Source organism: Pseudocolwellia sp. AS88 (assembly GCF_030551755.1).
Lineage (GTDB): Bacteria > Pseudomonadota > Gammaproteobacteria > Enterobacterales > Alteromonadaceae > Pseudocolwellia.
This window is the reverse complement of sequence record NZ_JAUPEC010000003.1, coordinates 1-57671: the sequence shown is the minus strand read 5'-3', so window position 1 is coordinate 57671 and position 57671 is coordinate 1. Positions and strand designations below refer to the sequence as shown.

The 57671-nt window shown below is 36.0% G+C and carries 54 protein-coding genes and 1 pseudogene (1 of these 55 running past the window's edge); 21 read left to right on the top strand and 34 right to left on the bottom strand.

Annotation, left to right across the window (positions count from 1 at the left end; genetic code table 11):
• From ilvM to Q5N69_RS03090, 5 genes are all read left to right on the top strand, one after another.
• Positions 1-201 carry the 3' portion of an acetolactate synthase 2 small subunit gene (gene ilvM / locus Q5N69_RS03110; RefSeq protein ID WP_304367389.1) on the top strand. 57 nt of this gene lie to the left of the window's left edge, so only the last 201 of its 258 coding nucleotides appear in the window; the start codon falls outside the window, past its left edge; it ends in the stop codon at positions 199-201.
• A gap of 99 nt (positions 202-300) precedes the next feature.
• Positions 301-2157 carry a dihydroxy-acid dehydratase gene (gene ilvD / locus Q5N69_RS03105; protein ID WP_304367388.1) on the top strand — a complete coding sequence of 619 codons (1857 nt, stop codon included), beginning with the start codon at positions 301-303 and terminating at the stop codon, positions 2155-2157.
• The gene (ilvA, locus tag Q5N69_RS03100) at positions 2157-3713 is read left to right on the top strand and encodes a threonine ammonia-lyase, biosynthetic (protein WP_304367387.1); all 1557 of its coding nucleotides are present in this window, start codon (positions 2157-2159) and stop codon (positions 3711-3713) included. Before ilvD ends, ilvA begins: the two co-directional genes overlap by 1 nt.
• A 124-nt stretch (positions 3714-3837) precedes the next feature.
• Positions 3838-5289, top strand: coding sequence for a DUF418 domain-containing protein (locus Q5N69_RS03095; protein ID WP_304367386.1), 1452 nt, complete (start codon positions 3838-3840; stop codon positions 5287-5289).
• A gap of 253 nt (positions 5290-5542) precedes the next feature.
• A complete protein-coding gene (locus Q5N69_RS03090; RefSeq protein WP_304367385.1) occupies positions 5543-6112 on the top strand; it encodes a YceI family protein in 570 nt (189 codons plus the stop codon).
• Positions 6113-6208: 96 nt separating this feature from the next.
• Here the strand turns inward: Q5N69_RS03090 and Q5N69_RS03085 are convergent, their stop codons facing one another.
• On the bottom strand, positions 6209-6457 hold the full coding sequence (locus tag Q5N69_RS03085) for an accessory factor UbiK family protein (protein ID WP_304367384.1): 249 nt from the start codon (positions 6455-6457) through the stop codon (positions 6209-6211).
• 194 nt (positions 6458-6651) lie between these two features.
• On the opposite strand from Q5N69_RS03085, the gene rep reads away from it, so the two are divergent.
• On the top strand, positions 6652-8670 hold the full coding sequence (rep, locus tag Q5N69_RS03080) for a DNA helicase Rep (protein ID WP_304367383.1): 2019 nt from the start codon (positions 6652-6654) through the stop codon (positions 8668-8670).
• Positions 8671-8672: 2 nt separating this feature from the next.
• On the top strand, positions 8673-9569 hold the full coding sequence (locus Q5N69_RS03075; protein ID WP_304367382.1) for a TraB/GumN family protein: 897 nt from the start codon (positions 8673-8675) through the stop codon (positions 9567-9569).
• A gap of 75 nt (positions 9570-9644) precedes the next feature.
• Here the strand turns inward: Q5N69_RS03075 and Q5N69_RS03070 are convergent, their stop codons facing one another.
• Together Q5N69_RS03070 and Q5N69_RS03065 are read right to left on the bottom strand one after the other, a co-directional pair.
• Entirely contained in the window at positions 9645-10418 is a 774-nt protein-coding gene (locus Q5N69_RS03070) for a sulfite exporter TauE/SafE family protein (protein ID WP_304367381.1), read from the bottom strand.
• A gap of 139 nt (positions 10419-10557) precedes the next feature.
• The gene (locus tag Q5N69_RS03065; protein WP_304367380.1) at positions 10558-11442 is read right to left on the bottom strand and encodes a LysR substrate-binding domain-containing protein; all 885 of its coding nucleotides are present in this window, start codon (positions 11440-11442) and stop codon (positions 10558-10560) included.
• Between the two features lie 156 nt (positions 11443-11598).
• Between Q5N69_RS03065 and Q5N69_RS03060 the strand changes: the two genes are divergently transcribed.
• Complete coding sequence (locus Q5N69_RS03060; protein ID WP_304367379.1) at positions 11599-11916, top strand: hypothetical protein; 318 nt, start codon at positions 11599-11601, stop codon at positions 11914-11916.
• Between the two features lie 102 nt (positions 11917-12018).
• Here the strand turns inward: Q5N69_RS03060 and ubiB are convergent, their stop codons facing one another.
• The 12 genes from ubiB to gmk form a co-directional block, all read right to left on the bottom strand.
• Positions 12019-13632: a ubiquinone biosynthesis regulatory protein kinase UbiB gene (ubiB, locus tag Q5N69_RS03055; RefSeq protein WP_304367378.1), complete on the bottom strand. Its 1614-nt coding sequence runs from the start codon at positions 13630-13632 to the stop codon at positions 12019-12021.
• A gap of 39 nt (positions 13633-13671) precedes the next feature.
• The gene (locus Q5N69_RS03050; RefSeq protein ID WP_304367377.1) at positions 13672-14310 is read right to left on the bottom strand and encodes an SCP2 domain-containing protein; all 639 of its coding nucleotides are present in this window, start codon (positions 14308-14310) and stop codon (positions 13672-13674) included.
• Positions 14310-15077, bottom strand: coding sequence for a bifunctional demethylmenaquinone methyltransferase/2-methoxy-6-polyprenyl-1,4-benzoquinol methylase UbiE (ubiE, locus tag Q5N69_RS03045; RefSeq protein ID WP_304367376.1), 768 nt, complete (start codon positions 15075-15077; stop codon positions 14310-14312). Before ubiE ends, Q5N69_RS03050 begins: the two co-directional genes overlap by 1 nt.
• Positions 15078-15669: 592 nt before the next feature.
• Positions 15670-15921 (bottom strand): hypothetical protein, encoded by a 252-nt coding sequence (locus Q5N69_RS03040; protein ID WP_304367375.1) that lies wholly within the window; start codon positions 15919-15921, stop codon positions 15670-15672.
• Positions 15905-16477 carry a redoxin domain-containing protein gene (locus tag Q5N69_RS03035; RefSeq protein ID WP_304367374.1) on the bottom strand — a complete coding sequence of 191 codons (573 nt, stop codon included), beginning with the start codon at positions 16475-16477 and terminating at the stop codon, positions 15905-15907. The genes Q5N69_RS03040 and Q5N69_RS03035 overlap by 17 nt, the downstream gene beginning before the upstream one ends.
• A gap of 59 nt (positions 16478-16536) precedes the next feature.
• A complete protein-coding gene (locus tag Q5N69_RS03030; protein WP_304367373.1) occupies positions 16537-17028 on the bottom strand; it encodes an FKBP-type peptidyl-prolyl cis-trans isomerase in 492 nt (163 codons plus the stop codon).
• Positions 17029-17058: 30 nt separating this feature from the next.
• Entirely contained in the window at positions 17059-19137 is a 2079-nt protein-coding gene (gene recG / locus Q5N69_RS03025; RefSeq protein ID WP_304367579.1) for an ATP-dependent DNA helicase RecG, read from the bottom strand.
• A gap of 52 nt (positions 19138-19189) precedes the next feature.
• Positions 19190-19897, bottom strand: coding sequence for a tRNA (guanosine(18)-2'-O)-methyltransferase TrmH (trmH, locus tag Q5N69_RS03020; RefSeq protein ID WP_304367372.1), 708 nt, complete (start codon positions 19895-19897; stop codon positions 19190-19192).
• A 59-nt stretch (positions 19898-19956) separates the two neighbouring features.
• A complete protein-coding gene (locus Q5N69_RS03015; protein WP_304367578.1) occupies positions 19957-20349 on the bottom strand; it encodes a RidA family protein in 393 nt (130 codons plus the stop codon).
• 121 nt (positions 20350-20470) lie between these two features.
• Complete coding sequence (gene spoT, locus Q5N69_RS03010) at positions 20471-22612, bottom strand: bifunctional GTP diphosphokinase/guanosine-3',5'-bis pyrophosphate 3'-pyrophosphohydrolase (protein WP_304367371.1); 2142 nt, start codon at positions 22610-22612, stop codon at positions 20471-20473.
• A 297-nt stretch (positions 22613-22909) separates the two neighbouring features.
• Positions 22910-23188, bottom strand: coding sequence for a DNA-directed RNA polymerase subunit omega (gene rpoZ / locus Q5N69_RS03005; protein ID WP_304367370.1), 279 nt, complete (start codon positions 23186-23188; stop codon positions 22910-22912).
• Between the two features lie 106 nt (positions 23189-23294).
• The gene (gmk, locus tag Q5N69_RS03000) at positions 23295-23921 is read right to left on the bottom strand and encodes a guanylate kinase (protein WP_304367369.1); all 627 of its coding nucleotides are present in this window, start codon (positions 23919-23921) and stop codon (positions 23295-23297) included.
• Between the two features lie 236 nt (positions 23922-24157).
• Here gmk and Q5N69_RS02995 point away from each other — a divergent pair, with 236 nt between their 5' ends.
• Positions 24158-24505 carry a DUF952 domain-containing protein gene (locus Q5N69_RS02995; protein ID WP_304367368.1) on the top strand — a complete coding sequence of 116 codons (348 nt, stop codon included), beginning with the start codon at positions 24158-24160 and terminating at the stop codon, positions 24503-24505.
• A 102-nt stretch (positions 24506-24607) separates the two neighbouring features.
• Here Q5N69_RS02995 and Q5N69_RS02990 read toward each other — a convergent pair whose 3' ends face one another.
• On the bottom strand, positions 24608-25795 hold the full coding sequence (locus Q5N69_RS02990) for an amino acid aminotransferase (RefSeq protein WP_304367367.1): 1188 nt from the start codon (positions 25793-25795) through the stop codon (positions 24608-24610).
• Between the two features lie 292 nt (positions 25796-26087).
• Positions 26088-26801: a DUF445 domain-containing protein gene (locus tag Q5N69_RS02985; protein ID WP_304367366.1), complete on the bottom strand. Its 714-nt coding sequence runs from the start codon at positions 26799-26801 to the stop codon at positions 26088-26090.
• Positions 26802-27184: 383 nt separating this feature from the next.
• Here Q5N69_RS02985 and greB point away from each other — a divergent pair, with 383 nt between their 5' ends.
• From greB to Q5N69_RS02965, 4 genes are all read left to right on the top strand, one after another.
• A complete protein-coding gene (gene greB / locus Q5N69_RS02980) occupies positions 27185-27661 on the top strand; it encodes a transcription elongation factor GreB (protein ID WP_304367365.1) in 477 nt (158 codons plus the stop codon).
• Positions 27662-27809: 148 nt separating this feature from the next.
• Positions 27810-30158 (top strand): Tex family protein, encoded by a 2349-nt coding sequence (locus tag Q5N69_RS02975; protein WP_304367364.1) that lies wholly within the window; start codon positions 27810-27812, stop codon positions 30156-30158.
• A gap of 120 nt (positions 30159-30278) precedes the next feature.
• Positions 30279-31409, top strand: a complete 1131-nt coding sequence (locus Q5N69_RS02970; RefSeq protein WP_304367363.1) for a GNAT family N-acetyltransferase — start codon at positions 30279-30281, stop codon at positions 31407-31409.
• A complete protein-coding gene (locus Q5N69_RS02965; protein WP_304367362.1) occupies positions 31399-31995 on the top strand; it encodes a DUF938 domain-containing protein in 597 nt (198 codons plus the stop codon). The genes Q5N69_RS02970 and Q5N69_RS02965 overlap by 11 nt, the downstream gene beginning before the upstream one ends.
• 22 nt (positions 31996-32017) lie before the next feature.
• Here the strand turns inward: Q5N69_RS02965 and Q5N69_RS02960 are convergent, their stop codons facing one another.
• The gene (locus Q5N69_RS02960) at positions 32018-32383 is read right to left on the bottom strand and encodes an STAS/SEC14 domain-containing protein (RefSeq protein ID WP_304367361.1); all 366 of its coding nucleotides are present in this window, start codon (positions 32381-32383) and stop codon (positions 32018-32020) included.
• A gap of 306 nt (positions 32384-32689) precedes the next feature.
• On the opposite strand from Q5N69_RS02960, the gene Q5N69_RS02955 reads away from it, so the two are divergent.
• The 5 genes from Q5N69_RS02955 to Q5N69_RS02935 all read left to right on the top strand — a co-directional run bounded on the left by Q5N69_RS02955 (position 32690) and on the right by Q5N69_RS02935 (position 37438).
• Complete coding sequence (locus Q5N69_RS02955; protein ID WP_304367360.1) at positions 32690-34975, top strand: DPP IV N-terminal domain-containing protein; 2286 nt, start codon at positions 32690-32692, stop codon at positions 34973-34975.
• A gap of 195 nt (positions 34976-35170) precedes the next feature.
• A complete protein-coding gene (gene minC / locus Q5N69_RS02950) occupies positions 35171-35884 on the top strand; it encodes a septum site-determining protein MinC (protein WP_304367359.1) in 714 nt (237 codons plus the stop codon).
• 21 nt (positions 35885-35905) lie between these two features.
• Entirely contained in the window at positions 35906-36718 is an 813-nt protein-coding gene (minD, locus tag Q5N69_RS02945) for a septum site-determining protein MinD (RefSeq protein WP_304367358.1), read from the top strand.
• 2 nt (positions 36719-36720) lie between these two features.
• Positions 36721-36981, top strand: coding sequence for a cell division topological specificity factor MinE (gene minE / locus Q5N69_RS02940; RefSeq protein WP_304367357.1), 261 nt, complete (start codon positions 36721-36723; stop codon positions 36979-36981).
• 205 nt (positions 36982-37186) lie between these two features.
• Complete coding sequence (locus Q5N69_RS02935; protein ID WP_304367356.1) at positions 37187-37438, top strand: YdcH family protein; 252 nt, start codon at positions 37187-37189, stop codon at positions 37436-37438.
• 41 nt (positions 37439-37479) lie between these two features.
• Here Q5N69_RS02935 and Q5N69_RS02930 read toward each other — a convergent pair whose 3' ends face one another.
• From Q5N69_RS02930 to rho, 5 genes are all read right to left on the bottom strand, one after another.
• Complete coding sequence (locus Q5N69_RS02930; RefSeq protein WP_304367355.1) at positions 37480-38061, bottom strand: GNAT family N-acetyltransferase; 582 nt, start codon at positions 38059-38061, stop codon at positions 37480-37482.
• 199 nt (positions 38062-38260) lie between these two features.
• Positions 38261-38458 (bottom strand): alternative ribosome rescue factor ArfA, encoded by a 198-nt coding sequence (gene arfA, locus Q5N69_RS02925; protein ID WP_304367354.1) that lies wholly within the window; start codon positions 38456-38458, stop codon positions 38261-38263.
• A 122-nt stretch (positions 38459-38580) separates the two neighbouring features.
• Positions 38581-39276, bottom strand: coding sequence for an NAD(P)H-flavin reductase (gene fre, locus Q5N69_RS02920; protein ID WP_304367353.1), 696 nt, complete (start codon positions 39274-39276; stop codon positions 38581-38583).
• Positions 39277-39352: 76 nt separating this feature from the next.
• Positions 39353-40846 (bottom strand): 4-hydroxy-3-polyprenylbenzoate decarboxylase, encoded by a 1494-nt coding sequence (gene ubiD / locus Q5N69_RS02915; RefSeq protein ID WP_304367352.1) that lies wholly within the window; start codon positions 40844-40846, stop codon positions 39353-39355.
• Positions 40847-40929: 83 nt separating this feature from the next.
• Positions 40930-42189: a transcription termination factor Rho gene (gene rho / locus Q5N69_RS02910; RefSeq protein WP_304367351.1), complete on the bottom strand. Its 1260-nt coding sequence runs from the start codon at positions 42187-42189 to the stop codon at positions 40930-40932.
• 256 nt (positions 42190-42445) lie between these two features.
• Here rho and rhlB point away from each other — a divergent pair, with 256 nt between their 5' ends.
• Entirely contained in the window at positions 42446-43708 is a 1263-nt protein-coding gene (gene rhlB, locus Q5N69_RS02905) for an ATP-dependent RNA helicase RhlB (protein WP_342866535.1), read from the top strand.
• 6 nt (positions 43709-43714) lie between these two features.
• Entirely contained in the window at positions 43715-45217 is a 1503-nt protein-coding gene (locus Q5N69_RS02900; RefSeq protein WP_304367350.1) for a guanosine-5'-triphosphate,3'-diphosphate pyrophosphatase, read from the top strand.
• Between the two features lie 21 nt (positions 45218-45238).
• Here the strand turns inward: Q5N69_RS02900 and hemB are convergent, their stop codons facing one another.
• The 6 genes and pseudogenes from hemB to tatA all read right to left on the bottom strand — a co-directional run bounded on the left by hemB (position 45239) and on the right by tatA (position 50020).
• The gene (gene hemB / locus Q5N69_RS02895) at positions 45239-46246 is read right to left on the bottom strand and encodes a porphobilinogen synthase (protein ID WP_304367349.1); all 1008 of its coding nucleotides are present in this window, start codon (positions 46244-46246) and stop codon (positions 45239-45241) included.
• Between the two features lie 14 nt (positions 46247-46260).
• On the bottom strand, positions 46261-47778 hold the full coding sequence (locus tag Q5N69_RS02890) for a diguanylate cyclase (RefSeq protein ID WP_304367348.1): 1518 nt from the start codon (positions 47776-47778) through the stop codon (positions 46261-46263).
• Positions 47775-48566, bottom strand: coding sequence for a TatD family hydrolase (locus tag Q5N69_RS02885; protein ID WP_304367347.1), 792 nt, complete (start codon positions 48564-48566; stop codon positions 47775-47777). The genes Q5N69_RS02890 and Q5N69_RS02885 overlap by 4 nt, the downstream gene beginning before the upstream one ends.
• A gap of 97 nt (positions 48567-48663) precedes the next feature.
• Entirely contained in the window at positions 48664-49416 is a 753-nt protein-coding gene (gene tatC, locus Q5N69_RS02880; RefSeq protein ID WP_304367346.1) for a twin-arginine translocase subunit TatC, read from the bottom strand.
• A gap of 62 nt (positions 49417-49478) precedes the next feature.
• Positions 49479-49769: pseudogene (gene tatB, locus Q5N69_RS02875) on the bottom strand (Sec-independent protein translocase protein TatB); the annotation flags it as partial.
• 2 nt (positions 49770-49771) lie between these two features.
• Complete coding sequence (gene tatA, locus Q5N69_RS02870; RefSeq protein WP_304367344.1) at positions 49772-50020, bottom strand: Sec-independent protein translocase subunit TatA; 249 nt, start codon at positions 50018-50020, stop codon at positions 49772-49774.
• A 96-nt stretch (positions 50021-50116) separates the two neighbouring features.
• Between tatA and Q5N69_RS02865 the strand changes: the two genes are divergently transcribed.
• On the top strand, positions 50117-51067 hold the full coding sequence (locus Q5N69_RS02865; RefSeq protein WP_304367343.1) for a hypothetical protein: 951 nt from the start codon (positions 50117-50119) through the stop codon (positions 51065-51067).
• A gap of 41 nt (positions 51068-51108) precedes the next feature.
• Here the strand turns inward: Q5N69_RS02865 and Q5N69_RS02860 are convergent, their stop codons facing one another.
• The 5 genes from Q5N69_RS02860 to ftsY all read right to left on the bottom strand — a co-directional run.
• A complete protein-coding gene (locus Q5N69_RS02860) occupies positions 51109-53718 on the bottom strand; it encodes an EAL domain-containing protein (RefSeq protein ID WP_304367342.1) in 2610 nt (869 codons plus the stop codon).
• A gap of 140 nt (positions 53719-53858) precedes the next feature.
• On the bottom strand, positions 53859-54722 hold the full coding sequence (gene rpoH, locus Q5N69_RS02855) for an RNA polymerase sigma factor RpoH (protein ID WP_304367341.1): 864 nt from the start codon (positions 54720-54722) through the stop codon (positions 53859-53861).
• Positions 54723-54985: 263 nt separating this feature from the next.
• Positions 54986-55963: a permease-like cell division protein FtsX gene (gene ftsX / locus Q5N69_RS02850; RefSeq protein WP_304367340.1), complete on the bottom strand. Its 978-nt coding sequence runs from the start codon at positions 55961-55963 to the stop codon at positions 54986-54988.
• Positions 55953-56654, bottom strand: coding sequence for a cell division ATP-binding protein FtsE (gene ftsE, locus Q5N69_RS02845; protein WP_304367339.1), 702 nt, complete (start codon positions 56652-56654; stop codon positions 55953-55955). The genes ftsX and ftsE overlap by 11 nt, the downstream gene beginning before the upstream one ends.
• Before the next feature lie 17 nt (positions 56655-56671).
• On the bottom strand, positions 56672-57671 hold a 1000-nt coding region (gene ftsY / locus Q5N69_RS02840), incomplete at its 5' end, for a signal recognition particle-docking protein FtsY (protein ID WP_304367338.1).

Sequence of the window (57671 nt, the reverse complement as noted above, 5' to 3'; positions counted from 1 at the left end):
ATTTTACAAGTAACTCGCTACCGTGGTTTTTTAATTAACGGTATTAATGCGGTAGTAAATACAGGCACAAACATTGGTACTATTGAGCTAATGGTATACAGCGAACGTCCTATTGAATTACTTATTGATCAAATTAATAAACTGATCGACATTAAAGATGTTTGTGTAACTAAAAACATCCCGTATACGCCAAACGCTTAAGTATTTACTTACTCGCTAAACACATTAAATTTTAAAGCTTATTTCTACAGAAGTAAGCTTTATATATCACTTTATGAAGATTCAACTGGATACAAAATTATGCCTAAATTAAGATCTGCAACTTCAACTCAAGGCCGTAATATGGCTGGTGCTCGTGCGCTATGGCGTGCAACTGGAATGACCGACGGTGATTTTGGAAAGCCTATTATTGCTGTTGTTAACTCATTTACGCAATTTGTACCCGGTCATGTTCATTTAAAAGACATGGGACAGCTAGTTGCTGGCGCTATTGAAGAAGCGGGTGGTGTTGCTAAAGAATTTAATACTATTGCTGTTGATGACGGTATTGCAATGGGTCACAGCGGTATGCTTTACAGCTTACCATCACGTGATCTAATTGCTGACTCAGTTGAATATATGGTTAATGCACATTGTGCTGATGCTATGGTATGTATTTCAAACTGTGACAAAATAACTCCAGGCATGTTAATGGCAGCAATGCGTATAAACATCCCTGTAATCTTTGTTTCAGGTGGTCCGATGGAAGCAGGTAAAACTAAGCTTTCTGATCAAATTATCAAGCTTGATTTAGTTGATGCCATGATCAAAGGTGCTGATCCAACAGTATCTGATGAAGATTCTGACAAAGTTGAACGTTCTGCTTGTCCTACATGTGGTTCATGTTCTGGTATGTTTACAGCAAACTCAATGAACTGTTTAGCTGAAGCACTAGGTTTAGCTTTACCGGGTAATGGCTCAATGTTGGCAACACATGCTGATAGAGAACAGTTATTTTTAGATGCCGGTAAACAAATTGTTGAGTTAACTAAGCGTTATTACCAAGATAACGATGAATCTGCACTTCCTCGTAATATCGCAAGCAAAAAAGCGTTACACAACGCAATGTGTTTAGATATTGCAATGGGTGGATCAACTAACACCATCTTACATTTATTAGCGACAGCACAAGAAGCTGAAATAGATTACACCATGGAAGACATGGATAAACTATCTCGCATTGTACCTCAGTTATGTAAAGTAGCCCCTTCAACGCCTGAATATCATATGGAAGATGTACATCGCGCTGGTGGTGTAATTGGTATTTTAGGCGAATTATCTCGTGCTGGCTTATTAAATACTGATGTACCAAATATTTTCGGAACAACACTTGCTGATGTTATTGCTAAATACGACATTAAAGTAACAGACGACGAAGATGTTAAAAAATTCTACCGTGCGGGTCCAGCAGGTATTCGCACGACTAAAGCCTTTAGCCAAGATTGTCGTTGGGACACATTAGATGACGACAGAGAAAACGGCTGTATTCGTAGTATTGAAAATGCATTTTCGTTAGAAGGCGGCTTAGCCGTACTTTCAGGTAACATTGCGGTAGACGGCTGTGTTGTTAAAACAGCTGGCGTAAGTGACGACAACTTAGTATTTACTGGTCCTGCTCATATTTTTGAAAGCCAAGATGCCGCAGTAGCAGGTATTCTTGATAAAAAAGTAGTTGCTGGCGAAGTTGTTGTTATTCGTTACGAAGGTCCTAAAGGCGGTCCAGGTATGCAAGAAATGTTATACCCAACTACCTACTTAAAATCTATGGGACTAGGTAAAGCTTGTGCTTTATTAACTGATGGTCGTTTCTCTGGCGGTACTTCAGGTTTATCTATTGGTCACGTATCTCCTGAAGCTGCTGATGGCGGTACAATCGCATTAGTTGAGCAAGGCGATATTATTCATATTGATATTCCTACACGTACAATTAAATTAGAAGTATCTGACGAAGAGTTAGAAGCACGTCGTGCTGCGATGATCGCTAAAGGTAAAGGGGCTTGGAAACCAGAAAATCGCATTCGCCCTATCAGCTACGCACTTAAAAACTACGCAATGTTAGCAACAAGTGCTGACAAGGGTGCTGTAAGAAACAGAGCACTTCTTGACGGGGAGGAATAATGACAGAAGCTGAGACTCAGCTATTAAATCAAGGCGAAGCGTTAGACTACCTTCGCCGTATCTTGCTTGCGCCTGTATACGATGTTGCTGTTGAAAGTGAATTAACGCCTTGTACTAAGCTATCTGCACGTTTAAATAATACTATTTATTTAAAACGCGAAGATCAGCAACCAGTACATTCTTTTAAGTTACGAGGTGCTTACAACAAGTTATCTCAATTAACTGAAGCACAGAGCATTCATGGTGTTGTTGCCGCATCGGCAGGTAATCATGCTCAAGGTTTAGCCTTAGCGGCACAAAAGCTTGGTATTAAAGCCACTATTGTCATGCCTATTACCACGCCAGATATAAAAGTAGACAATGTACGTCGCTTTGGTGCTGACGTGCGCTTAGTGGGTAAAAGCTTTAACGAAGCACAAACTGCTTCACAGCAATATGCTATAGACGAAAACAAAACCATAATACATCCCTTTGATGATGTTGACGTAATTGCCGGACAAGGTACTGTTGCTAAAGAAATACTTCAGCAACTTTCACACATCGACGCAATTTTTATTCCTGTCGGTGGCGGTGGCTTACTTGCGGGTATGTCGGTTTATTTAAAACAGTTAAAACCAAGCATCAAAGTAATTGGTGTTGAAGCTGAAGATTCAGCTTGTTTGAAAGCAGCAATGGAAGCAGGTGAACCAACAGACTTAGATCAAGTCGGTTTATTTGCTGATGGTGTTGCCGTTAAACGTATTGGTGAAAATACCTTTAAGCTGATCAAGCAATATTGTGATGAAGTTATTACAGTAACTACAGACGAAATATGTGCCTCAATCAAAGATGTTTTTGAGCAAACACGTGTTATTGCTGAACCAGCAGGCGCACTGTCGCTAGCAGGTATCACTAAGTATTGTAAAACGAGTAAAGGTGATGAAACCTTAGTTGCCATTCTCTCTGGTGCTAATATGAACTTTCATAGTTTACGTTATGTGTCAGAAAGGTGTGAATTAGGCGAACAAAAGGAAGCTGTTTTTGCTGTTTCAATTCCTGAAGAAAAAGGCAGTTTCAAAAACTTTTGCCATGCTATTGGCGGCAGAGTGATCACTGAATTTAACTACCGATACGTTGCTTCAGATAAAAACAAAGAGCATGCGAATGTATTTGTTGGTATTCGTTTAGGCGGTGAAAGTAATGAGCGTCAGCAATTAGCTTCAAAACTAACTGAACAAAGTTATAAAGTTACGGATCTAACTGAAAACGAATTAGCTAAACTACATGTACGTTATATGATTGGCGGCAAATCTGTATCGCCATTACAAGAGCGTATTTTTAGATTTCAGTTTCCTGAATATCCAGGTGCTTTAGATAAGTTCTTAGAAACACTAGGCGAGCATTGGAATATTACACTATTCCATTACCGCAATCATGGTGCAGCTTTTGGTCAAGTCCTTGCAGGTTTTAATGTAACTGATAACGACCAACAAGCATTTTTCGAACATATTGAAACACTCGGCTATGAATGCCAAGAAGAAACAGATAACGAAGCTTATAAAACTTTTTTAAGTTAGTAATGACTTAAATTAAGTATTAAACGAGATCTAAAGCCACTTAACCAAGTGGCTTTTTTATTTATGTTTATGATTTTACGGAAGAATCGTTTATTGTATAAAAATAGAATAAGGATAATTCGTCATGCCAGTCAATAAAGATCACAGTCAAACCTCCATACACCCACAAGAAATTCTTCCTCTTCAACCATTAGAGCAAAATAAACGCGTAGATGCGTTAGATATTCTACGTGGTATTTGTTTAGTGGGTATCTTACTCATGAATATTGAATGGTTTAGCCGTTCAATGGTTTCATTAGGCAGTCACGATACAACATTAACAGGAATAGATCATGCTGTAGGCTGGTTGATTCGTTGCTTTGTCGAAGGAAAGTTTTATAAATTATTTGCGCTAATTTTCGGGATGGGATTTGCCGTGATGCTACTACGAGCTAAAGAACACGACCGTCCTTTTAGCGCATGGTTCTGTCGGAGAATGCTTGTACTGTTGGTTATTGGTATTGCTCATATGATTTTCATATGGGGAGGCGATATTTTACATGCTTATGCTTTAGCTGGTTTTTTTCTCTTATTTTTAGTACGTAAGAAAAAATCTCAAGAGCCCGAGTCTTACCTTAAATTAGCAGTAAATTGGTTAATGATCCCTATTTTCCTAATAAGCTTAGTAGGTATTATATTTGGTACATTATTGAACCATGAAAAATCACAAGAGATGTGGCAAAATGAACTTGATATTTATGCCGCGGTTAATCAAGCGTTATCAGATGAAACTCAAGTCAACACAGCACCAGAAATAACCGAACAAAGTGTACTCGAAACCACTGATGACTCAATAGATTTAGCTATTACCGAAGAAGAATATAGAGCCACCATTATTGCTGATGCAATACAAGATAAGAGAGAGTTACAGGCAGAAATAGCAGAAGAAGATAAAGCTTTTACTGAGGGCAGTTATTGGGAAGCAACCCAGTACAGAATTAGCTTTGCTGGCTTTATGTTAATACTATCTCCATTTATGTCTTTTTTCGTATTAATCCCAATATTTATTTTAGGTTTTTGGTTGGTAATCACGCAAAAAATAACGCACCACCAACAACATAAAACCTTTTTCAGAACACTTGCTACAATAGGTTTATTTGCAGGCCTTCCACTCAACATTGCTAGTATCTTAATTATTGAACACCCAGCAATAGAAGTTTCTATAGCTTTATTATGCGTAGGTCAAATGCTCTTTTATATTTCTCAATATATTTTAGCAGCAGGATATTTAGGATTGATCATCTGTGCTCTAAACAAGAAAAAATGGCAGAAATTATTATCTGCTTTTGCTCCAATGGGGCAAATGGCTTTAACTAACTACCTCATGCATTCAGTAATTTTAACCAGTATTTTTTATGGCTACGCAGGCGGGCAATATGGAGAAATTTCACGAGCCCCCCAAATTCTTATTGTTTTCAGTATTATTGCAGGGCAGTTGATCGTTTCAAAATGGTGGCTCAACCGTTATCGTTTTGGACCAATGGAATGGTTATGGAGAAGCTTAACCTATAAGAAAGTACAGCAAATGGAATTATAAATACTTTAATTAGAAAGCCACCAGTTAACTTTTTCTTAGTAATATAAAATTACAAAATGTTAATAGAGCTATTCACCAACTAAGCGTATGTTATATCTATAGTAATATTACAATCACAATATTTATGTATAATTACATAAATTCAAAAAGCTCTTTATTGCTTACATTAAATACTAAAATAAAAGAACTCGATAATATAAATTATTAGACCGAACATTATCGGTCTAGTCGCCAATACAATTAAGGAAAAACAATGCGTATATTTACACTCATAATGGGGTTGTTAATTGCTCTACCAAGTTTAGCTAATTGGCAACTATCAAACGAAAGGTCACAGTTTAACTTTGTTACAACAAAGAAAGTTGATGCTACAGAAATTCATCAATTTACCCAGCTTAAAGGTAATATTTCAGCTAAAGGTGAAGTAAAACTAAAAATTGATTTAAGCAGCGTTGAAACTAATATTCCAATTCGTAATGAGCGTATGCAAAAATTTCTGTTTGAAACAGATTTATTCCCACAAGCAACATTTACAACAAGCATAGATCTACAGATTATTGAAAAGTTAGCTTTAGGTGAAACAACACAAGTTGATTTAACGGGAGACATAAATCTTCATGGAATGACACAAGCCATTGCTACGCGTGTGCAAGCAACCAAGTTAGCAGGTAATGAATTATTAGTAACAAGCCTAAAGCCTCTTATCATTCAAGCTAAAGCATTTAAGTTAGTTGCTGGTGTTGAGAAGCTTAAAACCTTAGCGGTATTACCAAGTATTAATCACTCTGTACCTGTTACTTTTTCGTTAGTGTTTACTCAGTAAGTTTTATTTACTGTTTGTTCAAAACTAAAAAAGCTTATTTAAGGTTTACTTAAATAAGCTTTTTTTATACGTTCAGCTTTCTAATTAATGGCTAAACTATTCTGCTAATTTAGCTTCAATTTCTACAAGCTTAGCTTCTAACTCAGTTAATTTAGCGCGAGTTTTAATTAACACTTGAGTTTGCACATCAAACTCTTCGCGAGTTACTACATCAAGCTCTGCAAGCTTACGTTGCACTATTGTTTTTGTTTTCTCTTCAATATCGCTAGCAACATTTTTTAATCCTGCAGGAATAGCATTTGATACTTGCTGTGCGATCTCTTCAATTTTTTTAGCATTAATCATTTTTAAACTCTTCTTAATTATTCTTAAATTCAAGATTGAATGACTCGACTCTTCCCTTTAAAAAGAAGCTTGAGCTAATTTATTAATTCATTGTAAACATTTTTTACCATTGAGACTAAAAATATTCAGCTTAATCAGATAAATTGTTATAAAATCGTTCCTCTTTTGAATAGCCCCTGAAATCGTTAAAGATAATGAAACTAAACCCCGGACAAAATGAAGCTGTAAAATATGTAAGCGGACCTTGCCTAGTATTGGCTGGTGCTGGTAGCGGAAAAACAGGGGTAATATGTAAAAAAATAGCCTATCTCATTGAAAAATGTGGTTATAAAGCACGTAACATTGCCGCGGTAACCTTTACCAACAAAGCAGCAAAAGAAATGAAAGAGCGTGTAGCTAAGCTATTAGGTAAAGACTTAATTCGTGGCCTTACCGTTTCAACCTTCCATTCCCTCGGTTTAGATATTGTTCGAAAAGAGATTAAAACTTTAGGTTATAAACCTGGTTTCACCTTATTTGATGATCAAGACACCTTAGCTTTATTAAAAGAACTCACCAAAGATGAATTTGATGGTGATAAAGATTTGCTTAGCAAGTTGCAGTCAATGATCTCTAATTGGAAAAATGAATTACAACTTGCGGATGCTGCAATTAAACATGCAGGTGATGCTGATACTCTAATGTACGCCGAGTTTTATGCACTTTATCAAAAGCATATGAAAGCCTACAACGCATTAGACTTTGACGATCTTATCCTAATTCCAACACTTTTATTAAGAAACTATCCTGAAGTACGTGAACGCTGGCGTAAAAAAATTCAATATATGTTGGTGGATGAATACCAAGATACCAACGCCAGCCAATACGAATTAGTTAAGCTAATCGCAGGTGAAAAAGGTTTATTAACGGTTGTAGGCGATGACGATCAATCAATATACTCTTGGCGTGGCGCTAAACCTCAAAACTTGGTGTTATTAGGCGAAGACTTCCCTAACCTTAAATTAATCAAATTAGAGCAAAATTATCGCTCTAGTGGACGCATTCTAAAATGTGCCAACATATTGATTGCCAACAACCCACATGTATACGACAAAGCACTATTTAGTGAGCTAAATTATGGTGTTGAGCTAAGAGTTGTTCAAACTAAAAATGAAGAACACGAAGTAGAGCGTATTGTTGGTGAGCTGATCGGTCATCGTTTCTTAAATAAATCTAAATACAAACATTACGCTATTTTATATCGTGGTAACCACCAATCACGTTTGCTTGAAAAAGCCTTAATGACTAACCGCATTCCATACAAAATAAGTGGCGGTACTTCATTTTTCTCAAGGGCAGAAATCAAAGATATGATGGCGTATTTACGTGTATTAGTGAATCCTGACGACGATAATGCTTTTTTACGTATAGTAAATGTACCTCGCAGAGAAATAGGTCCAACAACCTTAGAAAAACTAGGTAGTTACGCTAACATGCGCCAAATAAGTATGTTTGCTGCCAGCTTTGAATTAGGTCTAGAGCAAACTCTAACAGGCCGTGGTTTAGCCAGTGTACAACGCTTTACTCGTTGGATAGTTGAAACATCAGATCATGCTGAACGTGGTGATACCGCTGCAGTGTTAAGAGCCGCTGTACGCGAAATTAATTACGAAGATTGGCTATACGACTCATCACCAAGTGCTAAAGCCGCTGAAATGCGAATGAAAAACGTAACACAGTTATTTAGTTGGGTAACGCAAATGTTAGAAGGTGATGAAAACGAAGACCCAATGACTTTGCCACAAGTTGTTACTCGACTAACACTACGTGACATGATGGAACGTAGCGAAGACGAAGATGAATCAGATCAAGTACAGCTAATGACATTGCATGCATCAAAAGGGTTAGAATTTCCGTATGTATTTCTCATCGGCATGGAAGAAGGTTTATTACCTCACCAAACCAGTATGGATGAAGGTAACGTAGAAGAAGAAAGACGACTAGCCTATGTAGGTATAACACGCGCTCAAAAAGAACTTATTTTTACCTATGCGCGTGAACGTAGACAGTTTGGCGAAGTAGCTCGCACAGAAGCCAGTCGTTTTCTACACGAATTACCACAAGACGATTTAAGCTGGGAACTTACTCAAGCCAAAAAAAGTAACGAACAAAAGCAAGCTACAGCAAAAATGGGTGTAGCCAATTTACGAGACATGTTGAATAAGAATAAATAATTATGATGAATAATATAGCAAACAACTTCACAAAGAAGTTTGTCACTTTGGCTACCTTAGTTTTTCTATGTAGTTTACCTACAACAACTCTAGCTAAAAGCTCTGTTTGGAAGGTTTCTAAAAACAATGATCATGTATATATCGGCGGTACGATTCATGTTTTACCTGAAGAACATCCTATGCCAAGCGAGTTTATTAATGCTTTCAATAATACAGATCAATTGATACTTGAAGCACAATTACCCGATCCAAACGATGCTGCAGCCCAGCAAGCCATGATAGCCAAAATGAGCTACACTAACGGCGATAACTTACAAAGTAAACTCACCCCAGAAACCTTCAAGTTATTAACTAACTACTTTACCACCATAGGTAGTAATGTTAATCAGTTTACATCTTTCAAACCTGGTTTTGTTATTACCATAATGGCACTTATAGAATTACAAAAGGCGCAAATATCAGGTGAAGGCGTCGATGCTTTTTTTGAAGCCCAAGCAACAATTGAAAATAAGAAGATTGACTATTTAGAAACAGCTGACATGCAGTTCACTATGCTAAGTCAATTAGGTGAAGGCTATGAAGATGAATTTATTCTAGCCAACTTAGAGCTAAACTCGAGCTTTACAGAATTCTTTGGGCTTATTCTTGATGCATGGCAAGTAGGTGATTCAGCTCGCCTAGAAAGTCTAATAAATGACGCCGCTTTAGATTCAGACGAGAAGTCTTACGAAGCCTTATTTTCTGTGCGCAATAAAAATTGGGTACCTAAAATAGAAGCTATGTTTAACAACAAACATAAAGAGCTAGTATTGGTAGGCGCAGGGCATTTATTTGGTAAAGATGGATTATTAGCCTTACTCAAAAAACAAGGCTACACAATCGAGCAAAGCTCTCTTTAATCTGTAAAATCTAGATCAAGTAGCAACAACTAAAGCTTGTTGCTACTTAGGAGATACGTTACATATGTTGAGTGGCTAAATGCTTCCTGTAATTAAACCTAAGCCAATAAACACAAGTAATGCTGAAACAAACTTTTGTACTAACTCAATCGTTACTTTCGTTAGCAGCTTTTTACCGAAATAAGCACCAATAAAAGCGGATAAACAAGCACTTAACACCAACCACCAATTTACTGTATTTTCTGTTGAGCCAAAGTGCCAACCATAAATAGCCAAACGGTTGATATCAACCAATACAGCTAAAATAACCCCTGTCGCCACAAATTGTTCTTTAGATAAACCCGCTTTTAACAAGAACATACTTCTAAATGCGCCCTGATGACCAGATAAACCACCCAAAAATCCACTTAGCACACCGCCAAATGGTAGATATTTTTTGTTAATAGCTAAAGACTTGAAAAAAGGCATAAGCTCAATCACAACTAAAAGTAAAATAAGCCCACCAACAATCATCTTCATCATGCTAGTACTAAACTCATAAGATAAAAGCTGATAATTCACTACGCTATTTGTATCAGACAATTTGGTAAGTAGTAACGCGCCCAACAAAGCGAAGAATACGGCAGGAATACCAAATTTTAAGATAACAGATAAGTTTGCATGCTTACCCACTAAAAATATCTTAAAAGCGTTATTAGCAAAATGCACAATAGCAGTAATAGTAACGGCGATCTCAATAGGAAAGAACAGTGCTACAATTGGCATAAGCAAAGTACCTAAACCAAAGCCTGAGAATAAAGTTAACAGCGAAGCCGCCATAGCAACAGCTGAAATAATAATGAAATCCATGAAATACAACGATGAGTAAAGTATTAATAATAAAATTATAGTATCAATTAATTATGATTTTTTTATTAAATCTATAAGCTTAATTCAAAATTAATTAAACTAATCTAGCTAACGCATGAGAACTTTAAAAAGCTGAGGGTTACTTATCTGCAAATAATGTTGTTAACCAAGCTTCAAACTTCTTCACCTTTTCCCATTCAAAGTTTCCTGGCGGTGCAACTAAAAATAAAGAAATAGGACTGTTAGCTGAAAAATCGAATAAGTTAATCAAAGTACCTTCGTTAATACGCTCAAACACTAAAGATTTACTCACAAAACAAATACCTTGCCCTGCAATAGCCTTTTCAATTACAGGCACAGAATCCGTAGTTTGCAGGCTTATATTAAAGTCATTCAAGTTTAATTTATATTGATCACAAAATTGTTCAAACGCGGGTTTCAAATCACTAGAAATATCCAACAATAATGGCGTTTTTAATACCTTTTCCATGGTTGGAAAAGCATCTTTAAACAGTAAGTTGCTAGCAACGAGTAGAACTTCATCTTTAATGAGTTGTTTGCTCTCTAAGCCAGGATAAACTCCTTCACCTCGGCGAATAGCCAAATCCACGCTGTCATCTTTAAAGTCTACCACCTGATTACTTGGAGAAAACTGCAACATAATTTCTGGATACATCAATTGAAACTCGTTCACCTTAGGAATAAGTATTAACGAAGTGAAAGAATGCAAAGACGTGATTTTAAGAATATTAGGATCAGGTTCAGTAGACAGCAAACCAATACCTTTTGAGATCTGATTAAATCCAGCTTCAATAAAAGGAAATAAACGCTCACCATCAGCACTTAGCACCGTTTTTTTAGTATCACGATTAAACAACTGACACTTTAGATTATCTTCCAATAAGCGAATTTGTTGGCTAACCGCAGCTTGAGTTACATGCAATTCTTCCGCTGCCTTTTTAAAGCTTTGATTACGGGCTGCAGCAAGAAAAAAGGACAACGACTTTAATGGTGGTAGCTTCATATTAATTCTTATAACCTCATTCATATTAGTATTCGGATCAATACTTACTTTAGAAAAACTTAAGTGAAGTTAATTTTATATCGTTTGTTTAAGAGGAGTACAAGCTTTAATTTACATACAACTAAGCCAGTTCACTTAAATAAAAACGAGGTTCATATGTTAAATAAATCTATCATTATTAGTGTTATAAGCAGTTTATTCTTAGTGATGACAATTCAAGCCAGTGAGGAAATACAACTGTATTCTGAGGCTGGATACCCTTACAAAAATTTAATTCACAAATCACAGTCGGTAAAAATTTTCTTTACTGAGAAAGAGCAAAACATAAGTTGTCGTGTAAACGTTTCTTTGCCGTCACAAAGTACAACTAGTAATACTATTGAGGTATCTAAAAAGCAGTTTGAAGCAACGCCATTAGCTAGCTGTTTACCTAGAGATCAAGCGAAGAAGTTATTAGCGTTTGCCTATCTTTAAAAAGGTTTTTACTTGGAGGAAAAATAAATAAAAACAGAAGGTGCATGATTTGATAACAGTCTTCTGTTTTTTGTTCTGCTTTGATTGATTTAAATAGAGTATTTAATTAAAACAAATGGCCGCTAATAAAATAGATGCGCTGATCAAAATAGCACTTAATCCTATTATGGTGACCAGACGATTATTATGACGAGACTGCTCAGCCTTTAATGATTCAATTAATTGGGTTTGTTTGTTATGACTATCCTTTCCTGCACGTAAATAGTCGTAAACTAGATCTGGAATTTCAGGCAGTTTTTCGTTCCAAAAAGGGATGTTTTCTTTAATTTTGGCAAATACCGCTTTAACGCCCATTTGCTCTTTAACCCAATTTTCTAAAAAGGGTTTGGCTGTTTGCCATAAATCTAATTGTGGATATAACTGACGACCTAAACCTTCGATATATAATAAGGTTTTTTGCAGTAAAACTAATTGAGGTTGCACTTCCATGTTGAAGCGACGCGCGGTATTAAAGAGATTAACTAACACTTGCCCAAAGGATATTTCAGCTAACGGCTTATTAAAAATAGGTTCGCATACGGCTCGTATAGCAAATTCAAATTCGTCAACACTGGTATTACTTGGTACCCATCCAGAATCGACATGTAATTGAGCTACTTTACGGTAATCACGATTAAAAAAGGCAACAAAGTTTTCAGCTAAATAGCGTTTATCTTCACTATTCAGAGTACCTACTATGCCACAATCTATCGCGATCCATGTTGGATCTAATGGACTAGTGGCATCAACAAATACATTACCAGGATGCATATCTGCATGGAAAAAGCTGTCTCGAAAAACTTGTGTGAAAAACACTTCAACGCCACGTTCAGCGAGCAGTTTCATATCCACGCCTAACGCATGTAACTTTTCAACTTCACCTACACCAATGCCATAAATTCGCTCCATAACAAGTACATTTTTACTGCTGTATTCGCTATGAATTTCAGGAACATATAAAACATGATCGTATTCACGACCTTGCGCGAAGTTATGTTTTAGTTGAATAGCATTTGACGCTTCACGATTAAGATCAAGCTCATCTAAAATGGTTCGCTTATATTCAAGTACCACTTCTTTTGGTCTAAGCCTTTTACCGTCAGGCAACCAGCGCGCAACAATACCTGCAAACATCGCCATCACTTTCAAGTCAGCAATAATTACAGCTTCAATATCTGGGCGTAATACTTTAATCACAATATTGCTGGTAGTATTTATTGTGCTTTCGTCATCTGTTTCAGTTTGCTGAGCAGTATGTAACTTAGCGGTGTGTACTTGCGCGATGGAAGCAGACGCCAATGATGCGGTATTAAATTCACTAAAATATTGATTAAATACTTCTTCGCCCATTGCATCAATGATTAGTTGTTTGGCTTTTTCACCATCAAAGGGTTCTACTCGATCTTGTAATAAGGTGAGCTCATCAGCAAAGTCAGGCGGTAATAAGTCGCGTCTTGTTGAAAGCATTTGTCCAAATTTAATAAAAACAGGGCCTAACGATTCAATCGCCAGTCTAAATCTTAGAGCTACAGGCTTATCTTTATGTTTGTTACGTAACCAAAATAAACAGACACGCGCTATTTTTACGTACCAAGGTAAAGATTTCTCAGGTACAAGCTCGTCTAATCCGTATTGGAGGAAGGTTTGAAGAATTTTATAAAGACGTACGCTACTCACAAGAATCCTTGTTAATCGTTATTGAGATATTTAGGTAGACTATTTATTAGCTTTGGACAATAACGCTTTTTCAACCGCTAGAAATCTATCCGCTAATGTTTCGGTACGAATATCTAACTCACTAACTTGTAAATTAAATGCCGCTATTTGACTGCTTGTTACCACTAAACGCTTTTCGTGCACTAACCATTCGCTTGAATCCGCTTGGATTTGCTTTGCTGCGAAGCCTAACTTATCTGCCACTTTCTTACTGAATTGGGTTAATTTATAAGTAGGTATATCGCCAATATGTTTGGCTAGCTCGCTTTGCCAATCAATATTTAAGGTTTCAGCGACACTCGCGAAATGCTGTGCGACTTTAATATCGCCAACAATGTCGAGTTTGTCTTGTTTGATCAAATCTGTCAGCTGATGCTCATTTTTTAAAGCAACTAAAGTTTTAATACTCGTGTGAATAGCGCAATCAGGATTTTCACTTAACGAGGTGACTAAGACCTTACTGTTACTTACAATAAAACTTAATGGAAACCCCAACTCAGCTAAATGAACCACTAAGTTTTTTTGTTCCAATGCATACAAGCCTTGAGTGCCATTTAAACTTAAGCTCAAAGCTTTATTAATAATAGCTTCAAGCATCGAGCATAAGAGCTGTTGATGCATTGTTATATTATTTGCCACTAAAATTTATAACCTTTGTGCAATGCAACAACACCGCCTGTTAGATTTTTATAAGTGGTCTGCTCGAAGCCTGCGTTATCCATCATGTCTTTTAATGTTTCTTGATCAGGATGCATACGAATAGACTCAGCTAAATATTGATAACTATCGCCATCTTTAGCTACTAGCTCACCCATTTTTGGTAAAATATTAAACGAGTAAAAGTCGTAAGCTTTGCTAATAAGTTCTTGTTCTGGTTTTGAAAATTCTAATACTAATAAACGACCGCCAGGCTTAAGCACACGATACATAGAGCGAAGCGCTTCATCTTTGTCTGTTACATTACGTAAACCGAATGCTATGGTAATAATATCGAAAGTATTGTCTTCAAAAGGTAGGTGCTGTGCGTTAGCTTGCACATATTCAATGTTTTGCACTAAACCACGATCACGTAATTTATCGCGACCAACATTCAACATTGAACTGTTAATGTCAGCTAAAACAACTTGTCCGTCTTTACCAACAAGTTGCGAGAACTTTGCTGTTAAATCACCCGTACCGCCAGCTAAATCAAGTACTTTGTTACCTGGGCGTACACCACTAGCATCTATGGTAAATCGCTTCCACAAACGATGAATACCAAACGACATTAAATCGTTCATCACATCATATTGGGCGGCTACGGAATGAAATACTCCCGCAACTTTAGATTCTTTTTCACTTTTATCTACTGTTTGGTAACCAAAGTGAGTACTGTTATCTTGATTGTCTTGATCTTGAAGTGACATCTTAAATTCGCTTGTAGCAATAATTAACCTTAGTTTAACTCACTTTTACCTAATTATTAATAGTTAACCTGAGCTCGACTTAACATATTATTCTCTAACAGCTACTTTTACTTGCTTCATCGTTAAATTTACTTGTAATAGACTAGCTATTAACGCGAAATTTGCCTTGAAGAAAGAAAAACTATCAAGCTAGAGTATGATTTAAATTTTATTAGTAATAATTTCAATGAATTAAAAACATCTTAAACCGAGTTCAGGTTAGTTAACCTGTTATAGATAAAGTTATATTTAATTGCACCTTGAAGGACTTATGCCATCGAATGAAATATTAGTTAGTTTGTAATAGCATTGGCAGAAATAACTTAACAGAAGGATTAAAAATGATGTCTAAATTTATATCGGTTAGCTTACTTATAATGTTATCCGCCTGCACTTCTAAACAACTTTACAACCATACAAAATTACAAGTGAAAACATATTGTGATACAAAAGTCGGTGTTGAAAAGGAACAATGTGTAGAGCAAGCTAATACTAAACCGTACGAAGAATATGAAGAAGAACGACGTAAGATTATTAAAGATAAATAATCGTTTTATTTAACACTTACTTTTCCTCCAATAATTTTAAACGCGGGTACACCTCGTATCAATGTTTCTCTAGCGAAAGTAGAGTTACAGGTAGGGCAAACGCAACTCTCATTAGTAAAATCTTGAGTGATGCGCTCTTTAAAACACTTAACTAAACTACCTGTGCCGCCTTTACGATATTTAAACAACTGGCTGCGGCATTTAGCACAAAAAATATTGACTGTTTTTGTTGGGCCTTTCTTATTTGGCTTTGCCACGTTTTCTTACATTAAGTTTTTTTAAGTTAGCAGCCATATCTTCAGCAGCAGTTTCAGGGTTGATATCGTGATCAATCTTTAAGATAGTGCCGTCTTTACCTATATAAAAAGTGACTCGGCTAGCAACACCCATAAAATTTACTACGTCATAAGCTTTGGCAGCGGCTTTTGTAGGATCACTTAACATAGGAAAGTCAGCGTTAGTTTTTTCAGCAAAATCACGGTTTTTGTCTAGTGGGTCAACACTCGCCATAAAGTATTCAACATCATATTCTCTAACTAGATGCCCTTTTTCTACTAACGATTTACATTCAATAGTACAACCGCGAGTATTTGCCATAGGGTACCAAGCAAGCACAACATTGGTTTTACCCAAAAAATCTTTCAGGTTGTAGAAGTCACCCGTTGTTGCTTGTAAGTTAAAATTTGGCGCTTTATCGCCAACTTGTAAATCGCTAGCTGTTGCTGAAAAAGTAACGCTGCTGGTTATTAACGCAACAACAAGACAAAGTAATAAGTAAACTTTTTGGTTAGATTTCTGAAATAACGTGTACATGAAAATATTTCCTTATTTGAGTAACTGACTCGAGTTTGAGTTAAGTTATTTATACAATTTTATTTTTGGCAATGCTTTGCACCTAACAACCAAATTTTTGATGTAAGTGCAGTATTTGGCCGAATCGAAGGTCCTGAACTTTTTTCTCCGTAGGCAAGTTCAGGTGGAATATAAAATTCCCAAATTTCTCCTACGCGCATTAATGCTACGCCTTCTTGCCAACCTTTAATTACTTTTGACAATGGAAGCTTTGCGGGTGAGTGGCGTTGATAATTTTGATCTACCACTTCATTCGTTGTAGCAACACGCATGTCGTAGTTAACAGTCACCGTTGTGGATCTGCTTGGTTGACAACCTGAAGCTTCTTTTAAGATTTTGTATTGCAGTCCTGATGCTGTTTGTTGCACACCTTCACGATGTTTATTGATCGTTAACCAATTAAGTGAGCGATTTAAATTAATTTCATCACTTTTTGATGATGTAGTAGCACTACAACCAGCCAGTAATCCAAGCATTAAAAGGCTGGCTATATAAAACATATTCTTTTTCAAATGGGTTCCTTAATTATATCTCTACACCCGTTAAGCATTGGAATACTTCTCTTTATTTGCTAACCATCGATTAATAAGTAAGGCTGCTTGGTCAGGGTATTTATTCCAAAGTAAGTAAGCATGTTGCTGTATGGTTGGAATTAAGTCAGCATCTCTAACAAGATCAGCTATTTTTAACTCAGCTAAGCCCGTTTGTCTAGTACCTAAAAGTTCACCTGGACCACGTATTTGCAGATCTTTTTCCGCAATAACAAAGCCATCATTACTTTCACGTAATACAGCTAAGCGCTTAGTTGCTGTTTTTGATAACGGTGTTTTGTACATAAGTACGCAATGAGAAGCAACAGATCCTCGCCCTACTCGACCTCTTAATTGATGAAGTTGAGCTAAGCCTAAACGTTCAGGGTTCTCGATCACCATCAAGCTAGAATTAGGTACGTCTACACCAACTTCAATTACTGTTGTAGCGACTAATAAGTGTAGATTCCCATCTTTAAACTCATCCATAACTGCTTGTTTTTCAGCAGCTTTCATTCGGCCATGTACTAAACCAATTTTCAATTCCGGAAGCTGTTCTTGTAAATACAACGCAGTATCTTCTGCTGCTTGGCACTGGAGTACTTCTGACTCTTCAATAAGGGTGCAGACCCAATAAGCTTGTCGATTATCTTCGGTACAACCTTGGCGGATCCGCTCTATGACTGCGTCGCGCCGTAAATCAGGTAGTGCAATAGTAGTAATAGGTGTTCTTCCAGGTGGCAACTCATCAATCACCGAAGTGTCGAGATCTGCATACGCTGTCATCGCCAATGTTCTTGGGATTGGTGTTGCCGTCATTATCAATTGATGTGGGTACTTATTGTCGAATGCACCTTTTTCACGTAACGATAAGCGTTGATGAACACCAAACTTGTGCTGTTCATCAATAATAATAAGTACAAGGTTTTTAAACTCTACACTTTCTTGGAAAAGTGCATGAGTACCTATCACTAGTTGCATATTGCCATTAGCTATATTCTCAAGAGCGATTCTACGTGCTTTAGCTTTTGTTTTACCTACCAGCCAACCCACAGAAATATCAAGGGGCGCAAACCATTTTTCAAAATTGATGGCATGCTGTTCGGCTAATATTTCGGTTGGAGCCATTAATGCTACTTGAAAACCTTCACCAAGGGCGGTAAGTGCAGCTAGTGCTGCAACTAATGTTTTACCTGAACCTACATCACCTTGTACTAAACGCATCATAGGAGTATCGCCAGCTAAATCTTTACGTATTTCTTTAACCACTCGTGCTTGCGCATTGGTGGGGCTAAACGGTAAGTTTTCTAAAAACTTTGTATTTAAGCTTTCGTTAATCGTTAAAGAGAAGGCATCTTCTTTATCAACCGATTGCCTTAATTTGAGCATGCTTAGGTTATGAGCAATAAGCTCTTCTTTAATTAAGCGTATTTGTGCTGGATGTTTGCCTTCTTCAATTTGTGTTGTTGAGGCGTCAGGTGGTGGTCTATGTAATGTTTTTAATGCTTCGGTAAGGGTATACGGTGAGTCGATAAACTCAGCGGGTAACAACTCTTCAACTTGACCGCGCTCTAATCGAATTAAGGCTTGTTCTGTTAAGTTCCTTAGAGAAATTTGCCTTACGCCATCTGTTGTTGGATAAACAGGCGTTAAGGTTTCTTCAACGGGTGTTAAGGCTACATCATTGTCTAGCGGTTTATATTCTGGATGAACAATCTCAAAGCTGCGTGCACCACGACTAATTTCACCATAGCACCGAATGCTTGTACCTACTGCTAAGCTATTTTTTTGACTAGCAGAGAAGTGGAAAAAGCGTAGATTGATTACGCCTGTGCCGTCGCTCAAAGTTACCATGAGCATACGACGTTTACCTTGTACGATTTGATTAGCGGTTATTTCACCAATAATATTGGTGTGAGTTCCTACCATAAGATCACGGATTGCAGTAATTCGTGTCCGGTCTTCATAACGCAGAGGTAGATGGAAGAGCAAATCTTGAAGAGATTCGAGTCCTAATTTTTCTAATTTCGACGCTAAACCTGGCCCTACACCTTTTAGAACGGTAATAGGAGTATGCGCTAGATTATTTATACCAAGGCGAACTTGACTCATAAGCTAGCGTCCTGAGGGGTGCTGTTTAACATTAATCGTCGATGTTTTGCCATGCGTCTTTTGTCATTTGCATTTTTTGCCACCAATCTTCAGAAGCGACTATTTGTCCTTCTTCATCAATTTGTGGGTAAGGCAACCCTTTACGTTTACAAGCTTCAGCAAAAATAGGGTGTCCGCCTTCAAATAATACTCGTTGGCGACGCTCTTCTGATAATCGAGGTTTATCGTAAAGTCCTGCTAACTGGCGTTGGCGTTGCGCTTCATATAAAACCACGGCATTAGCTACTGAAACGTTTAATGATTGCACCATGCCAACCATAGGTATAACAATATCTTGATCTGCGAGTTCGAGTGCTTCTGGTGATGCACCAAACTTCTCTTGCCCTAGAATAATCGCTGTAGGTTTGGTGTAATCAATTTCGCGGTAATCTACTGCGGTGTCAGATAAGTTCGTTACTAACACCTGCATGTTTTGTTTCTTTAACTCAGCTATCGCGTCTTTAGTATTTCGATGGCCGTGAACATCTACCCAGTTTTGACTACCAACAGCACTACCACCTGACACACGCATTTTATCGCTTTTCCAAACAGCATGTACATCGCTTATCCCAATGGCATCGGCAGTTCGTACTACCGCAGCTAAATTATGGGTTTTATGTACGCCTTCCATACATACAGTTAGATCTGGCTGCCTTTTGTCTAACAAGGCTAAAATACGTTGATGTCTTTCTGGTGTCATACTACTGGCTCATAAATGTCGATAATTAAATACTTTAAACTCATCCGTTAAAGTAGTGTTTAGTTTGTGCTTGGTAATTCCATAATACCATCAATCTCAATGTCTACATCTTTTGGTAATCTTGCTACTTGTACTGCAGCACGAGCTGGGTAAGGTGCAGTAAAGTATTCGCTCATTACTTCGTTAACTATGGCAAAATTTTCTAGGTCTTGTAAGAAAATGTTCACTTTAACCATGTCATTTAACTCGCCACCGGCAGCTTCACAAACAGCTACTAGGTTTTTAAATACTTGATGTGCTTGCTCAGCAAATCCGCCTTCAATAACCGTCATAGTTTCAGGAACTAATGGGATTTGGCCTGATAAATAAACAGTATTGTTAACTTTAACGGCTTGGCTGTATGTACCAATTGCGCTTGGTGCTGCATCTGTATTTATAATAGTTTTCATAATCTACTTCTCTATCTAATGTATTATTACGTGTGTTAGTACGAGTTATTAATACGTTTATTTAATGAATAACAATTAGGGCCATGATTATTATAACCATGCCCCTGACAATGATTTTTAAAATTTATTTGTTACGAATAACCTTTTGTACATCAACCATAACTTTAATTTTACGGATAATGTCGGCTAAATGTATGCGATCTCGACAGGTAATTTCCATATCGATAGCGTAAATTCCAGATTCTTTTTCTCCAGAATTAAGGGAATGTACGTTAGAACCTCTTCGTGCAATAACATTGGTTAATGCTGCAAGTGCGCCCTGATGATTAATAATTTCAATACGCAGTTTAGCAATAAAATCTCTATCAATTTCTGAATCCCATTTTACTGGGAATACGCTGCCTTGTTCATGACCTTTAATATTTCTACAGCCTTGCTGATGAATTATCAGTCCTTTACCTGGACTTAAGTAAGCTAAAATAGCATCACCTGGAATAGGTCGACAACATTTACCGTAAGCTACCACCATACCTTCTGTGCCTTTAATTGGCATCTTAGTTTTAGGTGAAGTTGTTACAGCATGAGTATTTCCATTCAGGTTTTCATTAACAATTAATTCGCTTTCTTCAGTAAATTCATTCGTTAGACGACGCGCCACAACAATACTTAGCGTGTTACCTAAACCAATACTGATGAGTAATTCTTGGAAAGTTTTATGACCACTATCTTTAATAACTTGTTGAACAACTTCTTCTGGAATATCCAGTAAGTCTTTTTTACCTAAAGCATGGCTTAACAAGCGTAAACCTAAAGCTTCTGAATCGTTTTGTTCTTTAGAGCGTAAGTAGGTTCTAATTTGTAATCGTGCTTTCGAAGTAACAACAAAATTCAACCACGTTGCATTAGGGCGTGCAGCTTTTGAGGTAATAACCTCAATTTTTTGCCCAGAGTCTAATGGACGACTTAATGGATGCGGTTTACGATCAACCTTAACGCCAACACATGAGTTACCAACATCTGTATGAACTGCATAAGCGAAGTCAACAGCTGTTGCCCCCATAGGTAATTCGATAATACGGCCATCTGGCGTAAATACGTAGATTTCTTCTGGGAATAAATCAGACTTTACGTTTTCGATAAATTCAAATGAGCTACCCGCGCTTTGCTGAAGTTCAATTAAACTCTGCATCCAACGACGTGCTTTCATTTGTGCAGTAGTGCCTTTATCGTCACCTGATTTTTTATATATCCAATGAGCAGCAACACCTTTGTCTGCCATTTCATCCATATCGCCTGTTCGAATTTGAATCTCTACAGGAATCCCATGTGGACCAATAAGCGCAGTATGTAATGATTGATAACCGTTGGTTTTAGGAATAGCGATATAATCTTTAAAGCGTGTTTCTACAGGCTTAAATAAGTTATGCACCGCGCCTAAAGTTCGGTAGCAATCGTCAATTTTATTTACAATAACGCGGAATGCATAAACGTCCATCACTTCATTGAATGACAGCTCTTTGTTTAACATTTTTTGATAAATAGAATAAAGGTGTTTTTCACGACCTTGAACTTCAGCCTTAATACCACTTTCTTCAAGTCGAGCTGCGATTTCTTCAAGGATATTATTGATAATTTCTTTTCGATTACCGCGCGCTTGTTTAACTGCACTTTTAAGCGCTCTTGAACGCATTGGGTATAAAGCTTCAAAGCCTAGTGACTCAAGCTCGTTTTTAATATCATGAATACCCAATCGATTTGCCAAAGGTACGTAAATCTCTAGCGTTTCACGTGCAATACGTCGGCGTTTGTCAGGTCGAAGTGACTCTAACGTACGCATATTGTGAGTGCGATCGGCAAGCTTAATAAGAATAACGCGAATGTCTTGTACCATTGCCAAGATCATTTTACGGAAATTTTCCGCCTGCATTTGTTCTTTGTTATCAAACTTTAATTTATCAAGTTTACTAACACCTTCAACGAGTTCAGCAACAGTATCACCAAAGAGATCAGCAAGATCTTGTTTAGTTGCACTAGTATCTTCAATAACATCATGTAATAAAGCAGCCATGAGGGTTTCATGGTCTAAATTCATTTTGGCTAAATTAATTGCTACAGCAACAGGATGGGTGATGTAAGGTTCACCACTTGAACGCATTTGTCCCTCATGCGCATCTCTTGCGACAATGTAGGCTTGTTTAAGCAGCTCAATATGTTCTTCTGATAAATAAGTTGCTGCTAGATCTTTTAATGGTTCAAAAAGGTACACTCAAAAACGCCCTAAACAGATAAATTAATTTAATATAAATACGAATAACACAAAGGGAGAAACATTTGAAATACTGAAAGCATTTAATTTTAACTATATATAATTAAATGTACTTAAGAAAAGATGTTTTATTCGCCTTTGTGTCCCATAAAATAAGAATACGTTGAATTATCGCTAAAGCCAACGTTTTAGTTACTGAAAGCTGAAATTTAAGCATAAAAAAACGCGTAATCATTGAGAACAATTTATTACGCGTTTTTAGTGGTATGTTATTACTTTATTTTCACTAGGTGAAAATTAGGTATTAGCACTACCCACAATTGCAGCTACAGCCGCTAATTCAGCAGATTCTTGCTGTACTTGTTCGTGATGATCAGAGTGATCCATTACTGCAGTAGTAATTAATCCCGCTTCAATTTCACGTAAAGCTAATACTGTTGGTTTGTCATTCTCGATATCAACCAAAGGTTCTTTACCGCCCGTTGCAATTTGACGAGCACGACGTGATGCAATAAGCACCAAATCAAAACGATTACCGACTTTATTTACGGCATCTTCAACAGTTACGCGAGCCATTTGGTCACTCCAACAATTAAAATATAAAAAATAGTGCGCTAGTCTACCCGATCATCACCTGATTAAGCAAGGGGATTAGCGCGATTTAATGGTTCAAAAGCACAAATTAATCAGATAATAAGTTATCAAAAAGTGTTTGATGTGTGATCACTTGTTGGCTACGTTTTAAACGTTGATTATCAACAATGGTTGTTAAGTCGATTAATGCTTGATCAAAGTCATCATTCACTATGATGTAATCAAACTCTTGGTAGTGTGAACATTCAGACTGAGCTTGAGCCATTCGGCCATCGATGATCTCTTGGCTGTCTTGACCTCGACCTTGTAAACGCTTTTCTAGTTCAGCTTTAGATGGCGGACAAATAAAGATAGTTGTAACACTTGGTTTTTTCATACGTACTTGCTGAGCGCCTTGCCAATCTATATCAAGTAACACATCAATGCCTTGTGCCAACTGTTCGTCAATCGCTACCGAAGATGTACCATAGTAGTTACCAAACACTTCAGCATGTTCATAAAAAGAGTTTTTATCAATAAGAGCTTCAAATTCTGCTTTAGAAACAAAGTGGTAATGTTGACCATTTATTTCACCCGGACGCGGATCACGTGTCGTATGAGATACCGAAACTTGCATAGGTCTTGGTGATGCTTGTTTTAATAATGCACTGATCAAACTTGATTTTCCTGCTCCACTTGGCGCAGAAAGAATGAATAAATTACCTGGAGTAGTCACACGACACCTTACTAATACTGTTTAATTATTTACGGATTATAAATCACCGTTTCTATGTGCGAACTATACCGAAAATCAATACATTTTCCCATATCAATTGTTCGTTATAACTGTGAAAAAATCACAAAATAAGTGAGCGCTTTATGGTTTACCTATGTTCAAAGAGATATGATCTGTGTCTGACTCGCACTCATCTGTGATTGATGATTAGCTTAATTCGCCTACTAGGAATTTTCATGGTTACAAAAACAGAAATAACTGACCCTAATATATATTTACTTTCGTCTGAACAAGAATATAACCAATCTTTGAAACAAGGTTTTTTAATAAGAGATTCTATTGAATTAGAAGGTTTTATTCATGCTTCTCCTAGAGAACAGTTAACTCGAGTTGCCAATAAATATTATAAAGACACGATAAAGCCACTTATTTTGGTAGTAGATACAAGTAAGGTTACCGAGGAAATAAAATGGGAACCCGCAGCAGGAAGTTTATACCCTCATATTTACGGACCATTAAATGCTGATGCGATTATTGAAGCACAAGAAATAGCATTGAATGAAAATGGTGATTTTGTTTTATAAAACGTAAAGCAACTAACTCTATTTGAAACAGGTATGAATACAAAAAAGCGAAACAAAATTAATTGTTTCGCTTTTATATCTACCTGTTTTATATCAAATTGATTATAAAACTTTAGCGATAGACTCTGCTAAGTAATCAACATTACTAGGTGAAATACCTGCAATGCTCATACGGCTAGAACCCACCATGTAAACACTATATTCATCTTGTAGTTGTTGTACTTGCGCTGGAGTAATACCTAGGAAAGAGAACATACCTTTTTGGTTAGCAATAAAGCTAAAATCTCTTGTTACGCCTTTTTCAATTAACTTATCAACAATAACTTTACGGTTGCCGTTAATGCGATTACGCATTTCTGCTAATTCAACAAACCATTCTTGTGTTAATTCTTCAGAACCTAAAATGGTTTCAACAATTGCAGCACCGTGTGCAGGAGGCATAGAGTAGATAGTACGTGCTACACCTAAAACTACTGATAATGCAATTTCAGTTGTTGCTGGCGTTTCACCAATAACAGTACAAGCACCAATACGTTCACGGTATAAACCAAAGTTTTTAGAACATGAGCTACATAAAATCATGTTATCAACTGTGTCTGCCATTAAACGAACGCCGTAAGCATCTTCTTCTAAGCCGTCACCAAAACCTTGATAAGCCATATCAATTAATGGAGTAAAGCCAACATCTTTAGCAACTTGTGCTACTTGTTGCCATTGCTCTTGTGATAAATCCATACCTGATGGGTTATGACAACAAGCATGTAACAATACGAAATCGTCTGCTGATACATTTTTTAACGCGTTTAACATAGCGTCAAAATCTAATGTTTTGTTTTCGTAATCGTAATATGGGTATTCTTGAATATCTAAACCAGACTCAGTAAACACACCTTTGTGGTTTGCCCAAGTTGGGTTTGATAACCAAATTTTTGCGTCTTTCTTGCAACGCGCAATAAATTCACCCGCTACACGTAAAGCACCTGTTCCACCTGGAGTAGATACAGTTTTAACACGGTTTTCGTTGATAACTTTATGGTCACCAAAAATAAGCGCTGTCATTCTTTCGTTAAATAACGCAGAACCTGTGCCGCCAATATAAGTTTTTGTTAGCTCGTTTTCTAAACGGAATTTTTCAGCTTTTTTAACGCAATTTAAAATGGTGGTGTCACCAGCTTCGTTCTTATAAACACCTACACCCAAATCAATTTTTAGCGGATTTTCATCAGCACGATACTTAATAGATAAACCTAAAATAGGATCTGCTGGCAAAGCTTCTAAACGACCAAACATGGCTTGTATTACCTTCTTTACAAGTAGTGGGAAATAACTAAATTATACTATTATAAATTAGCTAGGAATTATCCCAAAAAATTAGAAGGCAAGCATACCTATAAAGGCATAGAAATTAAAGAGGAAGAGATAAAAAATGACCAACTTTTGGTATAATAATAACGATACAAATAAATTAACTAAAATTCAGTGAATAATGACTATTTCTTTGAAAGATAAAGTTGTAAATAAAAAGGCAAAATAACCACAAGATTATTTCACCTAAATTAATACTATTTTTAAGCTTAAATTATTAATACATGTTAGATATTGCAGCAACTAGGCCAATAATACCGCCGAAAACACCGCCCCATACAACTAACCAACCTAAATGCTGTTTGATCATATCTTGCACCATGGTTTTAACTAACTGTGGTGTTAATTCATTTAAACGCTTTTCAATAATATCGCTCACTTTGTCACGCATATCGTCTGACAAGCCTGACTGTGCAAGCTCTTCATTTAAAATAGCGCTAAAGTCTTCACTTTGAGCAATATCACTCATCGTTGTCTTCATTTCTGCAATAAAAGGTTCGCGTAATGGCTGTAACACTTCGCTTCCACCTACCATAGCTAACATAGATCCAAACGATGAATTTTCGATAACTTTAATCAAGTTATCGAAAGCTGGAGATAAGTCAACTTTGTTAATAATAGGAGATAAATCAATGCCTGCAGGTGACTTTTCATTACCAGAACTTAAAAAGCGGTTGATATTTTCTTCAGTAAAAAACTGCTCCATCATCAAGTGTTTGATGGCAAGCTTAAAGTCTTCAAACCTTGCAGGAATAACCCCTGAACCGTAAAGACCGGGTACTTTCTCAAATAACATATGTATTGCTAGCCAGTTAGTTACCGCTCCTGACAATGCGAAAATACCTACAGTAAATACAATATGACTACCAATAAAATAACCAATTAACGTACATAACAATGCCGTTACATTAACAATCAAACTTTTATTCACAACAACTCCTGAGTACACAGATCTAATGATTTACATATCAATCTATGGTCATATCAATAATTAACCTAAGATTAAGGACATATATGATATCAATCATCCGAAAAAACACACAATAAATTATAACTACAGTCTCTAAAAAGATTAAAAGGATAATGATAAAAAGAGTGAGTTAGGGAAAGTACATAGCATACTTAAAACGACTTATTTAAAGCTGAATAACACTCACTTTAATTACTATAAAGACTAAAACTCGTAATAAAGAGCTTATCTATATATTGCCTTTTGCATTTAAGTGCACCATCATTCAGCTTAAAATTTATAGCCTGCCTGCTTCATTATGATCAAGCACTCATTTTCTTTAAACATCTGCTAAGCCATACATTATGAAAACAAAATTAATCACCAAAGAAGGTTATCACAACCTACAAAACGAATTAGATACTTTGTGGCGCAAAGAAAGACCTGAAACTACTCGAAAAGTCTCGTGGGCAGCGAGTTTAGGTGATAGATCGGAGAACGCCGATTATCAATATAACAAGAAAAGGTTAAGAGAAATTGACCGACGTGTACGCTTTTTAACTAAAACTTTAGAAGATATTAAAGTTGTTGAATATCATCCTCAGCAAGATGGGAAAGTGTTTTTTGGTGCCTGGGTTACACTTGAGAATGACGATGGCGAAACCCTTAAATTTAGAATTGTAGGTCCTGAAGAAATATACGGTCGACATGATTATATTTCTATTGATTCGCCTATGGCGCGTGCTTGCTTGAAGAAAGAAATAGATGACGATGTTATTGTTAAAACACCCAACGGAATTAAAGAATGGTTTGTTACAAATATTGATTACATCAGTAGTTAGTGTTTACTCTTCTTAATATAAGCCAATCTCAGACATGTTTATTGCAACCTTAAAGACCTATGCATAAAATAGGTCTTTCATCTCGCTAACGACACGCGTTATTATTCGTGATTACCGATACACATATTCTTCTTAGGATTTAAGTTAAATGATATCTATTGCTGAGCAAATAGCTAAAGAGCTCAATGTTTCTCCTGTACAAATTAATGCTGCTATTACCTTATTAGACGACGGCTCAACAGTACCTTTCATTGCTCGTTACAGAAAAGAAGCAACGCAGGGGTTAGATGACAATCATTTACGCCACTTAAATCAACGTTTAACTTATATTCGCGATTTGAATGATCGCAGAAACGTGATCCTTAAAAGCATTGAAGAACAAGGCAAGTTAACGCCCGCTTTATCAGACGCTTTAAACCAAGCAGACAATAAAACTCGCCTTGAAGATTTATACCTACCTTATAAACCTAAACGTCGTACCAAAGGTCAAATAGCTATTGAAGCAGGTATTGAGCCTTTAGCTAATAAACTTTATAACGATTGGCGTTTAGTACCAGAAACTGAGGCTACTGCTTTTATTAATGTTGAAGCCGGTTTTAAAGAAGAAAAAGATGTACTTGATGGTGCCATGGCTATTTTAATAGAACGCTTTGCAGAAGATGCTAATTTACTACAGAAATTGCGTAATCATCTATTAAAACAAGCTCATTTAACTAGTACTTTAGTTAAAGGAAAAGCCCAAGAAGGCGCCAAATATAAAGATTACTTTGAGCATTCTGAACGTTTAAAGTCGGTACCCTCTCATCGCATGCTCGCTATGCTTCGTGGTCGTAGTGAAGGGATATTGAAACTTGTTATCAATGTAGATCCGCAGCAAGACTCTGCTGGATATTCAAGTGCTGAGCAATTAATAACTGAACATTACAATTTACGACTTACAGGTCAAGCAGGTGCTGAATTTTTAACAAAAGTTGTACGTAATGCTTGGCGTACTAAATTAGGTTTAAGTTTAGAAACTGAGCTTATTGGTAATTTACGTGAACAAGCTGAAGTTGAAGCAATTAAAGTATTTTCTACTAATCTAAGTGATTTATTAATGGCTGCGCCAGCAGGTCCTAAAGTTACATTGGGATTAGATCCAGGTTTACGTACAGGCTGTAAGCTTGCGGTGGTTGATGCCACAGGTAAGTTACTTCATACCTCAACTATTTTCCCACATGCTCCACAAAATCATTGGGACAAATCAGTAAGAACCTTAGTGAACTTATGTCAGCAACATAAAGTAGAACTAATCGCAATTGGTAATGGTACTGCGTCACGTGAAAGCGATAAGTTAGCAGGTGAAGTTATTTTAGGTTTAGAAAAAATCAAACCTAATAAAGTGATTGTTAGTGAAGCGGGAGCATCTGTTTATTCTGCTTCTGAATTGGCGGCAAAAGAATTCCCAGACTTAGATGTTTCATTACGTGGTGCGGTTTCAATTGCTCGACGCTTACAAGATCCACTTGCTGAATTAGTCAAAATAGATCCCAAAGCCATTGGTGTAGGACAATATCAACACGACGTTAGCCAAAGCCAATTAAGTAAAACGCTAGATGATGTTATTGAAGATTGTGTAAACGCTGTAGGTGTTGATTTAAATAGTGCTTCGGTCGCTTTACTCAGCCGTGTGTCAGGTTTAACTAAAACCATGGCGCAAAATGTTGTTAATTATCGAGATGAAAATGGACGCTTTAACAACCGCAAAGAGCTAAAGAAAGTCGCACGTTTAGGGCCTAAAGCTTTTGAACAAGCAGCAGGTTTTCTACGTATAGCACAAGGTGATAACCCTCTTGATCAATCAGGTGTTCATCCTGAAACTTATCCTGTTGTTGAAAAAATAATAGCACAATTAAACGCTAGCGTAAGCGATCTTCTAGCTAACAGTGAACAATTAAGCCAAGTTAATATTGCTGATGTAATTACCCCTGAATTTGGTGAAGTCACCGTTACCGATATTATTAAAGAGCTTGAAAAACCGGGACGAGACCCACGACCAGAATTTAAAACAGCTAACTTCAAAGAAGGTGTTAATACCATTAACGATTTAGAAGTGGGTATGATTTTAGAAGGTGTTATTTCAAACGTTGCTAACTTCGGTGCTTTTGTTGATTTAGGTGTTCATCAAGATGGTTTAGTGCATATTTCGTCACTTACTAATAAGTTTGTTAGTGATCCGCGTGAAGTTGTAAAAGCGGGTGATATTGTAAAAGTTAAAGTAACGGAAGTTGATCCTGCACGTAAACGCATTAGTTTGACCATGCGTTTAGACGACACAATTGAGCAATCAACTAAGCCTGCACATAAACCTTCGCATAAGCCAAATAACAATAATGCACCTAAAAACCAGGCTCATAACAAACCGCAAAAAGAGCAAAGAGCTCATAAACCTAAAGAAGCAAACAACGCCGTAATGGGTAATGCTTTTGCTGATGCTTTCGCTAAATTAAAGAAATAAATACTCGGTTACCAAAGAGCATGAATTTCGGCTATATGCTTGTAGTTATCACACTATAATTATTGATAACTACAGGTTTAATTCATCAAATAACAATGTGTTCACAGAGTTTCTCTTCCTATGATTGCTGAATTTAAAAAAGCATTTTCTAACATACCTCAACAAGCATGGGATGCATTGAATACCTCAGATCATCCTTTCTTATCTTATGCTTTTATGGAGGCATTAGAGCTTAGTGGCTCAGCAAGTCTGACTCAAGGTTGGCAACCTCATCATTTAACTATTAAGCAAGATGAAACCATTGAAGCCATATTACCCTTATATTTAAAAAGTCATTCTTGGGGGGAATATGTCTTTGATTGGGATTGGGCGAGAGCTTATGAAGAACACAATTTAGAATATTACCCAAAACTGGTAAGTACTATTCCATTTACTCCCGTGAGCTCCAACAAACTTATTTCTAAAAGCCTAACTCATCAAGATGTACTTCGACCGTTAATTGATTATTGTACTGAGTACGAGATTGCTAGCTGGCATCTTTTATTTTGCCCGAAAATAGAAGAATTACCTCCTAATGTATACGAACGTAATACTGTTCAGTTTCATTGGTTTAATAAAAGTTATGAATCGTTCGATCATTACTTATCTACATTTACCGCGCGTAAAAGAAAAAATACCCGTAAAGAACGGGAATCGATAAAAAAACAAAACATTGATGTTCGCCAAGTTGCTGGGCACGAGATAACAAAAGAAGAGCTAGATTTCTTCTATTTAACTTATCAGCTCACTTATTTAAAGCGGCAACACACACCACATTTGAGCTTCGATTTCTTTGAAAAAATAGTGCAAAACATGCCGAGTAATATTCTGCTTGTTATCGCCAGTCATGAAGGTAGCGATATAGCTTGTGCTTTATTTTTTCATGATGGAAGTCAATTATATGGGCGCTATTGGGGATGTTCAGAGCAGTTTTCTAACTTACATTTTGAGTTATGTTATTACCAAGGTATAGAGTTTTGTATTAACAATAATATTCAAAGTTTTAACCCTGGCACGCAAGGTGAACATAAAATTCAAAGAGGATTTGAACCTGTAATCACCTATTCATATCATTGGCTAAGAGATCCAGGATTTAGACCTGCTATTAAAGACTTTTGCAAACGAGAACAAATGCATATGTTAACGTATCAAAAACAATGTGCTCAAGCTCTACCTTTTAAAAATAATCAGGAAAACCATCATGACAACTAAACCTTATTCCCAAGCAAGTGAGAATAACAAAACTCATATACTGCCTATTTTACAACAAGCATTTACTGGCGTTGAAGAGGTTTTAGAAGTGGGCTCTGGCAGTGGACAGCATGCAGTATTTTTTGCACAAGCTTTACCTTTTTTAAATTGGCGTACTAGTGATTTACCTGTAAATCATGAAGGTATTAATCAGTGGATTAGTGAGTACCCTTCAAGCAACTTATATGCACCTTTAACTTTAGATTTATCAAAAGACTGGCCAGTTAAACAAGTTTCAGGCATATACACAGCTAACACTTTGCATATTGTTAGTTGGGAACTCGTTAAAGCATTCTTTCAAGGAGTGGAAAAACATTTACAGTCAAATGGAAAGCTTTGTATTTACGGGCCTTTTAACTACGACGGAAAATTTACTAGCGAGAGTAACGCAAGTTTCGAACTCTGGTTAAAAGAAAATAACGAGCTTAGTGGCATACGAGATTTTGAAGAGATTATACTACTTGCTACAAATGCAGGTTTAACCTTAATTAAAGATCACCAAATGCCAGCAAATAATCGCTTACTCGAGTTTCAGAAAAACGCTTAAATAATATGATTAAACATCGAAACTAGCCTATTGCCAACCAGGCTTTAGCTTTTTCAATATCTTTATGAACAAAAAGTTCGGTGGGATGATTTGAATTTAGCTTATTAAAATATAAGCGCCATTTTAATAAGCTACTATCACTGATAATAGCTATACGATTAATACCGCCGTAAGGCTCTATATATTGTTGAAACTGATTTAATAAAGAAAGAACCATCCAACCGGTGAGTTTATTATTAAAGTCTAAGTAAACATTCACCTCTGAAAAATTTTCTAAAATATTTTTAACTTGCGGTATAAAAATATCATTGAAATCTTTTCGGCTGAACTTTCCATGTATCTCTGTAATTAGAATATTACTGTAACTTTTATGTTGTGTAGCTAACATCTTACTTCCTTGTAAATTTAAGCGACGCAGTTTAGCTTAAATAAAAAGCAATTGTTAGAGGCTATTGAGCTTTAGATGTATAAAATTTGTTTAAATTAACAAAGCATTAATTAAAGTGATCAGCGATTATGTATGCCCTTACATGATTTAAATACCAATATCTATAGGCATAAAAATTTCATGTGAAATAAAGATTCATTCAATCGATTTTTATTTTAGAATACACGCAGGCTATTTGCCTCAAAATACATATCATACCTTCTTGAAAATTAAATCAACTTGGTATTAAAAATATAAGGCTCTTTTATGTTAAAAAACATAACCGCAATTTTCCTGCTAAGTTTATTTCCTAATGCACTTATCGCAGCATCACTTGAACTAACAACAGAAGACTATCAACAAGCAGAAAAACAACTGTATCAACACACTAAAAAATTAGTTACTGGTACAGTAGAAAAACCTTTCTGGGATAACGACAAATTATTCTATAAATCTCACACAAAACAGGGTTATCAATTCTTTGAAGTAGACCCAACAACAAAACAGAAGAAAGTCGCTTTTGATCATGTAAAACTTGCCAAAGCTATTTCAACAATCACAGACACTAAGGTCGATACTTATTCTCTTCCGTTTAGTTATTTTGAAGTTATTGATTCAAAAACCATTAGTCTAAAAGTAGAAGGGAAAAGTTACCTCTGTGATCTAGAAAGTTATTCATGCAAAGTTAACACTCGAGTAAAACATGCGAACGAGATGATTGCACCGAATGGCGAGTTGGCTGTATTTATACGTGATCACAACTTATGGTTACGCAATATCAATAGCGATAAAGAAACACAATTAACTCAAGATGGTATTGAAAACTTTGGTTATGGCACGAACAACGCTGGCTGGATCCGTGAAGATACGCCTGTTGTAAAATGGTCGCCAGACTCAACTAAACTAACAACTTTTAAACACGATAGTAGAAATGTAGGCGATATGGCGCTTGTTTCTACAACTGTTGGTCATCCAACAATAGATCAATGGAAATACCCATTACCTGGTGATGAACATATATTTGCAATACATCGTGTTGTAATTGATGTAGAAAAACGTAAAGTTATTCCTTTAGATATGCCAGCTGATGCGCATCGTTCGTCAATCACAGATCATGTTGCTGGAAGTAATGGAGAGTTCCTAGATATAGATTGGGCTCACGACAGTAAAAGCTTTGCTTTTGTTTCTTCAAGTAGAGATCATAAAACAGCAACCCTAAAAGTTGCTGATGCAAATAATGGTAAAGTTAAAACCATTTATTCAGAAGTTGAAGAAAGCTTTTTTGAATCAGGCGTTAGCGCAATTAGTTGGAAATACCTTGATAAAACTAATGAGTTTATCTGGTTTTCGCAGCGTACTGACTGGGGGCATTTTTACTTAATAGATGGCACTACAGGTAAAGTTAAACATGCAATAACCCAAGGTGACTGGACTGTTCTTGAGCTATTAAGCGTTGACGAGAAAACAGATACACTTTATTTCACAGGCGCTGGACGTGAAGGTGGAGATCCTTACTTTAACTACCTATACAGCGTTAATAAAAGTGGTAAACAACTTAAGTTACTTACACCTGAAAGAAAGCATCATCTGATCACAATGAATGATGATAGCACTTACTTTTTAGATCGATTTTCAACACCAGATCAAGCAGAAGTGAGTGTAGTTCGCAACACCAAAACTCATACCAACTTCAACGTTGAAAAAATGGATATCAGCCAACTAACCGCTACGAGCTGGAAACCACCTACACCATTTGTTGTTAAAGATCGTGATAACAATCACGACATATACGGTTTACTTTATAAACCTAGCAACTTTGACAAAAATAAAACTTATCCTGTTGTTAACTATATCTATCCCGGTCCACAAGTGGGTAGTATTCGTGGTAGACATTTCAGATCAGCACGTGGCGACAATCAAGCATTAGCTGAACTTGGTTTTATTGTTGTTGAAATTGATGCGCTAGGCACACCAGGACGTTCAAAAAGTTTCCATGAATTTTACTATGGAAACATGGGCGACAGTGGTTTACCTGATCAAGTTGCAGCAATTAAGCAGCTTGCCAAAAAACATAAATGGATCGACATTGACCATGTAGGTATTTGGGGACACTCAGGTGGCGGATTTGCATCAACTAAAGCGATGTTTAGTTACCCTGACTTTTATAAAGTTGCTGTATCTGAAGCCGGTAATCACGACAACCGTAACTATGCTGATGAATGGGGTGAAAAATACCATGGTTTATTAGTTAATGATGAAAACGGTGGAACCAACTACGACAGCCAAGCGAACCAATTATTTGCCGATAAACTAAAAGGTAAATTAATGTTAGTACATGGCACGTTAGATACTAACGTAACGCCATTTAATACCTTAATGGTTGTTGATGCATTAATAGATGCCAATAAAGATTTTGATTTATTAATGTTACCTAACAGAGGCCATGGCTTTGCTCGTGAACCTTATATGGTTCGTAAACGTTGGGATTATTTTGTTACACATTTAATGGGCAAAAAACCACCAAAAGAGTTTAAATTTAGTACAAAAAGTTAATAATACCTTTCATAAAGTTAAAGGGAGTTAACAACTCCCTTTAATTCATTATTTTCAAACTGTTTATTTCATATAAAAATCGAGTGTAGACTACATTCCTCTTGTGATCAGCACCTGATACTAATATGCTATCAAATAATTTTTTCATACTTTTTTCGTCATTAGAAAATACATAACAAAAGGAAACCACTGTTCATGTCTGAACAGGAAATAGAACTTAAGGGTACTAATTTTACCCTTTCAGTAATTCAAATCGAAAATAACGATTTAACGTTATTAGACGCGCAATTAAAAAGTAAAATTGCACAAGCTCCTCAATTTTTCCATTGTGCTCCCGTTGTTGTTGATATTAAAGCACTTGAAACCTTTACTGATTTCGTAAACCTTAAACAAATTATTGAGAACAATAACTTCGTACTCGTTGGTATCTGTGGACATTCTTCGGCAGAGCAAAAGAAAGCAGTACAAGAAGCGGGTTTAGCCATTGTTAATAAAGGCTCCGTACAGAAAATAGCAAAAGAACCTGCTAAAGTTGTACAACAAGAAGTGCCAACTCCTATTGAATCAACAGTAATTGAGAATGTTCCAACAAAAGTTGTTAAAGGACAAATTCGTTCTGGTCAGCAGATTTATGCTAAAAATACAGATCTTATTATTATGGGATCTGTAGGTAATGGTGCAGAGGTTATAGCTGACGGAAATATTCATGTTTATGGCACTATCCGAGGACGTGCTATCGCTGGAGCGAGTGGACAAAGTGAAAGCAAAATATTTTGTCAAAACTTACAAGCTGAACTTGTATCTATTGCTGGCGTTTACATGCTTAATGAACAATTAAAGGAGCATGCAAATTTACCGCAATGCATCCAAGTTGAAGATCAACAAATCATATTTAATCAATTAAACTAGAAAACATAAGAAGGGAAAATAATGGCTAAGGTTATCGTTGTGACCTCAGGTAAAGGCGGGGTTGGTAAAACAACTTCTAGTGCTGCTATTGGTACAGGTCTCGCATTAAAGGGATTTAAAACCGTAATTATCGATTTTGATATTGGATTACGTAATTTAGATTTAATTATGGGCTGTGAACGTAGAGTTGTTTATGACTTTGTTAATGTTATCAAAGGTGAAGCTACACTTAACCAAGCGTTAATTAAAGATAAGCGTACACCTAACTTGTCGATATTACCTGCATCACAAACTCGCGATAAAGACGCTTTAAATAAAGAAGGCGTTCAAAAAGTATTAGATGATCTTGCTGAATCAGGTTTTGAATACATCGTATGTGACTCACCAGCAGGTATTGAAACAGGTGCTATTATGGCGCTGTATTTTGCCGATGAAGCCATTGTAACAACAAACCCAGAAGTATCGTCAGTTCGAGATTCTGACCGTATTTTAGGTATGTTAGCCAGCAAATCACAACGTGCTGAACAAGGTAAAGAGCCAGTTAAAGAACACTTACTACTAACTCGCTACAATCCTGAACGTGTAACTCGCGGTGATATGTTAAGTGTAGAAGATGTATTAGACATTTTAGCAATTCCATTATTAGGTGTAATTCCTGAATCGCCAGCGGTACTAAAAGCGTCTAACTCAGGTTCACCTGTAATACTAGATACAGAGAGTGATGCAGGCTTGGCCTATGGTGATGCAGTATCTCGTTTAATTGGTGAAAAAGTTGATTTTCGCTTTATTGAAGAAGAAAAGAAAAGCTTATTGCGTCGCTTATTTGGAGGTTAAATATGTCGCTTTTAGATTACTTTCGAACAAAGAAAACTACGCAAACGGCTCAAACAGCGAAAGAACGACTTCAGATTATAGTTGCTCATGAGCGTGGACAGCGTAATAGTCCAGATTATTTACCTGCAATGAAACAAGATATTATTGATGTTATCCGTCGATATGTTCCTATAGATTCAGATCAGGTAACCGTAAATCTAGATAATAAAAATGATAACTTAAGTGTGTTAGAACTTAATATTACCTTGCCTGACGAGAAATAAACGTTAGGTCAATATTCTAATCGCAATTTAATCATCAAGAGGAGTTATACCTATGGGTATAGCTCTTTTTTTATGCTCAAAACGAGTTATTTAATTAAGACTATTCATAAAATAATTCATTAAGAAGATTGAGCCAGATCAATACCCAAAAACTATAAAGGAATACACTAAATATTAATGAACAACAAGTAAATAAGGAAGTATTATGATGTTACAAAAACACGACTTACACCACGAATTCCCTGAATATAGCCAAGAAATACATCACTTAAAAATGACTAACAACCATTTTGCTAAGCTTTTTAAAGAATATCATGAAATAAATACTGAGGTTTTAAAGATCGAACAAGGTGTTGAAAATACAAGTGACGATTATTTAGAACAACAAAAGCTCAAACGTCTAAGTTTAAAAGATACTCTTTTTACTTTAATTAAAAAAGAACAAGTATCAGCATAAATCATTTTGCAGAGGAGGCTTATCTAAATGATCTCATCTGATTAAGCTCCTCTTCCATCTATAAGTTTCACCTGTTCTATCTTATACAAAACATGCTCGAGCAGTGAACTATTTTTCTCTACTATTGGATGATTAAAAGGCTTACCTGTATCAACCATTCCAATACGCTCCATAACCTTTATTGAAGGCTTATTTATCTTAGCGGTAAAAGATATAACCTCTTTGAGATTTAACTCATTAAAAGCAAATTCAAGTGATTTTTTTGCTGCTTCGGTCGCATAGCCTTTATGCCAATATTGACTGTCTAAGCGCCAACCAATTTCAACAGCAGGCGAGAAAGGTAAGCATGCGTCAGTTTGTTTTAATCCGACAGAGCCAATAAACTTTTGACTGTTTTTTTCTTCATTAGCCCAAAAACCCCAGCCTTTTTCAGTAATAATTTTAGTGAGTCTATGAGCTATGGCATCACTTTCAACAGAAGTTAAAGGATGAGGGAAATATTCCATAACTTTTTCACACCCATTCATTTGTGCAAAAGCATGTAAATCACTTGTTCGCCATTGTCTTAGTAACAACCTTTCTGTGTGTAATTCGTATATCTTTGGAAGAGAAATATCACGCATAAAGTAACCTTAATAGATAGAACGTAATTCGACAGGGTTAAGAATATTAAGAGTAAGATAATAATTAAGGTATAAAAATCTATTATGACGAAAATCTTTAATTTTGAAGCTGTTAACTCTTTAACCCATAAATTAAAGAGTTAACAGGAAAAATCTTATTTAATAACGGCTTTTAAACACTTTTCTATGTTTATAAAAATTAAGCAGCTATTAAATAAGACTCTTGGCCTTTATTAGAGAATTTGTTTTTACGTTGGTAAGAGCCTTTACCTTTTTTCGCTTGTACAATTTGTTGTTTGTATAATTTAGAGGTAACCATAGCCGCTAAAAAATTATCTTTAATAGTGCCTCGTCCTAACTCAACTTGAGCTTTATTGGTTTGTTTTTTATTTTTCATTTTAGTTCTCTTTAGTTTAAATTTAATACAAAAAATGCGCACGTAACAACCATTATTGTTACGTGCGCATTTTAGGCGCATATTTTTAAAAAAGCTATAAACTTTATTAGAAATTTATATAATTAAATGTAAGCGAAAGCATCAGCAAACATGCTGTCTTTATTAACACCAAGTGCGACAAAATCGTCTCTTACAACACCTACCATTTCAAAGCGACCAGCTAAGTAAATATCGTAATCCGCTAGGTTTTTAATGTCTTTCATTACCACTTTATGAACCATACCTACTTTGCCATCCCAATCATCATGAGGTGTTTCAACTACAGGGTGAAATTCACCTTCTGATAATTGAGCAATAATGTCAGCAGATTCTTGTAATTCATAACAAGCGCTAGGTTCACGTAGTCCCCAATATACAACAACCTTTCTTTTTGATTGTTGTTGAGACAAGTATTCAAACATTGACTTAATATAAGAAAAGCCTGTACCACCTGCAATCAATAATAACGGTTTTTCACTTTCAACGTTAAGTTGTGCATTACCTAAAGGCATTTCAACAGTTACTTCTGCATTATTTTTAATGTGTTCAATAACTTGCATAGGGTAACTGTCAGCTGAAAAAGCACCAATTTGTAACTCAATTAAGTCGTTATTTGGTGAGCTTGCAATTGAAAATGGACGTTTATCTTCATCATTCAAAACAAAATTTAGATATTGCCCAGCAACGAAATTTACACTCTGTTCAGGTTTTAACAAAACCTTGTATACGTAAGGAGTAAGCGCTTCTAATGACGCGACCTGACACTTAATTTCATTCATTTTTTAACCTTAACCACTTAACAGGCTCATTATTTAATGAACCTGATTAAAATCGATAAATAGTGACATTTGTCACTTATGTGTTTTTGTCTTTGTTTTCATCGCCGAATATATTTAGCTCATCCCATAAGCTATCAACTTCGTCTTTAATTTCTTCAGTCATCACAATAGGTTCACCCCATTCGCGATTGGTTTCACCAGGCCATTTATTAGTCGCATCTAAGCCCATCTTAGAACCTAAACCTGATACTGGTGAAGCAAAGTCTAAATAATCTATTGGCGTGTTTTCAATTAATACCGTATCACGACTTGGATCCATACGCGTGGTCATTGCCCAAATCACGTCTTTCCAATCACGTGCGTTAATATCATCATCACACACAATAACAAATTTTGTGTACATAAATTGACGTAAGAACGACCAAACGCCCATCATTACGCGTTTTGCATGTCCTGCATATTGTTTCTTTATCGTTACTACGGCTAAACGATAAGAACAACCTTCTGGCGGTAAATAGAAATCTTGTATTTCAGGAAACTGTTTTTGCAAAATAGGAACAAAAACTTCATTTAGCGCCACACCTAAAATTGCCGGCTCATCTGGTGGTCTTCCAGTATAAGTACTATGGTAAATTGGATCTTTACGGTGTGTAATATGAGTTACAGTAAATACAGGGAAGTTATCTACTTCGTTATAGTAGCCCGTATGATCACCATAAGGTCCTTCTGGCGCCATTTCATCAGGGTCTAAATAACCTTCAAGAACAATCTCTGCTGTTGCTGGCACCTCTAAATTATTGCTAATACATCGAGTTACTTCGGTTTTGCTACCGCGTAACAATCCTGCAAAGGCATACTCAGATAAAGTATCAGGAACTGGTGTTACCGCTCCAAGTATAGTTGCAGGATCAGCTCCTAGGGCAACAGATACAGGGAACTTCTCGCCTGGATGTTCTTGTTTCCATTCTTGAAAATCTATTGCTCCGCCACGATGAGATAACCAACGCATGATCAGTTTATTTTTAGACAAAAGCTGTTGACGATAAATACCTAAATTTTGACGCTCTTTATGAGGACCGCGAGTAACCGTTAGCCCCCAAGTAATAAGTGGCGCAACGTCACCTGGCCAGCAAGTCTGAATAGGTAAACTTGTTAAATCAACATCATCACCTTCAACAATAATTTGCTGACAAAGCGGCTTTTTAACGAGTTTAACCGGCATATTTAATACTTGTTTATATACAGGTATTTTAGATAATGCGTCACGGAATCCTTTAGGTGGCTCAGGCTCTTTTAACATTGCCAGCAATTTACCTACATCTCGTAAAGACTTAACGTCAGGTTGGCCCATTGCTAATGCAACGCGTTCAGGCGTACCAAAAAGGTTAGTTAATACAGGAACGCTGTAACCGATAGGGTTTTCAAATAATAAGGCCGGACCGCCTAAACGTAATGTCCTGTCACTTATCTCCGTCATCGCCAATTCAGTCGATATCGGTTGAGATATACGCTTAAGTTGACCTACTTTTTCTAATTGCGCTATAAAGTCACGCAAATCGCTGTATTTCATAGAATAAACTTATATAAGAGAGTGCAATTTAAAAATGAAAACGCCAGCAATTATTGCTGGCGTAATAAACAAAAGATGAGGTGTTATTTTCTTTTCATTGAATCGAAAAATTCATTATTTGTTTTAGTCATTACTAGGTTATCAATCATGAATTCCATCGCATCGATCTCACCCATTTCGTGAACGATTTTACGTAAAATCCACATTTTTTGTAGTTCATCAGGCTTAGTTAGTAACTCTTCGCGACGCGTACCACTGCGATTAAAGTGAATAGCAGGGAAAACGCGTTTTTCTGCAATTTTACGAGACAGGTGTAATTCCATATTACCTGTACCTTTAAATTCTTCGTAGATAACTTCGTCCATTTTAGAACCTGTATCTACAAGAGCAGTAGCGATAATAGTTAAACTACCACCTTCTTCAATCTTACGTGCAGCACCAAAGAAGCGCTTAGGACGATGTAACGCATTAGCATCAACACCACCTGTTAGAATTTTACCTGACGATGGAATTACCGTGTTATATGCACGTGCTAAACGAGTAATTGAATCGAGTAAAATAACGACGTCTTTCTTGTGTTCAACTAAACGCTTGGCTTTTTCAATTACCATTTCAGCTACTTGAACATGGCGACTTGCTGGCTCATCAAAGGTAGAAGCAATAACTTCGCCTTTAACTAAGCGTTGCATTTCAGTCACTTCTTCCGGACGTTCATCAATTAACAACACCATTAATTCACATTCAGGGTTGTTATGAGCAATACTTTGCGCAATATTCTGTAATAAAAGCGTTTTACCCGCTTTTGGTGGAGCAACAATTAGTCCACGTTGACCTTTACCTATTGGAGAAGCTAAATCTAAAACACGTGCAGTTATATCTTCCGTAGAACCATTTCCACGTTCCATAACTAAACGGTCGATTGGGTGAATAGGAGTTAGGTTTTCAAAAAGGATTTTATTGCGAGAGTTTTCTGGGCGGTCTGAGTTAACTTCGTTAACTTTTAAAAGAGCGAAATAACGTTCGCCATCTTTTGGGGGTCTTATCTTTCCATGAATACTATCACCCGTGCGCATACTAAAGCGTCTGATCTGGCTAGGTGATACATAGATATCATCTGGTCCAGCTAAATATGACGAGTCTGCAGAGCGAAGGAAACCAAATCCATCTTGTAATATTTCTAAAACACCACCACCGAAAATATCTTCACCACTTTTAGCATGTGCTTTTAATATAGCGAAAATAATGTCTTGTTTACGAGTACGAGCTAAATGCTCTAATTTCATTTGCTCAGCTAACTTAACTAGTTCACTGATTGATTTTTCTTTAAGTTCGGTAAGGTTCATATTGGAGGTTCTTAAATATGTTTACGTTGTGATACAAAAATTATTTTTTGATAAACGATTTGGGTTGGGGGTTAGATTTTTCAGGTATTCTGAAAACTAAATTTAGCACTAAAATATAAATAGGTAAAGAAAGATCCTATGGATCAAGCTAATATTTAAGATATTGACATATAAAATCGAATATTTTAGCTTTTTTATCACTTTAAACGCTTTAATATCATTTTTTATTAATGTAGGAACCTGTTAAGCTAGCGCCATGAAAAAAACACATTTATCAGAAATAAAGTTCTCAGAACTTGATCTTGCGCCGCAAGTTATAGAAGGCCTCAATCAAATGGGGTTTGAATACTGCACATCCATTCAAGCTAAATCACTACCTGTATTAGTTAAAGGTACTGATATTGCTGGGCAAGCACAAACTGGCGAAGGTAAAACAATTGCCTTTTTAGCCGCAACATTCCATACCCTGCTTACCAACCCAAAACCAGATCATAATCAGCCACGTGCATTGATTATGGCACCTACTCGTGAACTCGCTATTCAAATCCATAGAGATGCTATTGAAATGGCGAAAGCCAGTGGCTTGCGTGTTTCTGTTGTTTATGGCGGTGAAGGCTATGAGTCACAACGCCAAGAGCTAGAGAGCGGTGTAGACATCCTCATAGGCACTTGTGGTCGTTTACTCGATTACTTAAAGCAAGGTATATATAATTTAGGTAACATTGAAGTTATTGTTTTAGATGAAGCCGATCGTATGTTCGATCTTGGTTTCATTAAAGATATTCGCTACATGTTCAATAAAATGCCACCTGCAACTCAACGTTTAAGCATGTTATTTTCAGCAACTTTATCATTTAGGGTTAAAGAGCTGGCGTTTGAACATATGAACGATCCTGTAAGCGTTGAAGTAGAACCTGATCAAAAAACCAATATACGCATTTCTGAAGAATTATTTTACCCTTCAAATGAAGATAAAATGAGCCTTCTTCAAACCTTAATTGAAGAAGAGTGGCCAGAAAAAGCAATTATTTTTGCAAACACAAAACATGTTTGTGAAAAAGTACATTCACACTTAGAAGCTGACGGCATTCGTGTGGGTTTATTAACAGGTGATGTACCACAGAATAAACGCTTAAAGATTTTAGAAAAGTTTACTAACGGTCAATTAGATATTTTAGTTGCAACCGATGTTGCTGCTCGTGGTCTTCATATACCAGCAGTTACACATGTTTTTAATTACGATTTACCTGATGATTGTGAAGACTATGTTCACAGAATTGGTAGAACAGGTAGAGCAGGCGCTTCAGGCCAAGCAATTAGCTTCGCATGTGAAGATTCTGTATTTAATTTGCCTGCAATAGAAACATACATTGAACATGCTTTACCTGTAAGTAAATATGATCCTGACTCATTACTTACTGACTTTCCAAAACCTAAGCCTATAGTACGTCGTCATAAGCCTCAAGGTAATGGTCAAAACAGAAATAGAAAACCGTATAATAAAGGTCCTAGGAATTAATTTTTTATGACAATGTCTCCTTTGTATGCTGTTATTGATTTAGGCTCTAACAGTTTCCATATGTTAATAACTCGTTTAGTTGCTAATAGTGTACAAACGGTAGATAGAGTAAAAAGAAAAGTTCGTTTGGCTTCAGGCTTAAATAATGAAAATGAGTTAAGTAATGAAGCTATGCTTCGTGGCTTAGAATGTTTAAATTTTTTTGCTGAACGCTTACAAGATATCCCACCTGACAATATCAGAATTGTTGCTACAGCTACTTTACGACTTGCAACAAACTCACAAGAATTTATCAGTAAAGCTGAAATAGTTTTAGGCCACAAAATTGTTGTTTTATCAGGTCTTCAAGAAGCTGAAACAATCTATTTAGGTGTAGCTCATACCAGTGCAAGTGAAGACAAAAGACTTGTTATCGATATTGGTGGTGCGAGTACTGAGCTTATTGTAGGTAATGCATTTGACGCTATCAAAGTATGCAGTGTCGATATGGGTTGTGTAACTTACAATCAGCAATTTTTTATTGGTGGTGAGCTTTCCAAAAACAATATGGACAACGCTAAAAACGCAGCTAAAGCTATGTTAGCTCCTATTGTTCATGAGTATAAAGACGTTGGTTGGCAATCAGTGCTAAGTGGCTCAGGAACTATTCAAGCGCTTGCTGAAATTCTACGTGCTAGCCATCAACCTGCAATTGTATCTTTACCTTTTCTCTACTCTTTAGAAACAGCCTTAATCAACAGCAAGAATATTGACAACATTGCTATCACAGGTTTAACAATTGAAAGACAACCGGTGTTTGCTAGCGGTTTAGCTATTTTAATTGCGATATTTGAAAGTTTAGATCTTATAGAATTACAACTTTCGAGCGGTGCACTGAGAGAAGGTTTGTTATACGAAATGCTTCCTGATATGCGCCAAATTAACATTAGACAACGTACTGTTAATTCTATTGCCGAAAGATTTCATGTCGATAAAGAGCATGCATTCCGCGTATCAAATCAAGCTCAGGTTATATTTGATATTTTTGCCCAGCAATTGCCTTTAGAAAAAGATAATAGTTTTAAATTATTATTAGCAAGCTGTGCATTACATGAAATAGGTTTATTACTTGAGTTTAAAAACCAACAAGAGCATGGCGCGTACATGATCGCGAACTCAGATTTACCTGGTTTTGATCAAGTTGATAAGCAGCTTTTAGCGACACTTATTCAATTACAAAAATCAAACATTGATTTGATTAAGCTAAAAGAACAAACCGCTACAAGCTATGAAAACGCCTGTTATTTATTAATAATATTAAGACTAGCAATTATATTCTGCCAAAGACGTAACGATAATGAATTGTCAGCCATTAATATTAATATTTCGAACAGAAATATTTCTTTTCAATTGCCTCAAAGGTGGATTAAAGCCCATCCATTAATTATTGATGAGCTTACACAAGAAAGCTTGTATTTGGGTGTGTTAGGCATGTCGTTGACTGTATTAGACGACCTAAACTTAGAATAGGTCGTTTTCAATATTTATTGGTTATTTTTCATTTAACCAATAAGCAACTTTCTTCGCAAAATAAGTCAAAATTCCATCCGCACCCGCACGTTTAAATGCAAGAAGACCTTCCATTACACATGGTTTTTCCTCTAACCAGCCATTTTGAATCGCAGCAACGTGCATCGCATATTCGCCACTCACTTGATAGGCATACGTTGGCACCTGAAAGTTATCTTTAACTCTTCTTACCACATCTAAATAAGGCATCCCGGGTTTAACCATTACCATGTCTGCACCTTCATGGATATCTTGTGCGACTTCGTGTAAAGCTTCATTACTGTTAGCAGGATCCATTTGATAAGTGAACTTATTACCACCTTTGATGTTACCTGCAGAGCCAACAGCATCTCTAAATGGGCCATAATAGTTAGAAGCATACTTAGCCGAGTAAGCCAGTATTTTAGTATTTACAAAACCTAGCTCTTCTAGCGCTTCACGTATTGCGCCTATTCGACCATCCATCATATCTGAAGGCGCAACAACATCAGCACCCGCTTGAGCATGCGATATGGCTTGTTTAACTAAAACCTCTTTAGTGATGTCGTTAAGCACATAACCATTGTCATCAATAATTCCATCTTGCCCATGAGTAGTGAATGGATCTAATGCAACATCAGTAATAACACCTAAACTAGGAAATTTTTCTTTTAATGCTCTCACAGCTCTTTGTGCTAAACCATTTGGGTTATACGCTTCTTCAGCCAGTAAAGACTTTGCTCCACTTGGAGTAACAGGAAAAAGAGCAATAGCTGGAATGCCTAAGTCTACAAGCTCTTGAGCTTCTTCAAGTAACAGATCAATACTTTTTCTTTCAACGCCAGGCATAGAATCAATCGTTTCTCGTTGATTTTCACCTTCTAAAACAAAAACAGGATAAATGAGATCATTCACTGTTAATTGGTTTTCAGACATTAAGCGTCGAGAAAAATCGTCTGAGCGCATTCTTCGTAAACGTCTAGCGGGATATTGACCAAATGTGTTGTTCATTTCTTTTACCTTAATTAAGACTTTATAGTTTCAGTCAGAATTTTTTTCTGGACCTGATTACGACCGTTATCTTTGGCTTTATACAAAGCTTGGTCAGCAGCATCGAATATTTCTGTTGGTGTAATATCGGGTTGCTGCCAATATGTACTAATACCACAACTTATAGTGATAGGTATTTTCTGATCACCATCAACAAATATTTCTGAACAGATTGAGGTTCTTAAAGTTTCAGCTAATGAAATAGCCCCTTTAGTATCTGTTTCTGGCAATATTAAACAAAATTCTTCACCGCCGTAACGACACCCTAAATCAGTTACACGACCTAAAATATCTTTGATTTTTTTCGCTACCCAAACTAAGCACTTATCACCAACAATATGACCATGCGTATCGTTAACATTTTTAAAATGATCGATATCAATAACAACTAAACTTAATGGAGTTAGATTACGACGACTTCGTCGATACTCTGCTACAATTTTTTGGTCGTAATAACGTCGATTATAAAGGCCGGTTAACTCATCTAATGTGTTTTTCTCTTCTAACTCTTTATTAGCTTCTTCAAGCTCCTGAAGGGCAATATTTAGCTCTAATGTTCGTTCCTGTACTCTACTTTCAAGTTTCTCTTGATTTTCTTCTTTTAAGATAAGTAAATCTTCTTGTGCTTTTTTAGACTTTTGTAAACTAGCTAAAGCTCTTTGCTCAGCAATTTCTTTATCTTGGATCTGATAGTAGTAACCTCGGCTAAGCATAAATACAGTAAAACAACCGCTTAGCCAAAATGAAGAGGTATATAAATAAGGTGAATCTTGGTAGACATCAGTATTCAGGTTAAATAAAGCAATAATCTTGAGTAAATCAATTATTAATTGGGCAAACACGAAAGCAGCAAATAACACAGATAATCGCTGGTTTTTTTGTATCAACTGAACCGCAGCAGCTAATAGCAACAAACCGACAGCAAGCTCGATAAAAACACTTAACTTAAAGCTCACTTCTATCGGTAATATAAAGCAAACAGGTAAATACAAAACCAAAGCCCAAGAGGTTGATTTAATTAACCAATATGTTTTTTTCGATTCTTTTTTAATATGAAAAATTAATAAAGCAAACCACATCAACATCAATTTAGACAAAATAACCAATAACGGTATATCAAAATCAAATAATGTATAAAATCGACTAGCACCAACCTCTAATACATAACCTAGTAATAAGGTCAGTATAATAGCTCGAATAAGAAAATAACCAGATAAAAGTAATACTGCTCTTTGGCCATTAGCTAAATAAATAAGGAGCATTGAAAAAGTAAGGGCAAACGCAGAACCAATAGCTAAACCATCGGTTAATAATCCACGTTTATCTAAGGCATCTGTAGTATTGGAAGGTTCGATTAAATAAGAATAAGCAAGTATATTTTCTTTAACGTCTGCATAATGAAAACCAATAACATCCTCTGTCATGAAAATAAAAAACATGATTGATATGAAACTACAGAATATACCAGCAATAAGAGCTAATTTTTGGTTCATATATTATTCCCTAAACCAAATACATGCCGTGCATTTTTATTAGTTTGTTTAATAATATCTTGCTCAGAATAATCAGTTAACTTAGCTATTTCTTTAACAATGTAAGGTAAATAGCTCGGTTCATTTCTACTGCTTTTAGGTTTAGGTCTTATTGTTCTAGGAGTTAAATAAGGAGCATCGGTTTCTATCATTAATCTATTTAAGGGTATTTCTCCGATAATATCTCTTAAACCTTGTCCTCTTCTTTCATCACAAAGCCATCCTGTTATCCCTACATACATATCGGCTTCTAAGCATAAACGTAATTCATCTGAAGTCCCGGTAAAACAATGAGTAACTAAAAAAGGGATGTGTTCAATATGAGGCGTTAACAAATCAAACCATTCGGTAAATGCATCTCTTTGATGCAAAAACAAAGGTAATTGCAACTTTTGAGCTAACTCGATTTGTTCTTTAAATACATTCTTTTGATTTGTTGGCGAAGAGAAGTTTCGATTAAAGTCTAAGCCACATTCGCCAATTGCTTTAACCGCAGAGTACTTTGTTAGCTCTTCAAGATTCTCTAAATAGTTTTCAGATACATTATCAGCATCATGAGGATGAACTCCTGCAGTACAAGAAAGGTAATCAGGATATTGTTGACAAAGGGCTAATGCTTTTTGACTTTCAACAATATTGGTTCCGGTCACCAATAAATGTTGGATATGATTTTCTTTCGCTCTTGATATGACTTCATTTAAGTCTTTTTCAAAACGAGAGTTAGATAAATTCACACCAATATCAATCAAAAAAGCACCTGCTGGTATACGAAATTTATAGTTTTATTATATTCAATAAGTAAGTAATGTTTATATTACTGAACAATACTGTTTATTGCACATGTATCTATTGCTCTTGATCTGTCTCATCACTTTCTTCTTTATAATAAAAAGAAGCAATAAAAACACCTACTTCGAATAATATCAGCATTGGGATAGCTAACATAGTTTGCGAAATAATATCTGGAGGTGTAAGTAGCATACCAACAATAAATGCACCTACAACAATGTAAGGCCTTTTAGTTCGTAAGCTTGCCGGTGAAGTGAAATTAGTCCAACACATTAAAATGATCGCAATAGGTATTTCAAAAGCAATACCAAAAGCAAAAAACAGTTTTAATACAAAATCTAAATAACTGCTTATATCTGTTGCAATAGTTACTCCTTCTGGAGCTACAGAACTAAAAAAAGCAAACACTACCGGAAACACCACAAAATAAGCGAAAGCGATGCCTCCATAAAATAACAAAGTGCTACCAAACATCAGTGGAGCAATAAGTCTTTTCTCATTTTTATATAAAGCTGGGGCAACAAACGACCATATTTGAAAAAGTATGTAAGGCATTGCAATGAAGAGTGACAATACTATAGTTAACTTGAAAGGCGCAAATAACGGAGACGCAACATCTGTTGCAATCATTTGTGAACCTAATGGCATAGTTGCCAATAAAGGTTCAGCAACATAATGATAAATATCTTGCGCAAAATATATTAAACAACATAAAACGACCAACACACCGACAACTGATTTTAATAATCTTGTGCGCAACTCGAGAAGATGATCAAATAAAGTGAAGTTATTTTGGGTAGGTGAACTCATTCGTTATTCTTTTTAGTAGGTAAAGGGTCTGATTCAAGCTTCTTTGCTTCTTCACCTATTTTCTGAAAAGGCTTATTCACCATGTCTGCAGCTTCTTTTAATGATTTAACAGATTCTGCAATCTCTGGAGATAAATTCTCCATATTTGAATTTTCGGCTTTTTTCAAATTGGTATGAAGTTCATGAATACGTAATTCTTCAGTGAGCTCAGTTTTAACATTATCACTCACTCTTCGAATGTTTGCTATCCAGCCTCTAACTGTTCTTATTGCCACAGGTAAACGCTCTGGGCCTAAAACAATCAAGCCCATAATTCCAATAAGTAAAAGTTCCCAGAAGCCAATATCAAACATAATTAAGCTTGGTCTTTATCTTTTTTTTCTGCGGTTTCTTTTATTTCATCATCTGCTGCAGTTTTATTAGCAATTGCATCTGAACTTTCAGCTTCAGTTGTTTTATTTGCTTCATCATCTGTTACTGCTTTTTTAAAACCTTTAACCGCAGAACCTAAATCTCCGCCTAAATTACGTAATTTTTTTGTTCCAAATAATAATACAACAATCACTACAATAATTAATAATTGCCAAATACCTATATTACCCATGAAAATTCACCTATGATTTAAATAGAGTTATTATAAAGTTTTAGTTATAAAAAGCACTCTTTCTTGCATTAATTTTATCAAGGAACCTCAAGTTTGATGAAAAACATTTATATGTTTTTTCTATTTTTTTTCAGTTTTACTTCTATAGGTAACGCCACAGAAGAAATAGAAAAGCGTTCTACGGAAGAATATGAAGAAGAAACTCCATGGATTAACGGTTTCCATTCAGCTGTTTCTGATTCGGTTTATATGTCTGCAGCATGGTTTGATGAATTCTTTACTGAAGAAGGGAGTGTTCAACAAAATCCAAAAGTAAACGCAAAGATCAGACTAGAGTGGCGTCCTAGAAGCAGAGATTGGGATGAAATAAAAGCAAGATTCAGAGTAAAAGTAAAACTGCCACATTTTAAAAACAAAGTAGACTTAATTTTATCTGACGAAGATGAAGCGGATCAATCTCAATTACCCTTAGAAACGACTCATATACAGCCAGAAGAAGAAAAATTTTCCGCTTCACTTCGTTACATGCACACTAATAGTAAAAATAAATATACTGATACTCGATTAGGTATTTCTGGCGGCGATATATTTGTTAGAGCACGCCATAAACGTTACTTTAATTGGAGTGAAAATAGCGCATTCAAAGTTGAACCTTCAATTTTTTACTTTTTAGGGGATGGGTTTGGTAGCAGATTATTACTTGAATATAATTTTCAAGAAGATCAAAAAACGCAATATAGAATAAATTATAGTATTGAGGGTTCTGAATCTTTCAGTGGTATTCGTTGGAAACACGGCTTATACAGATTAAAACATTTAGATGAAAAAACAGCATCCGTCACTTCTTTCCAAGTTGAAGGTGAAAGAAATGGAGAACGTGATTTTGTGGTAGATAATTATACTTTAAGTTATCGATACAGATTTAACGCATACAAGAAATGGCTCTTTTTCGAAATAGAACCTTTTTTAGAATGGCCTGAAATAGAAAACTACACAACAACACCTGGTATTGCATTTAGGGTAGAAGGATATTTTTATAAGGGATAAAAGTTGTTATTAGAGTTTGATTTTTATGAAAAAACCTAAAATCACCCATTACTTACGTTAACTATTTTCTCTTCAAATTGCTTGATAAGGCTCGGGCGACTAATATGATAACCTTGACCAAAATCACAACCAACGCTTCTTAATTTCTCTAATGTTTCGGCACTTTCAATACCTTCAGCTACTAACCTATAGCCAAAGTTACTACCTAATTCGTGTAATGCTTTGATCAGCGATAAGTTTTCATTTTCGAGATTTAAAGAATGAATAAAACTTCTATCGAGTTTAATAAATTCAAAAGGGTAACCATGTAGGAAGTTAAGCGATGATAAACCTGCACCATAGTCATCAAGAGCTAACTTAACACCAAATTCTTTTAATTTTTTCAAACCTTTTAAAGCAAGTTCAGCGTGTTGTGAGAATGCCGACTCGTTAAACTCTAAAATAAGACGATGAGGTTCTACTGTATTGTCACCAATTAACTTGATCAGCTTAAACAGCTGATTTGATTGTGTTAAATGTCGACCTGACAAATTAATACCAATAAAAATATTTTTGTATTCGAGTGAAGATTGCCAAGTTTTTAATTGGGCACAAACATCTTCTACAACCCAGGTCTCAATATCTAAAATCATACCTGTTTCTTCAGCCATGAAAAGAAATTCGCTAGGTGTTAACAAACCTTTTTTAGGGTGGTTCCAACGTAATAACGCTTCAAAACCAATTATTTTAGTATTTTCTAGATCAGATATTTGTTGATAGTGAAGTTCAAACTGGCATTCTTTTATTGCGACTCTAAGCTCTTGCTCTAGTGTCATGCTTGCAATAAGTTGCTCTCGCATACTATCATCAAAAAATACATAACGACCACGACCTAAGCTTTTAGCTTGATACATCGCAGCATCAGCATCACGGAGTATTTCATTGGAGTCTTTGTAATTACTGCTGCACATGGCAATACCAATACTTGCATTAGAATGTACGGTATGACCTTCTAACTCAAAGCCTGCAGCAACTTTATTGATAATTCGACTAGCAACTTCTTCAACATCATCTTCTGACTGCAACGAATCAAGTAAAATAACAAATTCATCACCACCTAGTCGCGCTAAAATATCGTTATCTCTTACGCAGTCACGCAGCCGATCAGCAATTTCAATTAAGAACAAATCACCAGCATGATGACCTAAAGTATCATTGATCATTTTGAAGCGATCTAAATCTATAAATAATAATGCTGATTGATGCAGAGGATGGCGCTTTAAATGACGTAAAGAATAACCCAATCTATCAATTAACATAGCTCGATTAGGCAGTTTAGTTAATGCATCATGATGTGCGTCGTAATATAACTGAGCTTCAGCTTTTCTTCTTTCTTCAATTTGCATACGCAGATTCAAGTTAGTGCTTTGTAATTCTTTTGTTCGTTCATCTATTGCCTGTTCAAGAGCTTCATTATTCTTTTGAATTTCAGTTTGTGTTCTTATTCTGAGAATTGTCGTAGCTATATGCTGACTAATAAACTTAACAAGATCTAAATCACTTAATTCATAAGCATTTACATCTTCGTAGTGATAAACAGCAAAAACACCAAAAGCCACACCTTGATCAACTAAAGGTGCGCCTAACCAAGCTTTCGGTAATTTATTTTTTAAAGCTTTCGGTTTATAACGTTGCTCATTTTTCGGTGCAACTTCTACAAGTGTTATCACCTTATTATCTTTCATTAAATAAGGCTCTGTAGATTCAATGACTAATTCGGTGAGGCCATCTGAAAATGGTCTAGACTCAGCAATATCATGGTATTCATCTTTATAATAAGGAAAGTCTATCCACTGATTGTTTTGAGAAGTTAACGCGATATAAAAGTTATTAGAAGGGATGAGAGTATTAATTTCTTGATGCAATACTTTATAGAATGACTCTAAATCAGTTGTCGTTGCTGTTATTTCAGAAATAGATAATAAGGCTTTATGAATTTTTACTGCCTTTTGACGTTCAGCAATTTCTTTTTGGAGCTTTTCATTGGTTTCAGTGAGCTTTTGAGTACGTTCTATAATATTTTTTTCTAATAATTCTCGACTTCTAACTCTATCGATAGCGGTCACTAAATGTTCCGCAATAAATTCTAGTAATTGAGAATCTCGAGTGCTAAAAATTATCTTCTCTTCATAACTTTGAAGAGCAATAACACCAATAACTTGATTGCCTCTTTTAAGAGGCACACCTAACCAATCCAGGCATAGGGTATTGTGGACTATGTTATTATTTTTGCTGAACTCGTCAATTTCTTTTGCATTACAACGGATCGCTTTACCTTGTGTAAATACCAAGCCTGTTAAACTATTTTCCCAACTTTCCCGCTCTTGTATCTCGATAAGTTTTTTTTCATTAGGATTGTGAGAATAGGCGAGTGAGAGGTTTTGTTGGTTATTAATTAAAGTAATATGAAAGCTATCTGTTACCAGTATAGTTTTAATAATTAATTGCAGTTCTGCATAAAAAGAATTCATATCAGTTACTGAACTCGCCAACTCTGAAAGTTGTAATAGTCCAGACTGTATTGTTCTAGCTTGACGATACTTTTTAAGTAAAGATTTTAATTTTGGTATCTGACGTGCTGCTAGTATGCTTTCATTCGCATTCACTGGCATCAAAAATTACCTATGTTATTAATATTATTGTTAGGTTTTTATTTTATATGTAAAGTCCTTAATTTTTAGGGCTTTACAATCAATATCTGTATTAACAAGAAAACCGACATAAGTCGGTTTTCTTCATCGTATTAAATAGGTTATGCCGCCATAGAGGTTTTTAACTTATTTAATGCGTTCTTTTCTAATTGTCTAACGCGTTCAGCTGATATTTGATATTTATCTGCCAAATCTTGCAATGTAGTTTTATCCTCACTTAACCAACGAGTGCGAATAATATGCTGACTTCTATCATCTAAACATACTAATGCATTACTTAATCGTTTGTTTGCGTGGTTGCTCCAATCATTTTCTTCAACAGAATCTGCTAAATCAGAAGATTTATCTTCTAAGTATTGAGCAGGTGAAAAACTTGAAGCGCTAGCATTATCATCGTCATCAGTTGAAAGTTCAAATGCTTGGTCTTGGTTACTCATACGAGACTCCATTTCAAGCACATCTTTCTTGGTTACGCCTAATGTTTCTGCTACGTTTGAAACTTCATCATTACTAAACCAGCCTAAACGCTTTTTATTTTTTCTTAAGTTAAAAAATAATTTACGTTGTGCTTTAGTTGTCGCAACTTTAACAATTCTCCAGTTACGTAATACAAATTCATGAATTTCAGCTTTGATCCAATGTACAGCAAATGAAACAAGTCTAACGCCAACTTCTGGATTAAAGCGTTTTACTGCTTTCATTAAACCAACGTTACCTTCTTGAACAAGATCAGCTTGAGCTAAACCGTACCCGGCATAACCTTTAGCAATATGTATAACAAAACGTAAATGCGACATGATAAGATCTTGTGCTGCTTTTAAATCGTTATCATTATATAAACGAGTAGCTAATTCTTTTTCACGCTCTGCTGTAAGCATAGGAATGCTATACGCAGATTGCATATATGCTTCAATACTTCCACTTTGTGGGACAGTAAGTGCTGTAGTTTGTATAGAATTACTCATCTATTTTCTCCGTAATACTTTATTCCTCGCGATTTTAACATTACTTTCATACTAATCGCGATAATTTAAATAATACATTAACGTAACTAAGTGGGCGATACAACAGGCTATCACAACTTTTACAAGTAAAAATGTATATAATTGTTACTTTAGATCAACTAATACCAAATTGATTAATTGTTCAAAATGATCAAGTCGTTATTATAGACCTTGATAATAGCAACTAAATTACAAAAATTTAAAAACTATAATGAGTAGAGTGATTAATCAGCTGTTGGTTCAATTGATTTTATATGTTTACGAACAGAAATATAACTACCTGAAAAACCAAGTATAACTGCGCAAAGTATTAAAGATATTGATTCTGAAAACGTCAAGCCCTCTAATATAAAGTTACTATGATACAAAGCGGTTAAGTCTTGCATAGCATTAGACAAGTATGAACCAAGAACATAAACACAAAAACAAGCTACTAAACCACCTAATATGCCATACCATATACCAGCATATAGAAAAGGTCGCTGAATAAAGGCATCGGTTGCCCCTACTAACTTCATTATGGCGATTGCATCTTTTTGATTCAAAATAGCTAAACGTATAGTGTTGCCTATAATCAAAACCACGGATAAACATAATAGTAATGCTAATCCAACAACGATATCTTCAATCAGTTTAGCCATTGTTTGAAGCCTTGTTAGCCACTCTAAATCAAGTTTTCCTTGCTCGACTTCTCTTTCTTGCTCTAATTTTAGTAATAAATCTCCTGCCGCTTCAGCTTGGCTAGCTCGCTGTGTGGGAGTAACTAAAACAGTCGCCGGTAAAGGGTTATCGTCTAAGTACTCAAGTGCATCACCAAAACCTGAAAGTACTTTAAATTCTTTTAGAGCTTTATCTGCTGAAATATATTTAACACTGGCAACATCGGTATAAAGTGAAATTCGTTGCACCAATTGCTGAGCTGATTTTTCAGATACAGATAACTTTAAGAATAAGGTGATTTCTGATGCAGAATCCCATTGTTCAGTAACTGTTTTGGCATTTTTTACAAAAAGGTGCAGAGTGGCAGGTAAAGTTAAGCTGATACCTAATACTAAGACGGTCATAACTGAGGTAAAAGGAGTGCGCCATAAATCGCCTAAACTACCAATACCTTGCTGAACATGGCGAATAACCCAACCAGCGAAGCGCGCAGAAAAACCTAATTTATTAGAAGGGCGTGCAAAGTGACCATTATCTTGCATCTTGGTTTCCTTGCTTTTGTAAACCTTCGATTAGGCCATCGTTGATCATGGTGCCTTGCTTTAAGGTAAGTGTGCGATATTTCATTCGGGCAATTAAACCTAAATCATGTGTCGCTATAAGCACAGTTACTCCAAAATCATTAAACTCTTCAAAAAGCTTGATAATGTCGAGTGATAATTTAGGGTCTAAGTTACCAGTGGGCTCATCGGCTAATAAGATTGGAGGTTTGTTAACAAGCGCTCTAGCGATGCCAACTCTTTGTTGTTCACCGCCCGATAACATATTAGGATAATATTTAAGTTTATTTTGCAGATGTACTTTTTCTAAAGCTGCTTCTACACGTTTACGTGTTTCTTTTAAGCTACAGCCTTCAATTATTAAAGGTAAAGCAACATTATCAAAAACAGTACGGTCCATTAACAGGTTATGATTTTGAAAGATCATACCTATATTACGGCGAGCGTAAGGAATATTTTCATATTTGATCCGCGACAAGTCGGTGTTATTCAGCTCAACGGTGCCACTTGTAGGTTTTTCCATTAAGCACATTAATTTTAATAATGTACTTTTACCTGCGCCAGAATGGCCAGTTAGAAAAACCATCTCTCCAGTGTTTACTTCAAAACTCACATCTTTCAGTGCGATGAATCCACCAGGATAAGTTTTACTTACATTGTCAAAACGGATCATAAATTATGTTTGCTCAGTTAGCCATCGTGAGAAAATAAAGCATCGATAAAGTCATCACCTTTAAAAGGTCTTAAATCATCAATACCTTCTCCAACGCCTAAATAGCGAATTGGAATATTATGTTTATCTGCAATAGCAAAAACAACACCACCTTTAGCAGTACCATCAAGCTTAGTTAAGGTTAAACCTGTTAACCCAACAGCTTTATCAAATAGGTTAGTTTGGCTAAGTGCATTTTGTCCAGTACCTGCATCAAGTGTTAGCATAACTTCATGAGGTGCATTTACATCAAGTTTTTTCATTACTCGAACGACTTTCTTGAGTTCTTCCATCAAGTGATCTTTATTCTGTAGTCGACCCGCAGTATCAGCAATAAGTACATCAACGCCTTTGGTTTTAGCAGAACTAATAGCATCAAATATCACCGAAGCACTGTCTGCACCGGTATGCTGAGCAACAACAGGAATATTATTGCGCTCACCCCAAACCTGTAATTGTTCAACGGCGGCAGCCCTAAATGTATCGCCAGCAGCTAACATAACAGACTTGCCTTCAGCCTGGAATTGTTTCGCAAGCTTACCAATCGTTGTAGTTTTACCTACACCATTTACGCCGACCATTAAAATAACGTAAGGTCCATTACCTTTAGGTATTACTAATGGTTGGGTGACGGGTTCTATAATTTTTTTCAGCTCAGCCTTTAATAAATCATATAAGGCTTCAGCATCTTTCAACTGGTTTCTAGATGCACTTGCCGTTAAAGAATTGATAATTTTAGTCGTTGTATCAACTCCAACATCAGCTAATAACAGATGTGTTTCTAATTCTTCAAATAACTCGTCGTCAATTTTTTTGCCGCGAAATAAACCAAATATTCCACCACCTAAATTTTGGCTAGTTTTTTTCAAGCCTTGCTTTAAACGTGCGAAAAAACCACGCTCTGGCTCTGGCTCTGGCTCTGGCTCTGGCTCTGGCTCTGGCTCTGGCTCTGGCTCTGGCTCTGGCTCTGGCTCTGGC

Coding starts and splice junctions, on each gene's coding strand:
- ilvD (WP_304367388.1), top strand. CDS start 301: ATGCCTAAATTAAGATCTGCAACTTCAACTCAAGGCCGTAATATGGCT.
- ilvA (WP_304367387.1), top strand. CDS start 2,157: ATGACAGAAGCTGAGACTCAGCTATTAAATCAAGGCGAAGCGTTAGAC.
- Q5N69_RS03095 (WP_304367386.1), top strand. CDS start 3,838: ATGCCAGTCAATAAAGATCACAGTCAAACCTCCATACACCCACAAGAA.
- Q5N69_RS03090 (WP_304367385.1), top strand. CDS start 5,543: ATGCGTATATTTACACTCATAATGGGGTTGTTAATTGCTCTACCAAGT.
- Q5N69_RS03085 (WP_304367384.1), bottom strand. CDS start 6,457: ATGATTAATGCTAAAAAAATTGAAGAGATCGCACAGCAAGTATCAAAT.
- rep (WP_304367383.1), top strand. CDS start 6,652: ATGAAACTAAACCCCGGACAAAATGAAGCTGTAAAATATGTAAGCGGA.
- Q5N69_RS03075 (WP_304367382.1), top strand. CDS start 8,673: ATGATGAATAATATAGCAAACAACTTCACAAAGAAGTTTGTCACTTTG.
- Q5N69_RS03070 (WP_304367381.1), bottom strand. CDS start 10,418: ATGGATTTCATTATTATTTCAGCTGTTGCTATGGCGGCTTCGCTGTTA.
- Q5N69_RS03065 (WP_304367380.1), bottom strand. CDS start 11,442: ATGAAGCTACCACCATTAAAGTCGTTGTCCTTTTTTCTTGCTGCAGCC.
- Q5N69_RS03060 (WP_304367379.1), top strand. CDS start 11,599: ATGTTAAATAAATCTATCATTATTAGTGTTATAAGCAGTTTATTCTTA.
- ubiE (WP_304367376.1), bottom strand. CDS start 15,077: ATGTCACTTCAAGATCAAGACAATCAAGATAACAGTACTCACTTTGGT.
- Q5N69_RS03035 (WP_304367374.1), bottom strand. CDS start 16,477: ATGTACACGTTATTTCAGAAATCTAACCAAAAAGTTTACTTATTACTT.
- trmH (WP_304367372.1), bottom strand. CDS start 19,897: ATGACACCAGAAAGACATCAACGTATTTTAGCCTTGTTAGACAAAAGG.
- rpoZ (WP_304367370.1), bottom strand. CDS start 23,188: ATGGCTCGCGTAACTGTTGAAGATGCCGTAAATAAAGTCGGTAATCGT.
- Q5N69_RS02995 (WP_304367368.1), top strand. CDS start 24,158: ATGGTTACAAAAACAGAAATAACTGACCCTAATATATATTTACTTTCG.
- Q5N69_RS02990 (WP_304367367.1), bottom strand. CDS start 25,795: ATGTTTGGTCGTTTAGAAGCTTTGCCAGCAGATCCTATTTTAGGTTTA.
- greB (WP_304367365.1), top strand. CDS start 27,185: ATGAAAACAAAATTAATCACCAAAGAAGGTTATCACAACCTACAAAAC.
- Q5N69_RS02975 (WP_304367364.1), top strand. CDS start 27,810: ATGATATCTATTGCTGAGCAAATAGCTAAAGAGCTCAATGTTTCTCCT.
- Q5N69_RS02970 (WP_304367363.1), top strand. CDS start 30,279: ATGATTGCTGAATTTAAAAAAGCATTTTCTAACATACCTCAACAAGCA.
- Q5N69_RS02965 (WP_304367362.1), top strand. CDS start 31,399: ATGACAACTAAACCTTATTCCCAAGCAAGTGAGAATAACAAAACTCAT.
- Q5N69_RS02960 (WP_304367361.1), bottom strand. CDS start 32,383: ATGTTAGCTACACAACATAAAAGTTACAGTAATATTCTAATTACAGAG.
- Q5N69_RS02955 (WP_304367360.1), top strand. CDS start 32,690: ATGTTAAAAAACATAACCGCAATTTTCCTGCTAAGTTTATTTCCTAAT.
- minC (WP_304367359.1), top strand. CDS start 35,171: ATGTCTGAACAGGAAATAGAACTTAAGGGTACTAATTTTACCCTTTCA.
- minD (WP_304367358.1), top strand. CDS start 35,906: ATGGCTAAGGTTATCGTTGTGACCTCAGGTAAAGGCGGGGTTGGTAAA.
- minE (WP_304367357.1), top strand. CDS start 36,721: ATGTCGCTTTTAGATTACTTTCGAACAAAGAAAACTACGCAAACGGCT.
- Q5N69_RS02935 (WP_304367356.1), top strand. CDS start 37,187: ATGATGTTACAAAAACACGACTTACACCACGAATTCCCTGAATATAGC.
- Q5N69_RS02930 (WP_304367355.1), bottom strand. CDS start 38,061: ATGCGTGATATTTCTCTTCCAAAGATATACGAATTACACACAGAAAGG.
- arfA (WP_304367354.1), bottom strand. CDS start 38,458: ATGAAAAATAAAAAACAAACCAATAAAGCTCAAGTTGAGTTAGGACGA.
- fre (WP_304367353.1), bottom strand. CDS start 39,276: ATGAATGAAATTAAGTGTCAGGTCGCGTCATTAGAAGCGCTTACTCCT.
- ubiD (WP_304367352.1), bottom strand. CDS start 40,846: ATGAAATACAGCGATTTGCGTGACTTTATAGCGCAATTAGAAAAAGTA.
- rho (WP_304367351.1), bottom strand. CDS start 42,189: ATGAACCTTACCGAACTTAAAGAAAAATCAATCAGTGAACTAGTTAAG.
- rhlB (WP_342866535.1), top strand. CDS start 42,446: ATGAAAAAAACACATTTATCAGAAATAAAGTTCTCAGAACTTGATCTT.
- Q5N69_RS02900 (WP_304367350.1), top strand. CDS start 43,715: ATGACAATGTCTCCTTTGTATGCTGTTATTGATTTAGGCTCTAACAGT.
- hemB (WP_304367349.1), bottom strand. CDS start 46,246: ATGAACAACACATTTGGTCAATATCCCGCTAGACGTTTACGAAGAATG.
- Q5N69_RS02890 (WP_304367348.1), bottom strand. CDS start 47,778: ATGAACCAAAAATTAGCTCTTATTGCTGGTATATTCTGTAGTTTCATA.
- tatC (WP_304367346.1), bottom strand. CDS start 49,416: ATGAGTTCACCTACCCAAAATAACTTCACTTTATTTGATCATCTTCTC.
- tatA (WP_304367344.1), bottom strand. CDS start 50,020: ATGGGTAATATAGGTATTTGGCAATTATTAATTATTGTAGTGATTGTT.
- Q5N69_RS02865 (WP_304367343.1), top strand. CDS start 50,117: ATGAAAAACATTTATATGTTTTTTCTATTTTTTTTCAGTTTTACTTCT.
- Q5N69_RS02860 (WP_304367342.1), bottom strand. CDS start 53,718: ATGCCAGTGAATGCGAATGAAAGCATACTAGCAGCACGTCAGATACCA.
- rpoH (WP_304367341.1), bottom strand. CDS start 54,722: ATGAGTAATTCTATACAAACTACAGCACTTACTGTCCCACAAAGTGGA.
- ftsX (WP_304367340.1), bottom strand. CDS start 55,963: ATGCAAGATAATGGTCACTTTGCACGCCCTTCTAATAAATTAGGTTTT.
- ftsE (WP_304367339.1), bottom strand. CDS start 56,654: ATGATCCGTTTTGACAATGTAAGTAAAACTTATCCTGGTGGATTCATC.